The organism is Enterobacter cloacae complex sp. IR5422, from assembly GCF_049238165.1.
Classification (GTDB): Bacteria; Pseudomonadota; Gammaproteobacteria; order Enterobacterales; family Enterobacteriaceae; genus Enterobacter; species Enterobacter roggenkampii.
The window spans coordinates 1-56061 of sequence record NZ_JBMKHT010000010.1; the positions used below are offsets into that span (position 1 = coordinate 1).

The window sequence follows — 56061 nt, forward strand, 5'->3', positions numbered from 1 at the left end:
TCTGGCGGCGTTTACTGGAAAACTCACTGTCGGCAAAAGTCAGTTGCTGGCTCATCCGGTTACTCATTCTGGGTTCAGGTTACAACACGATGATCTCACATCTCGGACTTATTCGCACCTTCCTTAACGCTCACCTCACGGAGTAATCGCTCCTTGGTTGATTTATCTAACCAGCGCCCGAGATCCTGAAGCTTCAGTTTCCCGTCAAGCACGCTGTATCGCGTGGTTCCTTCCGCGGAGAGAATAAACACCCCTTCGTAGCCAAAGTTGTCATACAGGGACTTACCCAGGTTCTGCTTATCCCATGCCCAGTGAACGTCAGTGTTCAAATGAAGATGTTTGTAGGCATCTCCCCATTCAGCATTATCTTTCAAGTGACTTCGCATGCTTTCCTGGCGGGAATCCAGGGCTTTCCTTAACAAAAATTCATCGTGCTTATCGCTGATTTTATTAACATTATTTTTTATTAATAGCAGGGAAATTATTGCCGCAATGAAAATACTTATCAACAATGTCACTATATAGGTAAAGGTTTTATTTATCAGCCCCTTAGAAGGCTCGGCATCCGTAAAACCGGGATTGTTCAGAGGTAGGGTCATCATTCGCCTTCTTATACTGCTAATACGTCAATTTTTATGCCACCTTTATTTATCGGCAAAGAATAATAAAAATTTATAGTTAAAACCCTTAAGCTTAAAGAACATTTGATTTTTACAATCCAGATCAAATTATTAGCTCTCTTACAGCCTGAATTCGGTTAAATACTTCTCCCGGAGGGAGTGACCTTTAACCTCGCCGGTTTTATTTATAAAGAACATAATCTTAGTTTTTATGCTGTAACGGTTACAGGCGTATAAAAAACCGGGCGTAAAGCCCGGTTTTTTTTCATACGGCATTGACTCTATTCGCTCAATCCGCGGTTATCCAGCATCGGCTCAATCTTCGGATCGTGCCCGCGCCAGTTGCGGTAAAGTTCAGCTAAATCAGTACTATTCCCGCGGGACAAAATGGCCTCGCGGAATTTCTGTCCATTTTCGCGAGTCAACCCGCCCTGCTCGACAAACCACTGATAGCCGTCGTCGGCCAGCATTTGCGTCCACAGGTAGGCGTAGTACCCTGCCGCATAGCCGCCGCCGAAGATATGGGCAAAATAGCTGCTGCGGTAGCGCGGCGGAACGGCAGGCAGATCCAGCCCTTCTTTCTTCAACGCTGCCGCTTCAAAATCCTCCACGCTCAAAACGGCCTCGCTGATGCCGTGCCAGTTCATGTCCAGCAGCGCGGCACCCAGCAGTTCGGTCATGTCATAACCCTTGTTGAAATGGGTCGCGTTTAGCATGCTTTCCCGCAGCGCGTCCGGCATCGGTTCGCCGGTTTCGTAATGGCGCGCATAGTGGGTAAACACCTGAGGATGGCTGGCCCAGTGCTCGTTGATTTGCGACGGGAACTCAACGAAATCACGCGGCGTATTGGTGCCGGAAAGGGTGGCGAAACGCTGGCTGGCAAAGAGACCGTGCAGCGTATGGCCAAACTCGTGGAACAGGGTTATTACGTCATCCCAGGAGAGAAGCGCGATACCGCCATTCGCCGGTTTCTGGTAGTTACAGACGTTGTAGATCACCGGACGGGCAGCAAACTCGAAGGATTGCTCGACGAAATTCCCCATCCATGCCCCGCCCTGTTTGGAATCACGGGCAAAGAAGTCACCGTAAAACAGCGCCATGCCCTCGCCGGTGTGGTCGAAAATTTCCCATACGCGGACGTCCGGGTGATATACCGGGATATCGAAGCGTTCGACGAAGCGAATGCCAAACAGCTGGCTGGCAGCCCAGAATACGCCATCCTGTAGCACGGTATTGAGCGCAAAGTAGGGCCTGATCTGCGACTCATCGAGGGCATATTTTGCCTGGCGCACGCGCTCCGCATAAAAGGCCTAGTCCCAGGCCTCCACGGTGAAACCGCCCTGCTCGTCGTCGATGACTTTCTGAATATCGGCCTGTTCGCGTTCCGCGCGGGCGCGGGCGGCAGGCACAATGCCGCGCATAAATTCCAGCGCGGCGGCCGGGGTTTTCGCCATCTGGTCAGCGATGCTCCAGCTAGCGTAATCCTCAAAGCCCAGCAGACGGGCCTGCCGCGCGCGCAGCGCCGTCAGACGAAGGATCAGCGCGCGGGTGTCGTTTTCGTCCCCTTTCTGGGTACGCGTCCAGCCTGCGTTGAAGAGGTTTTCGCGGGTCTGACGATTGCGCAGCGCGGAAAGCGCGGGCTGCTGGGTGGTGTTCAAAAGCGGGATCAGCCAGCGATCGTTTAGCCCTCGCTCCGCGGCAGCCTGCGCCGCGTCAGCGATCTCCGTTGCGCTGAGCCCGTCAAGCTGGTGCGCATAATCCACCACCAGCCCACCGGTCTTATCGGCAGCCAGCAGACGCTGGTTAAACTGGCTGGTCAGGGAGGCCGCCTCGGTATTCAGCGCCTTCAGCTCGGCCTTTTCTGTCTCATTCAGACGCGCGCCGGCCAGAATAAACCGCTGATACAACTCCTCGACCAGACGACGGCATTCGGCGTCCAGCGCGGCACGGTCCTGCCAGACGCTCTCCACGCGGGCGAACAGCGCGTCATTCAGCCAGATATCGTTTGCCAGCGCGGCAAGCTCGGTGGAGAACTGTTCTTCCAGCTCCTGTAAATACGGATTGGTGTGCGCGGAAGTCATGGCGAAGAACACGCTGCTGACACGCGAGAGCATGGCGCCGCTCTTCTCCAGCGCCAGCACGGTGTTCGTGAAGTCAGGCGCAGCGGCCTGAGAGACAATCGCGTCAATGTCCGCACGCTTCTGACGAAGGGCTTCATCGAAGGCCGGACGATAGTGGCTGTCGTTGATCTGATCAAAATGGGGGGCCTGGTAAGGCAGCAGGCTGATGTCAAAAAAGGGATTCGTGGCCGTCATCTTTCACTCCTGAGTACGGGTATCCTCCCAGAGTAGGCCAGGCCGCCATCCCCTGCAACGCTGTCATACAAATGTTGCCTTAACGCACCCTCTGCGGCCGTGCTATGTTAGTTAAACACAAAAAGCGTTGAGGAACAGTGAGATGATTATTTTAGTTACCGGGGCAACGGCAGGTTTTGGTGAAAGCATCACGCGTCGCTTCGTCGCCAACGGGCACAAGGTTATTGCAACGGGCCGCCGTCAGGAACGTCTGCAGGAGCTGAAGGACGAATTAGGCGACAGCATCCTGACCGCGCAGCTGGACGTGCGTAACCGCGCGGCGATTGAAGAGATGATTGCCAACCTGCCCGCCGAGTGGCGCGCCATCGACGTGCTGGTCAACAATGCCGGTCTGGCGCTGGGCATGGAGCCGGCACACAAAGCCAGCGTGGAAGACTGGGAAAACATGATCGACACCAACAACAAAGGGCTGGTCTATATGACCCGCGCGGTGCTGCCGGGCATGGTTGAGCGCAATCGCGGCCACATTATCAATATCGGCTCCACCGCCGGAAGCTGGCCTTATGCAGGCGGCAACGTCTACGGCGCAACAAAAGCGTTTGTGCGCCAGTTCAGCCTTAACCTGCGTACCGATCTGCACGGCACCGCCATTCGCGTCACCGACATCGAGCCGGGCCTGGTGGGCGGCACCGAGTTTTCCAACGTGCGTTTCAAGGGCGACGACGCGAAAGCGGACAAGACCTACGAAAACGCTAACGCCCTGACGCCGGAAGATGTCACCGAAACGGTCTGGTGGGTGGCGACGCTGCCAAAACACGTCAACATCAATACCGTAGAAATGATGCCGGTCAGCCAGAGTTTTGCCGGGCTTAGCGTCCATCGTGGCTAACGCTGCCCTTCCCGGCCTGCGGGCCGGGTCTGTTTCGGGTTATAAAAGAATGGTAGTATGTTTAGGCTAACTCTCTGAGAAATGACAACTCATGGCCGCTGAATCGCAACTCAATCCCACCCAGCCCGTAAACCAGCAAATCTATCGCATTTTGCGACGTGATATTGTCCATTGCCTGATCCCACCGGGAACGCCGCTTTCTGAAAAAGAGGTGTCCGTGCGTTTTGACGTTTCCCGTCAGCCGGTGCGTGAAGCGTTTATTAAGCTTGCGGAAAACGGTCTGATTCAAATCCGCCCGCAGCGCGGCAGCTACGTGAACAAAATTTCACTCTCTCAGGTGCGCAACGGCTGTTTTGTTCGCCAGGCCATTGAATGCGCGGTGGCGCGGCGTGCCGCAACGCTCATCAACGACAAGCAGTGTTACCTGCTGGAGCAAAACCTGCATCAGCAGCGGATTGCGATTGACCGTAAGCAGTTGAATGATTTCTTCCAGCTTGATGATGAATTCCACCAGAAGCTGGCGCAGATTGCAGATTGCCAGCTGGCCTGGGACACCATCGAAAACATCAAGGCCACCATCGACCGCGTGCGTTATATGAGTCTCGATCACGTCTCTCCGCCGGAAATGCTGCTCCGACAGCATCATGATATTTTCAGCGCGCTGGAAAAACGCGACCCGGACGGCGTGGAAAAAGCGATGACGCTTCATCTGCAGGAAATTAGCGAATCCGTGCAGCTGATTCGTCAGGAAAATAGCGAGTGGTTTAGCGAAGAATAATATTTCGCCGCGCCCTTTCGGGTGCGGCGATGGGTTTAGCGAACGACTAACACCGGAATGGTGGCGTAGCGCAGGATAGATTCCGCATTTGATCCCAGCAGATGGGTGGTGATGCCCGGGTTTTTCGACCCGATGACGATCGCGTCATATTCCCCTTCCTTGCTCAGTTTGATAATTTCATCGCGGACGTTGCCAAAGCGAACCAGACAGTCAATTTTCTCCGGCGAGATATCGAACAGTCGTTTTAAGGCGTTCATTTTCTTCCCGGATTCCTCAGTCATATATTCTTCGAACTTTTTAATATCGGCGTTAAAACCGCGCAGCAGGGATCGGCTGCTGGTCGGCAGAATATTGACCAGGGTAATCGACGCGCCCTCGGCCTTCGCGAGGTTAGCCGCGTGGCGAACCGCTTTGTCACTCAAATCCATTTCAAATACATCAACAGGCATCAAAATCTTCTTATACATAAGCCTGGCTCCTTATTCCGATGAAAGGGTTATTTCCTGTATCCAGAATGGCATCGGGAATATAAACCAACCCTCAACGCTTCCCTGATGAAACTATCAGGTAATGAAAATAACGGTCTGCTTTGTAAATTGCTGTCGTGAACGGTCAGCGACCGAGGCAATAAAGAAAAAAGTGTGAGTTTGATCAAAAACAAAAACATCTGATGCAGACAGGCGTATTTATATGCCCCGTGAACGGCAACCCTGAAATAACGCCGTAACGAACAGGTTAGAGAGGAGAAAATACCATGATGACATACGACCGTAACCGCAATGCAATCACCACCGGCAGCCGCGTCATGATTAGCGGCACAGGCAAAACTGGCGTGATTAAAGCGATCCACAGCGACGGGCTGGATGCCGCGCAGGTGCGCCGCAGCAAAACGGTTGAAGTGGAAGGATGCGAAGGTAAGTTCGAACCGATTGAGCTGATTCGCCTGGGTATGCACTAAACGGTGCGCAGACATGCCGCCGAGAACGGCGGCATGTGCTGAATTACCCTTGAGATACGTACTGCGCCACGGTCGCTTTCGCGCCCTTTTGCAGCAGCGTCTGGTACGCCTTCATCACCGCATCAACAAAGACGGATTCACGCGGTAATTCTTTGCCGAAGATGGCCTCGATGCCGAGCAGCGCCCTGACCCGGCTTTCCCCTTCCGCACTGCCTTTAACCGCCGCCTGAATCACTTCCAGCTGCGGATCGCTCACGTCAATTGCGTTACCCTGCTCATCCACGCCGCCGACATAGCGCATCCACCCTGCCACACCCAGCGCCAGCAGCGGGAAAGGCTTCTGATGCACCAGGTGCCAGCGCACGGAATCCAGCATGCGCTGCGGAAGCTTCTGGCTGCCGTCCATCGCAATTTGCCAGGTCCGATGGCGCAGGGCCGGGTTGCTGTAGCGGGCAATCAGGAGATCGGCATAGCGTCCTAAATCGACGCCTTTGACCTTCAGCGTAGGCGCCTGCTCGTTAAGCATCAGCGCGTGCGCGGCGACGCGGTAGTTTTCATCTTCCATACAGTCGTTAATATGCTGATAGCCCGCCAGATAGCCCAGGTACGCCAGGAATGAGTGGCTGCCGTTAAGCATGCGCAGCTTCATCTCTTCAAACGGGATAACATCTGACACCAGCTCGGCTCCGGCTTTTTCCCACGCTGGACGGCCGGCCACAAAGTTATCTTCGATCACCCACTGACGGAACGGTTCACAGGCCACCGCCGCCGGATCGCGCACGCCGGTAAGCTGTTCAATTCTATCCAGCGTGTCGGGGGTGACCGCAGGCACGATGCGATCCACCATCGTTGACGGGAAGGTAACGTGGGATTCGATCCAGTCCGCCAGTTCACCGTCTACCGCACGGGCGTACGCGCAGGTGACATTGCGCATCACGTGACCGTTCTCCGGCATGTTGTCGCAGGACAGCACGCTAAACGCCGGCAGGCCCGCCGCCTTACGCCGCGCGAGCGCTTCCACGACCACACCCGGCGCAGATTTCGGCTGGTGCGGGTTTTGCAGGTCTGCGACGATAAAAGGGTGATCGAGCATCAGTTGCCCGGTCGCCGGGGAATGGCAGTACCCTTTCTCGGTGATGGTCAGCGACACAATCGCCACCTGCGGTTCGCACATCGCGGCCAGGACGGTCTCCAGCCCGTCAACCTCCGCATGCAGCGCCTTTTTTACCACGCCAACCACGCGGGAGGTCCACGCATCGGCAGACATTTCCGCCACGGTATAGAGATTATCCTGCGCGTTCAGATCGGCAATCTGCTGTTCGCCGCCAATCAGGTTAACCTCACAGTATCCCCAGTCGCTACCGTGTTCCGCTGCGAGGATGTCGGCGTACACTGCCTGATGCGCACGGTGAAACGCGCCAAAGCCTAAATGAACGATGCGTGCTTTAAGGCTGTCGCGATCGTACTGTGGCAGCGTCGCGTTGGCCTGTAATAAGGTATTTTCCATGATTAAGACTCGTTAATTAGAAAGCTGTGGATCGCTGCCGCCCATGCTGAAGCGGCAGCGCCTGCTGACTACACCAACTAGAATGGTAGCTGGAGTAAAAAAAGTGAACTGCCATCAACCATACTGATACTGCCGTTTGAGTTTTTGATTTATATTAACTTTTGTTCATGTGGTGTGACACAAAATCAAAGTTGTGTGACAGGTAACGCAAGTTATAAACCATCAGCGTCGCGAGGAGACGGCACCGTAACCGACCGTCTCTTTCGGCGCAGACTCGGCTGCGTCTTGCGCCGCGCTTAAATCACGGTCGCGCAATTCCGGCATCAGGATCGCCGAGATCAGTCCAATCACGGAATAGGCCACCAGCATGGCGACAATCGGCCACCAGGAGCCGGTCATATTGCAGAAGATCCCTGCCAGTACCGGACCAAAGCCCACCGCTACGAGACCGCCCGCCTCTTTGGAGATCGCCATACGGGTAAAGCGATTTCGCGAGCCAAACATCTCCGCCATGGTGATATTTTCCAGCGCAAACAGCCCCAGCACGGCGAAGTTATGGATAACGATGATGCAGAGCATGATCGTCCCCGGCGCATAGCTCTTATCGACGATGATCGACAGCATCGGATAGGCCAGAATAATGGCGGAGATATTGAGGATAATGTACGGCAGACGGCGCCCCACTTTATCGGAAAGCCAGCCCAGCAGCGGGATGGAGATAAACCCGAGAATGGAGCTGATCATCAGCGCATCGGTCGGGATGGCCTTATCGAACAGCAGCGTCTGGACCAGATAGCCCGCGAGGAAGGTCTGGATGAGCCCCGAGTTGCCCGCCTGGCCGAAACGCAGGCCGGTCGCCAGCCAGAAGGATTTGCTTTTCACCATGGAACCCAGTGAGGTGTCCGGCTGCGCGGCTTGCACATCGTTCACTTTCTCAAAGACCGGGCTCTCCTTGAGGTTCATACGCAGCCAGATGGCGAAGATCATCACCACGACGCTGGCGAGGAACGGCACGCGCCAGCCCCAGGCGAGCAGCTGTTCACGATCGAGGGCAAAGAACATGATGGCCCAGATCGCCGTTGCGCTCAGCGTCCCGCAGTTAGTCCCCATCGCCACCAGCGAGGAGATGATGCCGCGTTTACCTTTCGGCGCGTACTCCGCCAGCATAGTTCCGGCCCCGGAGATCTCGGCCCCGGCACCGAGGCCCTGAATAATGCGCAGCGTCACCAGCAGCACGGGGGCAAAAATCCCGATCTGCGCGTAGGTCGGCAGGACGCCAATCAGCGTGGTGCAGATCCCCATCATGGTGATGGTAATGAACAGCACCTTCTTACGACCAATGCTGTCGCCCATTCTGCCGAAGATAAAGGCGCCGACGATGCGCGCAATATAGCCTGCGCCGTAGGTGCCCATCGCGAGGATCAGCGCCATCGCGGCGGACTGTTCCGGGAAGAAGATCTCATGGAAGACCAGAGCGGCGCCCAGCGAGTAAAGCTGGAAGTCCATAAATTCCAGGGCGGTGCCCAGCCAGCCGGAAACGGCGGCTTTCACCAGATCGGATGTGGTTCTTTGAGGTTGTACTTGCGTCATAATGGCTATCTCTGAAAGGTAAGATGCGTACCACATAGCGCCTGTCTGCGCAGGCGCTTAACCGCGTAAATGATTATTGGCCGAACGTGAGCAAAACTTTGCAGCACTGCCGCTGGTCTTTCTCAAACAGTTCAATAGCGTCTTTAACGTGGCGATAGTCAAAGGTATGGGTGACCAGTTTTTCCGGGTCGATCAGCCCCCTCTTCAGCCAGTCGATAACGACCGGGAATTTGTTGGCGTTCAGGCGCGAGGAGAAGATCGCCAGCTCTTTGCCGGTGATGCCCTGCTGAACAATCTGGCTCGGCTCGCTGGAGAACCCCATCAGCACGATGCGCGCCGCCGGCGAGGCCAGGGTTATCGCTTCCTGCAAAATGGAGGGATGGCAGGCGGCATCAATGATCAACGTCGGTTTGATGCCTTTTTCCTCCAGCGCGGCCTGCAGCGACTGCTCGTCATTATTAAAGACCCAATCCGCGCCGCTGCGCCGGGCCATCGCCAGACGCTCGTCTATGCGATCAACCACGATAACCTGCTTCACCTGATAGACGCCTTTCAGGGCCTGAACCGTAACCAGCCCCATCGGCCCGGCGCCATATATCAGCGCGACGTCCTGTTCAGTCGGTTTCGCCTGCCCCGTTACGTTGGCGGCGATGGTGAAGGGCTCAACCATGACGGCGTGCTTATCAGGAATGTCATCCGGAATGGGCCAGGCGTTTTGTGCGGGCACGACCGCATATTCGCTAAAGCCGCCGTCACGGTGAACGCCCAGCACCACCAGCGAGGTGCAGACGTTCGGTTTTCCCACGGAGCACGGGTAGCAGTGCCCGCAGCTGATTACCGGATCGACCGAAACGCGCTGGCCCAGGCGCGCGCTGTCAACGCCCTCGCCCACGGCGTCAATCACGCCAAAAAACTCATGGCCGATGACGCGCGGATACTTCGCAAACGGGTTATGGCCGCGGTAGATGTGGCTATCCGACCCGCAGATCCCGGCAAGCTTGATACTGACGCGGACGTCACCTGCGCCAGGTACCGGGAGTTGACGCTCTTCAATTACCAGTTCGTTCGGCTGTTGAATCACTATGCTTTTCATCGTTTGCTCCTCGCTTACCAGTTCCACAGCGTGCCGTCTTCAAGACGGGCCACCGGCAGATAGGCCGGATCGTACGGGTATTTCGCCGCCAGCTTTTCATCAAACTCGATGCCCAGACCCGGCTTGTCTCCCGGATGCATATAGCCGTTATCAAAGCGCCAGCTGTGCGGGAAGACCTCCAGCATCTGTTCGGAGTAGCCCATATATTCCTGCACGCCGAAGTTCGGCACCCACAGGTCGAAATGCAGCGCCGCGGCATGGCACACGGGCGACAGATCCGACGGACCGTGCGAGCCGGTGCGCACCTGATAGAGCGACGCGAAGTCCGCGATGCGGCGCATCCCGGTGATGCCGCCCGCGTGGGTAATGGTGGTGCGGATATAGTCGATAAGCTGCTCTTCGATGAGCTGCTTGCAGTCCCAGATGCTGTTAAACACTTCGCCTACCGCAATTGGCGTGACGGTGTGCTGGCGGATCAGGCGGAAGCAGGCCTGGTTTTCCGCAGGGGTGGGATCCTCCATCCAGAACATGCGGAACGCTTCAATGCTCTTGCCGAAGCGCGCCGCTTCGATGGGCGTCAGGCGGTGGTGCATGTCGTGCAGAAGATGCTCATTGAAGCCGAATTTATTACGCACCGCGTCGAACAGCTTCGGCGTGAAGTCGAGGTATTTTTCGGTGGACCAGAGCTGCTCTTCCGGCCAGTCGCCTTTGGTCGCAGGCTCGTAGGCCAGCCCCTTCCCTTTGGCCATGCCGTAGGTGGTTTTCATGCCCGGCACGCCGCACTGCACGCGGATCGCCTTAAAGCCCATCTCTTTGTGACGGGCGTAATCTTCCAGTACGTCGTCAATGGTGTGGCCGGTGGTGTGACAGTAGACCATCACCCCTTCCCGGGAGGCGCCGCCCAGCAGCTGGTAGAGCGGCATGTTGGCCGCTTTGGCTTTGATATCCCACAGCGCCATATCCACGGCGGAGATGGCCGACATGGTAACCGGACCGCGACGCCAGTAAGCACCTTTGTAGAAGAACTGCCAGATGTCTTCGATGCGGTGCGCATCGCGGCCAATGAGCTGGGGGCAAAGGTGATCCTTCAGGTATGAGGCCACGGAGAGCTCGCGTCCGTTTAGCGTAGCGTCACCGAGGCCGACAATCCCCTCATCGGTGGTGATTTTAAGGGTGACAAAGTTCCGCCCCGGGCAGGTAACAAACACGTCAGCCGCGACAATCTTCATAATTCCTTTCCTTACATCGTTCGTTGTGATGCCAGAAATTTACGCAACTACACTACTACCATACAAGTATAATGATCGTAAAATAAGCTAACGATCACAAAACCGGGGGCTCATGCGCGGCCCCATCCCGCCACAATAATCAGCATACCGCACAGGGCAATCAGCGCCCCGGCCCAGTCGTATGCGCTGAGCTTGACGCCGTCCACCACGCGCAGCCACAGCAGCGCCGTGCAGACATAGACGCCGCCGTAAGCCGCGTAAACGCGCCCGCTGGCCGCCGGATGCAGCGTTAACAGCCAGACAAACAGGGCCAGCGCAACGCTTGCCGGAATGAGCAGCAATACGGATCCACCCTTTTTGAGCCAGAGCCAGGGCAGGAAGCAACCGATGATTTCACACAGCGCAGTCGCAAAAAAAAGCAGCGTCGTTTTAAGCATATTTCACGTCAGGTGAGGATTTATTTAACCATCATACCTGATGATGCCCTTTACTTTTCCATACTCGCTCCGCGGGTATGCCGTCATTTCGCTTTAGTGTAGAATCTGTACGGGGTAACTTGATTATCTGCACCCATTTAAAAGGAAACGCTATGACCACATTAAGCAAACGCCTTTGTCTGACAGCCCTGCTGGCGCTGTCATCGTTCGCCTTTGCCGCCTCTGCGACAGCGGAAACCAGCAAGCTCATTATTGAGTCTGGTGACAGCGCGCAAAGCCGCCAGAACGCCGCCATGGACAAAGAACAATGGAATGACACCCGTAGCCTTCGCCAGAAGGTCAACAAACGTGCCGAAAAAGAGTGGGACAAAGAAGATGTCGCTTTTGACGCGCGCGATAAGTGTCAGCAAAGTGCAAACGTCAATGCCTACTGGGAGCCTAACACCCTGCGCTGCCTGGATCGCCGCACTGGCCGCACGGTAGCCCCATAATGTCGGCGCCCTGCGACGTTAAACTCCGTCCGCTGGAGCGTGAAGACCTGCGCTTTGTCCACCAGCTCGACAACAATGCCAGCGTGATGCGCTACTGGTTCGAAGAGCCTTATGAGGCCTTTGTCGAGCTGTCCGATCTCTACGATAAGCACATTCACGATCAGAGTGAACGTCGTTTTGTGGTGGAGTGTGAAGGTGAAAAAGCCGGGCTGGTGGAGCTGGTTGAGATCAACCACGTTCACCGTCGGGCGGAGTTCCAGATCATCATCTCCCCTGAGCATCAGGGAAAAGGCCTTGCGTCACGCGCGGCCAGGCTGGCAATGGATTACGGATTCAACGTTCTGAATCTCTACAAGCTTTACCTGATTGTGGACAAAGAGAACGAAAAAGCGATCCATATCTATCGCAAGCTGGGCTTTATGATGGAAGGCGAGCTGATTCACGAGTTCTTTATCAACGGTGAATACCGCAACACCATCCGCATGTGCATTTTCCAGCATCAGCACCTGGCCGGACATAAACCGTCAGGCGCCAGCCTGCTGAAACCTACCGCGCAGTAAGATTGATGACAAACCGTGTCATAAACCATTGAGCTGCCTTTCTTGCCGGGTGGCGCTGTGCTTACCCGGCCTACAGGGTGCTTCATTGTAGGCCCGTGCAAGCGTAGCGCCGCCGGGCGAAACGCACAAAATGCACTTTACGCTCAGTAATATTCAATCGTGTTCTTGATGGTGTACTTGTGCTCAACGGCGGGTTTGACGCTGTCGTCCGTGATGGTCAGATCGCAGCTCACCGGGTTATTGTGGCGATCGTAGTCGCAGCTCTGCGTCACGTTGCCCAGCGGCTTGTCATTCAACATGCTGACTGCCGAGTAATCCATTCTTTTGCGCAGGTCTTTCGACGGCGTCGACTGGACGGACAGATGCTGATCCCCTGATACGGTGGTTTTGCCCAGCGGATAGCCATCCGCATCGTAGCGGTACTTCACTTCCATCTCTTTACCGTGCGCCGCCACCACAAATCCGTTGTCGTCGGTATCCCACGTTACCCCGGCTGACGGCAGTTCGGCCAGCTGGCATTTGCCCTGCAGCTTCACTTTGCGCTGCTGGGTTTCCGCATCAAGATAGTAATTGGCATCCAACACCAGCGCCACGCTGGTGTTGGCCTCCAGGTCGTGTAGCTCCAGCGTATCGAAACACCCTTCCGTCGAGACGGTGCCGGTGACCCGTTTGGACACTTCGCCCTTCTCGTTGAACAGCGTCTGGGTAAAGTCTTTGACCGGGCCGCGCAGCGGATCAAAATCAAATTCGTTTGAAAAACTCGCCATCTCGGGCGTAAACGACAGCGGCGCGGAGCTGTTGTCGCACCCCACCAGTGTTGCTGCCAGGAGCGTTATCGCTGCATATTTCTTCACATTCATTTCCGTACAGGGAGATTATTCCCAATCATATTAGCAAATACAGATGTTTACACGAAGCCTGCTAAAATTAATCTCTACACAGAGAAAAGGAGCTACAGATGAAACGGTTACCCTGGATTACCGCCCTGCTGTTAATGAGTGCCTCAACGGCCGCGCTTGCGGCACCGGATTCCTGCGAGCGCGTGAAAAGCGACATTCAGCAGAAGATCGTCAACAACGGCGTGCCTGAGTCAGGTTTTACGCTGAACATTGTGCCGAACGACCAGGCCGATCAGCCGGGCACGCAGGTTGTAGGCCACTGCGCTAACGACACCTTTAAAATTCTGTACACCCGCACAGGCAGCGGTGCGGCAGCTGAACCTCAGTAATTGAGCGTCAATTCCCTTTGATTTGATAAGGATTAAGATCTAATACCCCCAAATAAGTAACACTCACCCCATCATTAGCCCGGATATCATTTCGGGAGAAATAATACGCAATAATAATGATGGGGTGAGCCATGTCCGATGCTGAACATTACGACGGCGGAATTAGCCGTCGAACTCTCGTGAAATCTACGGCGATAGGTTCTCTGGCGCTTGCCGCTGGTGGGATCTCGCTTCCCTTTGGCCTTAAAAGCGCTGCCGCTGCGGTGAAGCACGCCGTCCAGCCTCCTGAAGATACCGTGGTGTGGGGCGCCTGCTCGGTCAACTGCGGCAGCCGCTGTGCGCTGCGTCTGCACGTCCGCGACAACGAAGTGTACTGGGTCGAAACGGATAACACCGGCGAGGATGTGTATGGCGATCACCAGGTGCGCGCCTGCCTGCGCGGACGTTCTATTCGTCGCCGCATCAATCACCCTGACCGTCTGAACTACCCGATGAAGCGCGTGGGCAAACGCGGCGAAGGCAAGTTCGAGCGCATCACGTGGGATGAAGCGCTCGACACGATCGCCGCCAGCCTGAAAGACGTGGTGGCCAACTACGGCAACGAAGCGGTGTATATCAACTACTCTTCCGGGATTGTAGGGGGCAATATCACCCGCTCCTCCCCTTACGCTTCTCTGGTGGCGCGCCTGATGAACTGCTACGGCGGCTTCCTGAGCCACTACGGCACCTACAGCACGGCGCAAATTGCCTGCGCGATGCCCTACACCTACGGCAGCAACGACGGCAACAGTACCTCGGACATCGAAAACACCAAACTGGTAGTGATGTTCGGCAATAACCCGGCGGAAACGCGCATGAGCGGCGGCGGGATTACGTACTATCTGGAACAGGCTCGCGAGCGGTCCAACGCGCGCATGATTGTTATCGACCCGCGCTACACCGACACGGCAGCTGGACGCGAAGATGAATGGATCCCGATCCGTCCGGGAACCGATGCCGCGCTGGTGGCGGGTATTGCCTGGGTATTAATCGACGAAAACCTGGTCGACCAGCCGTTCCTCGACAAATACTGCGTCGGCTATGACGAAAAAACGCTGCCGGAAGGCGCACCCGCTAACGGTCACTACAAAGCGTATATTCTCGGCCAGGGCGATGACCACACGGCGAAAACGCCGGAGTGGGCCTCCCGCATCACCGGTATTCCCGCCGATCGCATCGTTAAGCTTGCCCGGGAAATCGGCTCCGCTAAACCGGCTTATATCTGCCAGGGCTGGGGACCTCAGCGTCAGGCGAACGGCGAGCTGACCTCCCGCGCTATCGCGATGCTACCGATCCTCACCGGAAACGTCGGGATCAACGGCGGGAACAGCGGCGCGCGTGAGTCCACCTACACCATCACCATCGAACGTATGCCGCTGCCGGATAACCCGGTCAAAACGCAAATTTCCTGCTTCAGCTGGACGGACGCCATCGCCCGTGGGCCGGAGATGACCGCCCTGCGCGACGGCGTGCGCGGCAAGGATAAGCTGGACGTGCCGATTAAGTTCATCTGGAACTACGCGGGCAACACCCTCATCAACCAGCATTCCGATATCAATAAAACCCACGATATCCTGCAGGATGAAAGCAAGTGCGAAATGATTGTGGTCATTGATAACTTCATGACGTCGTCAGCGAAGTATGCCGATATCGTGTTGCCGGACCTGATGACCGTCGAGCAGGAAGACATCATTCCAAACGATTATGCGGGCAACATGGGCTACCTGATATTCCTTCAGCCCGTGACCGCGCCGAAGTTTGAACGCAAGCCCATCTACTGGATCATGAGCGAAGTGGCGAAACGCCTCGGGCCGGATATCCATCAGAAATTTACCGAAGGACGGACGCAGGAACAGTGGCTGCAGTATCTGTATGCCAAAATGCTCGAAAAAGACCCTCAACTGCCGTCCTATGACGAGCTGAAAAAAATGGGCATTTACAAGCGCAAAGATCCGAACGGCCATTTTGTGGCCTATAAAAAATTCCGTGAAAACCCGGAAGCCAATCCGCTGAAAACCCCATCGGGTAAGATTGAAATTTACTCCAGCAAGCTGGCGAAGATTGCGGCCACCTGGGAGCTGGAAAAAGATGAGACCATCAGCCCGCTGCCCGTCTACGCGTCAACCTTCGACGGCTGGGACGCGCCCGAGCGCGCGCGGTTCCCGCTGCAGCTGTTTGGCTTCCACTTTAAGGCCCGTACCCACTCGAGCTACGGTAACGTGGACGTGCTGAAAGCCGCCTGCCGCCAGGAGGTCTGGCTTAATCCCGTCGATGCCGAAAAACGCGGCATTAAGAACGGCGATACGGTGCGCGTCTTTAACGACCGCGGCGAGGTACGAATTGAAGCGAAAGTGACGCCGCGCATCATGCCCGGCGTCAGCGCTATGGGCCAGGGGGCCTGGCACGACGCCAATATGAGTGGCGATCGTGTCGACCACGGCTCATGCATCAACACCCTGACCACGCACCGCCCGTCACCGCTGGCCAAAGGCAACCCGCAGCACACCAATCTGGTACAGATCGAGAAGGTGTAACGGGTGAATGGCGTGACCGTGGTTTATTCTATGGTTTGTATTATCGGTTAACTCAGTCGCGCGGACACCCTCCGCGCGAGCAAGGAAGATGTAATGAAAGATGTCTCACATCGTGAATCGTTCGCGTTCAGCGCCCGGGTGCTGGGTGCGCTGTTTTATTTCGCACCAGACAGCGAGCAGGCCGCGCCGCTGGTGCAGGCTCTCACCGCAGGCGAATGGGTACAGGACTGGCCTCTGCCTTCGGAAACGCTGCGACCCGTAGCCGACACCTTTGCCGCGTCTGCCGATGAGCCGCTGACGGACGCCTGGCAACGACTGTTTATTGGCCCTTACGCCCTGCCCGCGCCACCGTGGGGCTCCGTCTGGCTGGACCGAGAATCCGTGCTGTTCGGCGACTCGACCCTCGCGCTGCGCCAGTGGATGCGGGAGAACGCTATCGCATTTGAAATGCAGCAGAATGAACCGGAAGATCACTTCGGGACTTTGCTGCTGCTGGCGGCATGGCTGGCCGAGAACGGCCGCGAGGCGGAGTGCGCTCAGCTTCTGGCGTGGCACCTGCTGCCGTGGAGCACCCGCTTCCTGACGGTGTTTGTCGAGAACGCCAACCATCCGTTTTATACCGCGCTGGGTAAGCTTGCGCAGCTGACGCTCGCGGACTGGCGATCCGGGCTCCTTATTCCGGTTGCGGAAAAGACGCTGTATCGCTAAGGGGTGTGGCTTGCTCGCGGGTAGCGAGCAAGCTACGGTCAAAAGAGGAAGCTTAAAAAATTTAACTCGAAACAGGAGGCATATTGAATTTAATAATATAAAATAGCTTTTCCTGGTAAGGTCAACACTTTCGTTTGATACATACAAAACAAAACCATGACTAAAAATTATTCTTTCGAAGATAAACGCAAGAAATTACTTGTTACAGCCGTGATATTCAGCGTTTTAGGTGGATGGCTCTGGTATATGTCATGGGCATCTGGCATCTCCCATAATACTATATTAAAAAAATCCGTCCCTGAATGGATGACATATATTTCACTTGGCGTTTTGATTGGAACAATTTTTGTTATGCGCGCTTTTTACCTGCGCACTTTTAACAAAACATTAGAATATATTGCCAGTGCTTTTTTTAGCGGCTTTTGCCTTGGGTTTGTATTGAGCTTAAATTGTTATGATATTTATGTCTATCTCTTCCCGGACAAAATAATTGGCTATGAATCTGAATATGAGGTTGTCTTTCCGGGGCCTTCGAGAGGTAAGCATGGCCATTGTGAAGCGGGTCTCTGGTTAAAAGATCAGAACACCAACAGATGGATTCAGCTTTGTACAAACAAAGAATATCTGCACAGCCACCGTAAGCAGGGAATGACTGGGGTGTGGGTAACGGCCCGTGTGAATAATATTGGAAGTTACATTGTGAGTTATGAGTTTATTTATTTGTAGGCACGACCCTATCTATTTTTGTTCTGGCGAAAATGAATGGTACTCAAGGCCCGCTCCTTGCTTATAGCCGTCAGCCTGATACGTCGCACCAGAGATTGCGCATTCACAGCGGAGAAACCGGCTACGGGCAGGGTCATCTCAAAATCGAATCAGGGTAAATTTCATTCATACCCCCACATTTAGTGGTGGATACGTGACGACTGTTCCTCTATTCTGCTTTTTCAGCGAGCAAGCCGGAGTCATTTTTAGTGGATAATCCCATACTTCAGAAAACCATCATTATCTTTATTCTCATCCTGTGGGTAATAGACGAAGTCAGGAGAAAGAAAAAAAAGCGTTATGACTCCGCTATAGCAGAGGCTAATGCCAGAGAACGCTATGAATGGCGCTATCTCAGATGGGCTTGGCAGGCAATACGAGTGGCGGCGGCAGTGTATATCTTTGTTCAGCTGATTCAGGTTTTACTGAGATAGATGGCAGAAGAAAGTAAGGCAGGCAAGGAACATCTCACTGTCCAGGCCAACAGTAGCTGAGCCTCGGTGGTAGAAATTGTGAGTGTTCCCTGCCTGCCAGTAGCATGCGTTACGAGCCTTTCACCACTATTTGGTTATGTATCACCGACTGATTCCCCCTCACTCGCACTCTCTTTGCTCTGAATGAACCGAAGTGCCAGGTAGAGGTCTGGCGCCAGAATCATGTCATCATCATTCATTGTTGGCCGACTGTCTTTAAACCAGCGTGTTAACTCCGTTTTCCTGCCCGCAAGAATTAATTTAATCTGTCGACCTTTCAGATCGCGCTTTAACTCATTAATGGTTGCCAGGACACTGATGTCTGAATAGGTGAAGCAGGCAACGGCATCAATGACCACCCATTTAGGCTGTATGGCTGCCCCATCAACCAGGTTCAATACCCGACGTTTAAAATAAGCCACATTAAAATAGGTCAACGGTGAGTTAAATCGATACATCAGCACGCCCGGGACCATTTTTATATCGGTGGTATTCCCTAACGAGTGAATCATTCCCTCTTCGTCAGTGCCCAGCAGGTGCTCAGAGGGACGAAATACCGTACGAAGGAACTGCAACAGGCCAAGCAACACCGCAAGGCCGATCCCCTGGATAACGCCGATAATTAACACACAGCCAAACGTGAAGAAGGCCAGGCGAAAGGCCTGTTTATTTCTGCGCCTAAGGTTCCATAGCCCACGTAAATCAATCAATGACCACGATGCATACATTAGAACAATCCCTAACGCAGATACCGGAATGAATTGTAATGGCTGAGTGAAAAACAGCACGACGATACCGATGATTAAGGCGGCGACCACGGAAACCAGCTGACTTTTCCCACCAACTGAATCATTCACCGCGGTCCGGGAATCGGCTCCACTGATAGCAAACCCCTGAGATAACCCCGACATAATGTTCGCAATACCCAGAGCCCGGAACTCTGCATCCGCATTAATTTCGTAGCCATTTTTCGCGGCGAAACTGCGGGCGGTCAGCATCAGACTGACAAAACTAACCAACGCCAGGTTCAGCGCCGGGATCACCAAATCACGCATCGGCCCCGGCTGGAACGCCCCCCAGTGAACGACCGGTAAACCAGGCTGGAAGCCTTCTCCCCCAATCGTGGCAATGCCGTACTGTTGCGCAGAGGTCACCCATACCAGTGCCGTTGTTATTACAATGGCGATTAAAGGTGCTGGCCACTGGCTGCGATACGTTTTGATCACCATTAAAATAATTAACGTAAAAAGGGATATTCCTACGGTTAATAAATGGCTATCTGAAAGTCGACCTGGCAAGGCGATTATTTTTTCAATAACCTGCGCTTCATCAAGCTTAATCCCCAACACCTTGCCTAATTGCCCGACGATAATCGTCACGGCTACGCCATTAAGTAAACCGGTAAGAATGGGATGAGAAAGCAGATCGGCGAGCGCGCCCAGCCGAAATTTACTGGCAAGCAAACACCACCCGCCCATCATCAATGTCATGATGATCGTCAGCTGCCAGTGCAGTTCGGGGTTTCCTGCAGAAAGCGGAAATACGACGGCCGCAATCACCGCGCAGGTTGTGGCATCAGGGCCCACAATAAGCTGGCGTGAAGAGCCAAACAGTGCGTAAGCTATCATCGGTAAAACGCAGGAATAGAGTCCTACAATTGCCCCCACCCCCGCCAGCTCAGCGTATGCAATCGCAACAGGGAGCGCTACGGCCGCAACGGATAACCCGGCTTTAACATCATGCTTTAGCCAGCTTTTATCGTAGGCTAACAAATTTTGTAAACCGGGCATGTAGTTTAACAACAGTTTTCCGAACACATTATTCTCCGGACAGAGATATTACTCGCGTCATGTTGGCACATTTCTTAGTGAGGTTCTGGTTTTCAAATGCTCCGGACGGAGGCCGACACTGTTGCGAATCTAATAAAACGTTAACTCTTTTATTATTCTGACTGATGTTAAACGTAGTTCAGATACTGCGGCTTAACCGGGGTTGGCCGTGCCGGATACCGTGATGAAAGCAAGTGATGGAATAAATACAATGGTCAATATCAATAAGTCTCGTTAATCGCTAATGTTGAATCATTTTGGCATAGATAGCAGGTTGTTACACACCATGAGATTGAGACAGTCCATCACTCTTCCCGTCACCCAGCAGTACCGCCCCGCCATCTTAACCGGAGCGGCTTATATACGTCGTTATCACATGCTCAAAAACTGTACGTCACCTTCAAACTCCCCGTCGGCGACGTTTTACGATGCACAATCGGGCTATCGCCCGCATCCCCCGTCAGCTGCGTCACGCCCGCTGAGGCAAGCACGCTCCAGCGCGAGGTGAGCTTGTGGGTCCAGTCAAGGTTCATCGACCAGGCATAAATCCCGGCCCCGGCGTCATGTCGGGCAAAGCCCGATGCGGCCGACTGGGCGGCGCTGACCCCGTAATACGTCTGCATATACTTGTCGGATCCCCAACTGCCGGTCAGCGCCAGCGTCACCGCATTTGTTGGTGAGGTATAGAGCGGGCTGCTCAAGCCGAAATGCACTGCCTCTCCGTTCTCTCTCTCAGACACCGGAACCTCAGCCTGCAGCTGCAGATTCAGCCAGTCGGTCACCTTGTACCCCAGCCCGGGTACCACGATAGCCGAGCCTTTAATCTCACCCATCCCCCGCAGCTCGTCGCTGCCGGAGCTGATGGAATCGCTGCTCACGTCTTTATCTTTACGGCCCGTTCGATAGCTCAGCGCTGCGCTGTAATCCAGGTTGACAACATTGTTACCGTAACCGATCCCTCGCGTGGTGCCGATAAAGAAGCCATTTGCCATGGAATAATCCACTACCTGAGCCGCTGAGACGCGGGTTTTCTCTGAACCCGAGTAGCGCGGCCCCACATCCACGCCGCCTCCCAGGGTTAAGACGTTACCCTGGCGTTGTTCTTCCGCCAGTACAGGCGTAGCCAGTAACGCCAGAACGACGCCCGGCACGAGGGTTTTCAGGCAGCGGCCCGAAAGTAAATGAGGGAACGTATGACGCAGTTCGATATTTCTCATTAAGGAAGTCCTTATGGATGCAAATGATGACGATGCAGGCGGTTAAACGCCGGGGCGCCCATTTTGAAGCGTGACCCTAAGGTTCTTATGAGCCGAAAATGAAGAAAGACTGAAGCGCGCGCGGGCGCTGTCAACCGGACAGATTTCCTGCTACCGTTTTTTTCTTAAGAAATTCTTCATTCACGGTTGATACCGTTACCAATGTGAAAATTCTACTTATCGAAGACGACCTGGATCTCGGCAATGGCGTACGTATCGCCCTCTCAGATCAAGGGTTTGACGTCATATGGGTTCGCCGTAAAGAGGATGCGCTGCATCAGCTTGACGTCTGCGTGCCGGAACTTATTTTGCTCGACCTGGGGCTGCCCGACGGCGATGGCATGAGCCTGATGACGCGTTTGCGCCAGCAGCTCAAGGGGATCCCCGTCATCATCCTGACGGCGCGAGGGACATTGCAGGATCGCCTGTGCGGCCTGGATGCCGGCGCGGACGACTATCTCGTCAAACCTTTTATTCTCGCCGAGCTGCTGGCGCGAGTGCGAGCCCTTGCGCGGCGCAGCTACGGTTTTGAAAATGAGGCGATAGAAATTCGCGGGCTATCCCTTCATGTCCCAACGCGCCGCGTGACGGTGAGTGCGCGCCATATCGATTTAACGGCCAGTGAATACGCGCTGCTGGAAACGTTGATGCTGCGCGCGGACCGCGTGCTGACCCGGAGGTTTCTGGAAGAAAGGATATTCGGCAACAAAGAGAACCTCAGCAACGCGCGCGACGTGCATATGGGAAATTTGCGGCGGAAAATCGGCGACGGCTATGTGCGAACGGTCCGGGGCGTCGGGTACGTCATTGATACCGTCTCCATTCAAAAGGTGAGCGGTTAATGCAAAACGTCTGGTATCACCTGAGGCGCCCGACGCTGGTGCGCCGAATTATCATCGCCCAGATGCTTCTGCTGACCCTGCTGTGGTGTCTTTTTCTAACCTACATTCTGTGGGAGGACCTGCGCAGCCCTCCCATCCTCACGGGCAGTAAAACATACGAAACTGTTTTTACCCTGGCTGAGCGTATGGACGGACGTCCGCAGGATCGTACCGCCGTGCTGGAAGCCTTTAGCCAGGCCCTGCGGGAAGGTTACGGCGGAGGGGAAGATCCCGTGCTGTCGATTAACCTCATCGTTCGCAAGAATAATGCCGTTATTTTTGCCTCCGACGGTGCACCTGCGGGGATAACAAACACCCGGTTCGGAGAACTGGAGCACGTCCAGAGTGAAAATCGTACCTGGACCAGCCGCACCCTTAAATCCCCTCACTCTGACGTGGAGGTCACCCTCTTCACGCCAGCCAGCGGCTGGAACTTCTTTATCTATCTGAACTCTCGCGGGTACTACATCCTGCCGCTGCTGGTCTGCTTCCCGTTTCTGCTGTTTCCCGCGTGGCTCTCAATCCGCATTGCGATGCGTCCATGGAATAAGGTGGTCAATGAAATTACGTTACGCACGCCGGACGACCTCTCCCCTTTAAGAGCCGTACCGAAGCACCGGGAGCTTCGCCAGATGGTGGACGCGATCAACGACTTCCTTGCCCGGGTGCGTGAAAGCGCGGAAAGGGAGCGGATTTTCATCGCGGATGCTGCACACGAGCTGCGTACCCCCCTCGCGGCGATGCGCATCAACGTGGAGGCGCTGCAGTCCTGGGTCATCAGCGAGAGCCAGAAGGAGCTGCTTGCGGGCGTGATTCGCAGCAACAGCCGCGCCGCGCGCCTCGTCAATCAGCTGCTGCTGATGATGCACAGCGAAGCGCGCATTGATACGGCGATGGAACCCGTGCCGCTGACAACGCTTATTCAGGAACGAATGGCCGAGCTGGAACCGCTAGCGTCTGCGCGCAAAATTGAGCTGGAATTCTTTGCCGAGGATGACGTCTGGATCCACGGCGTCAGGGAACGCCTGGTGTCGCTGATTGATAATCTCATTGAGAACGCCGTGAAGTACAGCCCCGAGGGCGGGCGGATTCAGGTCGACGTGAGCGCCTGCGATCGCGTCGTTCAGCTGCGCGTCTCCGATGCGGGCCCGGGTATTCCGGATGAGCTGCAGGAGCGCGTGTTCGACCGCTTTTTCCGCGATCCCAATCAGGTGCAGAGCGGCAGCGGGCTGGGCCTTGCCATCGTCAAAGCGGTGGCGCAGCAACACAACAGCAGCGTAAATCTGGGTTCATCTGCAGAAGGTGGCCTCCTGGTCACGGTTGACTTCCCGAACCGCACGTTTAGCTAAAGCAGAACAGGGGGTTTGATCGCAAATGCCGCAGATTGCTTCAAAATAATTACCGTATTTGTTATATTGTTGTTTATTGCTTATTCACCTCTGCGGTGCCAAAAAGAACAAGATTCACCGCAACCCAGGACAGAGAAATGTTAGATTACCGCTTCCCGACAGCTTTGCAGATGGTTCTCAGCGTAGCGATGGCGGAGCAATTGGGTGAACGTTCGACAAGCGCGATTCTGGCCTACGGTCTGGAAGCAAACCCGAGCTTCATCCGCAAATTGATGGTTCCGCTGACGCGAGACGGCATTATCGTCTCAACGCTTGGCCGTAACGGCTCCATTCATCTTGGTCGTCCGCCGGAAGAGATCACCCTGCGCGACATCTACCTGTCGGTCATCGAAGATAAAAAACTGTGGGCGTCGCGCCCTGACGTACTGGCCCGCTGCGTGGTCAGCGCTAACGCCTGCTGGTACTTTAAATCGATTTCCGAAGAGGCCGAGCAGGCGTCGTTAGCGGTACTGGAGCGCCATACCGTGGCTAGCGCCCTGGAAGCGGTGAAAAACGCCGACAGCAGCGGATGGGATCCGCTCCCCGACCTCATTGCCCAGTATCAAAAAACGTCGTAACGTTTTACCTGATGCGAAAAAAAACCGCCTTCTCTGTGAAGGCGGTTTTTTATTATCCGCAACGTCCCTACGCGGGCAGCACGTCCCTTTCCTCTTTTTTGCCGCGCGTGACGAACTTACGCAGCGTCACGTAGAACACCGGCGTCAGGAACAGACCAAACAGCGTCACCCCCAGCATACCGGAGAACACCGTGATCCCGGTGACGCCGCGTACTTCCGCACCCGCGCCGTGGCCGAGGATCAGCGGAATGGTCCCGGCAATAAAGGCGATGGAGGTCATCACAATCGGGCGTAAACGCAGGCGGCACGCCTCCAGCGCCGCTTCCATAATGCCTTTACCCTGAATTTCCAGCTCGCGGGCAAACTCCACGATAAGAATGGCGTTTTTACAGGCCAGCCCCATCAGCACCACCAGCCCCACCTGCACGAAGACGTTGTTATCGCCCCCGGTCAGCCAGACGCCAAACAGCGCGGAAAGCATGGTCATCGGCACGATGAGGATCACCGCCAGCGGCAGCGTCCAGCTTTCATACAGCGCCGCCAGCACCAGGAACGCCAGCAGTACCGCGACCGGGAAGACGATCAGCGCCGTGTTGCCCTGGGTGGCCTGCTGGAAGCTCAGATCCGTCCATTCAATGTTCATCCCGTTCGGCAGGATCTGCTTAGACATCGCGTCCAGCTGCGTCATCGCCTGTGCAGATGAGAGCACGCGCGGGTCGGCATCGCCAATCAGGTCCGCCGCCGGGTAGCCGTTGTAACGGATCACCGGATCCGGCCCGTAGGTGGTCGTGATGTTCACCATACTGCCAATCGGCACCATTTCGCCCTGGCTGTTGCGGGTACGCAGATTCGCAATATCTTCCACGCTGTCGCGGAACTGCCCGTCAGCCTGCGCCATCACGCGCCAGGTTCGTCCGAACTGGTTGAAGTCATTGACGTACGACGAGCCCAGATAGGTTTGCAGCGTCCCGAAAAGATCGGTCAGCGACACGCCCTGCGCTTTCGCCTTGTCGCGGTCAACCTGGACGTCCAACTGCGGCACGTTAGCCTGGTAGGTTGAGATCGGGAAATGCATCCCCGGCGTCTGCATGATTGCACCGGACATGGTGTTCACCGCGTTTTGCAGCGCGCCATAGCCCAGACCACCGCGATCCTGAATGTACAGGGAATAGCCCGACCCCTGACCCAGCCCTAAAATCGGCGGCGGCAGGATGGAGAAGCCAAAGCCCTGCTGGATTTGCGCGATTTTCGCGTTAATCTCTGCGTTAATTTCCGCCGCGGAATGTTTACGCTGGTCGAACGGCTTCAGGCCGAAGAAGACCGTCCCGGTATTCGGCGTATTGGTGAACTGCAGCGCGTTCAGCCCCGGAAACGCGACCGCATAATCCACGCCTTCGGTATTCATCCCGATTTCGCTCATTTTGCGGATCACCGCATCGGTGCGGGCCAGCGAGGAGCCTTCCGGCATTTTCACGCCGCCAATCAGGTACAGCTTGTCCTGCGTGGGAATAAACCCGCCGGGCACCGCTTTAAACATGACGCCTGCGGCACAGAGCAGCAGCAGGTAAACCACGAATACCGCACCGCGCCGTCCCAGCGTTTTGCCCACCAGCCCCTGATAGCCGTTTGAGCTGCGGAGGAAAAAGCGGTTAAACGGACGGAAAATCCAGCCGAACAGACGGTCGATAAGCCGGGTCGGGAAATCTTTCGGCGCGCCGTGGGGCTTTAACAGCAGTGCCGCCAGCGCCGGAGAGAGCGTCAGCGAGTTAATCGCTGAAATCACCGTCGATATCGCGATCGTCACCGCAAACTGCTTGTAGAACTGGCCGGTAACGCCCGACAGAAACGCCATCGGCACAAACACCGCGCACAGCACCAGCGCAATCGCGATAATCGGCCCGGACACTTCACGCATCGCCTGGTGCGCGGCCGCAAGCGGCGCAAGCCCCTCTTCGATATTTCGCTCGACGTTTTCCACCACCACGATGGCGTCGTCCACCACGATACCGATGGCGAGCACCAAGCCGAACAGGCTGAGGGTATTCAGCGAGAAGCCCAGCAGGTAGAGAATGCTGAAAGTACCCACCACCGACACCGGCACCGCGATCAGCGGAATGATCGACGCGCGCCAGGTTTGCAGGAACAGAATGACCACCAGCACCACCAGCACCACGGCTTCCAGCAGCGTTTGCACCACCGCACGGATCGAATCACGCACGAAGACCGTCGGATCGTAAGGTGCCGCCCACTTCATGTCTGCCGGGAAGCGCGTGGACAGTTCGTCCATTTTCGCGCGCACCGCGTTAGACAGATCGATGGCGTTCGCTCCAGGAGACTGGAAGATACCAATCCCGACCGCGTCTTTATTGTTCAGCTGGGAACGCAGGGCATAGCTCCCAGAGCCCATTTCAATCCGCGCCACGTCGCGCAGGCGGACTACCGTACCATCCTGCGTTGTTTTCAGGACAATATTGCCAAACTCTTCTTCGGTATGCAGGCGGCCCTGGGCGTTAATGGAGATCAGGAAGTCGCTCTCTTTCGGCAGCGGCTCGGCGCCAAGCTGACCGGCGGAGACCTGTACGTTTTGCTCCTGCATCGCCGTGACCACGTCCGAGGCGGTCAGCCCGCGCGCCGCCACTTTATTAGGGTCCAGCCAGACGCGCATCGCGTACTCGCCGGAGCCGAAAATCTGGATCTGGCCGACGCCGGGCAGGCGCGCCAGCTCATCCTTCACCTTCAGCGTGGCGTAGTTGCGCATATACAGCGAATCGTACTTACCGTTTGGCGAAAACAGATGCACCACCAGCGTCAGCGTGGGCGACTGCTTCTGGGTGGTAATGCCCAGACGCCGCACGTCCTCCGGCAGACGCGCTTCGGCCTGCGCGACGCGGTTCTGCACCTGAACCTGCGCCTGATCCGGGTCAGTCCCCGGACGGAAGGTCACGGTGGTCACCAGCACGCCGTCCGAGCCCGCGACGGATTTCATGTACATCATGTTCTCAACGCCGTTGATCGCCTCTTCCAGCGGCGTCGCCACGGTCTCGGCAATCACTTTCGGGTTGGCGCCCGGGTACTCGGCGCGCACCTGAACGCTTGGCGGCACGACGTCAGGGTATTCGCTCACCGGCAGCAGCGGGATGGCGATTAACCCTGTGATAAAAATCAGAATCGACAGGACGGCAGCAAAGATCGGCCTGTCGATGAAAAAGCGGGAAAAGTCCATGGGTTGGATTCTCAGGTCAAGGGATCAGTTGAGGGCGGCGCTGGCGGTCATAGCAACGGTTTTGGCATTAACCGGCATACCCGGCATAAACACTTTCTGTAAACCCTCGACGATGACTTTGTCGCCAGGGTTCAGCCCCTGCCGCACGATGCGTAAACCGTCTGCCAGACGACCCGGCGTAATGTCGCGACGCTGCGCTTTTCCCTCTTTATCGACGATATAGACGTATTTACGATCCTGATCGGTCAGCACCGCTTTGTCGTCGATAAGCGTAGCTTTGAACTCCGCGCTGCCCGGCAGGCGTACTCGGGCAAACAGTCCCGGCGTGAACTGACGCTGTGAGTTATCCAGCAGCGCGCGCATGCGGATGGTCCCGGTGCTCGGCGTGAGCTGGTTATCCAGGAAATCCACTTTGCCCTGATGGGGATAGCCCTCCTCGCCCGTCAGGCCAATCTCAACCGGCAGCGCCGTGTGATTGCTGGACGCCCCCTGCCCGCTGCGGGCCAGGTTTTGATAGTGAAGGTAGGTTGACTCGTCCACGTCAAAGTAGACGTACACCGTCTTCTGCGAGACCAGCGTGGTGAGGACGCTGGCGGTATCGCCCGCAGTCACCAGGTTCCCGCTGGTGATCAGCGCCCGGCTGGCGCGACCATCGATAGGCGCGGTCACTTTGGTGAAGTCCAGGTTGAGCTGGGCTGCGTCAACCGCCGCCTGCGCGGCGCGAATATCGGCCTGCGCCTGAACGGCAGCCGAGCGACGCTGCTCCCACTCTTCCCGTGAGACCAGATGGGTATTGATCAGCTTATCGGTACGGTTAGCCTCACTTTGCGCCAGGCTGGCCTGCGTTTTGGCCCGCGCCAGATTCGCCTGCGCCTGTTCCAGCGCGGCGCGATAGGTACGGTCATCAATGGTGAACAGCACCTCGCCCTTCTTCACTTCCTGGCCGTCGGTGTAATTCACCTTATCAATGTAGCCGGACACGCGCGGGCGCAGCTGAACGCTCTCCACCGCTTCAATCCGGCCGTTAAAGCTATCCCACTGGCTAATCGATTTCACCACCACGTCAGCGGCACTCACGGCAGGCGCAGGTGGCGCGGCATTTTGCGCGACGCTGTTATCGCATCCGACGAGCAGCACGGAGAGCAACACTGCCCCCAGCGCGCTCAGATGAGAATTACCCCAGGTTTTTTGCAGGCTCATTATTTTTATTCCGATAATTGTCGCCACCGGGCAAGACGCAGCAGGAGGCACCGCGCCACTTCCTTTGTCCGGGGGCTGTCTTAAGGCCATTTGTGTCGTTCATCGCCACAAAACTGTAACAGTTGCGAATACACTATTCGCGGCGATTGTAGGAAGGCGCTTAACTAAGTGCAAGAATAATTGTTGCACTTTATGTGCTATTTGAGCGGATGTGAAAAGACCCGTTTCGGTCAGGGATTTAAATGCAACAATAAAACTTGCAATTACTGCAAAAACGCGCCACCTTTAAATGCAACAGACAAAGATACTTTTTCATCCGCTGCGTGGGGGTAACCAGATGAACACTGGCGCATTTATGCATGATTTACTCGACTGGATCGACAACAACCTGGACAGCCGACTGGATATTGAGACCGTCGCCAGGCGTTCCGGCTACTCGAAATGGCACCTTCAGCGCCTGTTCAAAGAGCATACAGGCTACCCTCTCGCCGGGTATATTCGCGCGCAAAAGCTGCAAAAATCGGTTGAGCGGTTATCCCACAGTGACGAACCGATTCTGAACGTGGCGATCGCGCTGGGCTTTGACTCCCAGCAGTCCTTCAACCGCAGCTTTAAGCGTCAGTATGGTCAGGCGCCCGGAGCATGGCGACGCAGTATGGGTGGCCCCGAAACGCAGCAGCTTCGCCAGTAATGCATATTTTGCTGCAACGTCGATCTGTTGCCGCTATACTGTATATAAATACAGTATAGCGAGGTGCACGATGGCTGTTGAAACAAAATTTGTTGTCGTAAGAAAAGGTGAAGAGAAAATGACATTTGCCAGTAAGAAAGAGGCTGACGCTCACGACAAGCTGCTCGATATGGCCGACGCGTTCACCGACTGGCTGTTGCAAAGCGGAATGGAGATGGATGAAACGCAGGCTGAAAATCTTGGCCTGTATCTCGCCGAGCAGAAAGAGACCGTGCAGCATATTCTGCGTACCAGCAAGCTTCCCGATCTCACTGCTCCAGCTGTAGCGGATAAAACAGACTCCGACTCGGCTGACGCAAAAAAAATCAGGGCTGTGAAAGCGGCCTGATTGTCAGAAAACGTTATTAACGATCCTGTAGCCGTAAGCAGACTTCTGCTTGCGGCTTTTTTTATCCCGAACATGAAAAGAGTAAAGGAAATGGCGTGCGGCAAGGAATGAAGGAAAAGATCATCAGGATCTGTGATTCAAAAATTGCCTCTAAGGGAAGCGATGTTGGGCTTTCGTTCTATGCTTTTTTTGCTAAAAAAATGACGATCCTGAACTGCTTATGGAAGTGGCGCACTGGTGGATTATGGAAATGAAACTGGACCATTTTGAAAAGGCTGAAAAGATCAGAAACCTCGTCTCAGCCCTGTAAAACCTGCGTCTAAACATAGATTGAAACGCAAAGAGCAGGTTCGCAATACCTCGCCGTCTATTTCCAGGCTAGAGGCTGTGATCTGGTCAAACCCAAAGTAGCTGCTGTTGCAACATCGTGCCATGAATGGACGCTAGCATCTTTTTTATCTCACCTTTTGCAGGATTGCTCTGAACAGCTCGATGGACCTCCATATGTCATCATGCGTATCACCATCCCAATCAGGAACTGTGGCCAACTCAGCCATCAACTCCTTTATCAAGATATGCGCATCGGCAACTTCATCCTTCCGACATTTAGATGCGATACGAGATATCGCCTTCGGAGAGAGGCTGCTGTACGGTGAAAAGGTGGTACGCTCGGCTGCAATTAGTTTTTGTAATTTACGCATATGATCAATATATCCGGAGCACTGGTTGTGGGTCGCAAAAATAGTATGCTATATATTAGCTCTTCCAGACTCTTGCAGCTAAAAATAGTAGGAACTCTGACTTCCGATCCTCGCTCAAAACAGACGTACTTATTTTGCAATGTCAGTTTTTGCCAAAAGCAGATGTGGTTATCGGCACGCTATATAATCATTAGAGTGTAAGCAGCCCTTTATTTATTGCCCTTTAATCAGTGCAACTTGTTGTAACAGTTTAACAGTTAACCCTCGGCTCATACTTAACCCATATTTATCCGGGTGGTGATAACTACTCGTGTTTAGACAAAATAGCACACCGAGTGACAGGACCATTTTCATAACCTTGAATGGTGTAGTTCGGGAAATCGGTCACTGTCACCATGCTGTCAGATTGATAACTCTCTGGGGCACTGCGAAGCTGGGTCTCATTTTTTTGAGCCATCTCCGCAGAGTATGGACTGGTTACGCTAACACTGTTCGGATCGATTTTATGTGTTTGGCCTGTTTCATCAGTTATGACGTTGAGGCGATAGCGTTGTGTGATCAAAGCTGTGGCTGTGCCATAGGGTACAAATGTTGTGATGACCTGGTACGTTCGATTGTTACCTTGATTTGAAATCACAGTCATACTGTTTTTAAAATCAAGTGTGACGGGCTTCTGATCCACAATAATATTCAGTGGAACATGACAAACAACCTCACTACCAGCCTTTTGCTCTGCATTTAAACGCAATACCTCTTCATGCGAGGCCGCAAAGCAAATTATTGGAAACAGCAGGAGTGAAGCCGAGGGGAGGATTCTGAACATAGTCATATTTTCATGTCTTGTAATGTCATACTACTATACGTACTTCGTCTCATCGTTGGAACAACCTCTTCATGCGGTAGAGGCTCGTTTACGATTTCCATCACGCCATGGTTCATGTCGGTAGCGATACCTTTCCACGAACGCTATTTATCTAAAAAGCGGGATGGCCGGTAACATTGCGGGATTTCATCGCTCTGGCCGTCGCATAATTCTTCACAGACCAGTCTGCCAATCGTCGCTGCGCACGTAACGGCTGGGTGCATAGAGGCGACGTAAAACGGGATGCCCCTCCTGAATAACAGGACGCTCTCCTGTTGAGTACTGGATGAGAGCAGCCGACTCTGCGCCCGTGAGCCTGTTTCTTACCGCGCGTGGTGCTGCCTCCGCCGTCTCTCTGACGTTGCCGTTTGCCGGATAATCTTCTGCGGCTAACAAATTCCCGTTGTGCGCTTGCCGAACCTCAATATCATCACCGGAGAGAATCGTGTTGACCACGTTCCGGGAGGCCTCAAACCGCAGCAATATGGCCAGTGATGACAAAACCTGAACATGAATACCCACCCGCTCAGTCAGCGCTGGAATACCTGTACCACAGGCCAGCACGACGCAATTTGCATCCAGTTTTCCCCGCGAGGGCAGGACGCCTGTCACCTTTCCCTCAGTCATGCAAAGACCCGTAACGGTTGTTTGGGTATTCAGCACGACGCCCTTTTCACAGGCTTTGTCGAGCAATAATCGCGTTGCGCTGACTGCATCAATGGCACCATCTTTTGCAGCATAGCGGGCATCTGAGGGAGGATTGTTCAAGGTAGCTATACAAACACACCAGGCTGTTACGTTAATAGCTGTTTACCCCATACGAGGAAGCACACATGACCCCACATCCGCTACACCAGATCATCGAATCCTGCGATCGCGCCATCACCACCAAAAACTATGACGCGCTGATGAAACACTACGCCGAAGATGCAGCTCTGGTGGTCAAGCCCGGAATGGTTGTTAAAGGCAAAGAAAACATCCGCAACGCGTTTATTGCCATCTCGGATTATTTTCAGAACCAATTGATTGTGAAACAAGGAGAGATGCAGGTGATCGAAGGCGGTGACAATGCCCTCGTTATCATGGAAACCGTTCTGCGTTTTCCTGATGGTCAGGGTGGAATAACGGAAATGTCGCGCCGCGCGACCTATGTTTTTCGGCAGGAAAGCGATGGTCGCTGGCTTTGTACCATCGACAACTCCTACGGTACGTCGCTTCTGGATACCGGGAACCGATCGCGTTAATCACACTTTCAAAGGGGCGCTGCCGCCCCTCCACGCCAGCCCCTTAATGCGCAGTAATGCGCGGCTCCTTCACAAACTCAGCCAGCAGCCACACCATATCGTGCAGCAGGCCTGTCAGCTCTTTCGCTACGTGAGCGGGTAGCGTTCCCCCCATAACGGCTTGCGTCAGCGCTAGAACGTAGTCCACCTGCGTTAAGGTGTCCTGCCAGCAGTCGGGCACGCAGGAGTTGATTTTCTCACCCATGATCAACTGTTCAATCAGGTATGGCGGAAGATCGGCATCGCAGAGTGCGCGCAGCCTGCGCAGAGCCTCAAGGAGACGCTCGCACAGCGCAGTACGGCTCGCGACATCATCGGTTTCGACCAGCACGCTCACCAGCGCGGCGCAGTTGTCGGCGACGTCAAAGAGATCGGCATCGGCCGGAAGCGGTCGGGAGATAAGTTGCAGAATGACGTTTTCGTCAGATGGAAGATAAGTCAGGGTTGGGATAGTAGCCATCGTAAGGCATCCTCAGTGTATAAATTGGGTGAACCACCCGATGAGTTCCTACGCTCGAGGGGGTAGCGCTGACAGAGGTAGGAATACCGCCCACAGAGAAAACGGCCAGCCTTGCGGCTGCTCCGTCAGCGCCACCGCAATTTTAACGAGATCGGCGCTGTCGCGACATATAAATATCGCTCTGTAGATGCGGGTTCCTACGCCCGATTGCGGATGTGCCGCAACGCAGGCACTTTACGACCGCGCCTCGTAGAGGAAAAGACATAACGCTGAATTTCATAAGGTTACTTTTCGGTTTGCGAGGCGCCTTCCAGAATGACAACGCTGCCCTAAATTTTCAGCGTATCGATCACAGCCCTCAGGGCAGGCGACACGTTGCGGTGCGGATAATAGAGATACAACCCGTCCATGCGCAGGCTATAGCGCTGCAACACCCGGATAAGCGTTCCGCGCTCCAGATCGTCAGACACCAGCTCCACCGGGACATAGGCCAGCCCAAGCCCCAGCCGGGCGGCCTCGGCTTCCATGTAGCTGTCAGACAGCGCCCATTGCCCCTCTGGCCGATGGGTGATTTTTTTCCCGTCCTGCACCAGTTCCCACTGATAGTCACTACCGTCGGCAAACTGGTAAGCAATGCAGGGATGAGCCACTAAATCGGCTGGCGTCTGCGGAAAACCGTAGCGTCTGAAGTGTTCCGGGGCAGCCACCGCGGCCATTTCCATATCAGGCGTGATACGCACAGCAATCATTCCCTGCCCCACTTCCGGCCCCAGTCTGACACCCGCATCGAACCGCTCGGCGATAATGTCGACGAAGCGGCTTTCATTGATCAGTTCCAGCCTGATGTCCGGGTAACGCTGTTTAAAAATGGCGAGCTTTGGCAGCAGACATTTATCGATAGCGTGCTGGCTGGCATTAATACGCACCGTGCCGGACGGCGTCTGACGATAGTGTGCCAGGGTCGCCAGACCCGTATCGAGCGTATCGAATGCAGACTCGGCGGTCTGATAAAGCTGTTCCCCGGCATGGGTGAGCGAGAGCTTGCGCGTAGTGCGGACCAGAAGTTGAACGCCCAATCGCTCTTCCAGCTCGCGAACCGAGCGGCTGATCCCGGATTGCGCCAGCCCAAGCCGAAGCGCGGCCGCCGTGAAGCTCCCCTCCCGTACCACCTGCATGAACAGGTACAGCTCATTATAATTTTCCCGTTTCGCCATCATCCCTACCTATTTATAACAATATGATATGAATCCTAGCAGCTTTCGCCCTCTAATCAGCACTATTTCTGCTAACTATAATGACCGCAACACAACAACCCAGGGTTCATTTCTATGAAAACATTTACCCAAAAACTGTCCGTTGCGATGCTGCTATGTGCATCATTAAGTGGAGTGACAACAATGAGTTATGCAGAAACCACCAACCCAAACGCGCCTGTTTCGATGGTGAGCACATGGGATAAAACCTTTGCCGAAAGTGACAAAGTCGATCACCGTAAGGTGTCCTTCCAGAACCGATACGGGATCACTTTGGTAGGCGATCTGTATCTTCCCAAAAACCGCGGCGACCGCAAGCTGGCGGCGATTGCGGTCAGCGGGCCATTTGGCGCGGTCAAAGAGCAGTCCAGCGGCCTGTATGCGCAAACCCTGGCAGAAAATGGGTTTGTAACCCTGGCGTTCGATCCGTCCTATACGGGCGAAAGCGGTGGCCAGCCGCGCAACGTAGCGTCTCCGGATATCAACACCGAAGACTTTAGCGCGGCGGTGGACTTCCTCGGTTTGCAGAAAGAGGTTGATCGTAACCGCATTGGTATTCTCGGCATCTGCGGCTGGGGCGGTATGGCGCTCAACGCAGCATCCATGGACACCCGCGTGAAGGCGGTCGCCACCAGCGTGATGTATGACATGAGCCGGGCGATGGGCCACGGCGTGGGCGACGGGAAAGATCGCTATTCAACGTCTGACCGCCGTGCCGTTCTGCAGTATCTGAACGCACAGCGCTGGAAAGATGCTGAGAACGGTACCTTCGCGCACGGCGGCCATGACATTTATGTCGATGAGAACGGCAAGGTGACGGCAGCTGAACGTATTCTGCCGGAGGCGTTACCTGACAACCCGAATCCGGTACTCAAAGAATTCTTTGACTACTACCGTATGCCGCGCGGCTTCCATGCGCGCTCCGTCAACTCCACCGGCGCGTGGACCGCGACCACGCCATTATCATTTATGAATATGCCGCTGCTGAGCTACGGCAGGGAAATTACTATCCCAACGCTTATCGTAACCGGTGAAAAGGCACACTCCCGCTACTTTGCGGAAGATGCGTTTAAAGCGGTCGGCAGCAAGCAGAAGGAACTGGTGATTGTTCCGGGCGCAAACCATGTCGATCTCTACGATAATGCTGCCGGGAAGATCCCGTTCGGCCAGTTTGAGCAGTTCTTCAAAACCAACCTGAAATAAACCTCTACGCCACCCGCCCTATACGGGTGGCTCTTTGTGAAATCTGACTATGTCTACACTGAGCCGCACCACGTCACAGAACACAGAGCATGCACACTGGAGTGGCGTTTTTGCCATGACCCTGTGCGTATTTGTCCTGATTGCCTCGGAATTTATGCCCGTCAGCCTGCTTACTCCCCTTGCCAGAGATTTGGGCGTTACGGAGGGTCTCGCTGGCCAGGGGATCGCGATTTCCGGCGCGCTGGCGGTGCTGACCAGCCTCTTCCTTTCCCGGCTTGCCGGGAATATAAACCGCAAACACCTTCTTCTGGGCATGACGCTCCTGATGGCGCTCTCGGGGATGATTATCGCTTTCGCCCCAAACTATCTGGTTTACATGACAGGCCGCGCGCTGATCGGTATCGCTATAGGCGGGTTCTGGTCCATGTCTGCCGCAACGGCCATTCGCCTTGTTCCGCCGCATAAGGTTGCGCGCGCGCTGGCCATTTTCAACGGCGGTAACGCGCTGGCAACGGTGGTGGCCGCCCCGCTTGGCAGCTATCTTGGGGCCACTATTGGCTGGCGCGGCGCATTTCTTTGTCTGGTGCCCGTGGCGATAGTCGCGTTCATCTGGCAGTGTTTAAGCCTGCCTGACATGAACGCGCGTAAAAACGGTACATCACGAGGAAGTGTTTTTCGGTTATTCCGCCAGCCTGCCGTTTCCGTTGGTCTGCTGGCCTGCGGCCTGTTCTTTATGGGGCAGTTTGCGCTGTTTACCTATCTGCGCCCGTTCCTTGAAACCGTCACCCGGGTGAGCGGAGCCGGGCTGTCGCTAATTTTGCTCACCATAGGCGTTGCAGGTTTTGTGGGCACCCTTTTCGTTGCCCTGGTGCTTAATGCCGCGTTTTACATAACGCTGATCGCGATCCCTCTACTGATGGCGGCCATCGCAGTCGCGTTGATTCTCGCCGGGCATAACGTGTGGATTGTGGCCCTGCTGTCAGGCCTATGGGGGATGCTGGCAACATCAGCGCCGACGGGGTGGTGGACGTGGATTGCTCGAACGCTGCCGAAGGATGCTGAAGCAGGCGGTGGACTGATGGTCGCGGTGATCCAGCTCGCCATTGCGCTCGGCTCAACGGCGGGCGGTATAGCCTTCGATCGTTATAGCTGGCAGAGCTCGTTTGCATTGAGTGGCATAGTGCTCCTCTTTGCGGCAGCGCTAACGTTTCTGCTTTCGCGTCTTCACAAATAACGCGCCGGATGATTTTTTGACGCTTTTCTTCACCGATCGTGTATTGTTTTTAAACAATAACATCCTCTAAAGGACACCTGCGCAATGATCAGCATCCTCGGCAAAACCACCTCCATCAACGTTCGTAAAGTGCTCTGGACCTGCGAAGAAGCGGGCATCACTTATCAGCAGGAAGATTACGGCAGCGGTTTTGCCTCGACGGAAACGGATGCCTTTCGCGCCCTGAACCCCAACGCCATGGTGCCGGTGCTGATTGACGGTGATTTCGTGCTGTGGGAGTCCAATTCCATCTGCCGTTATCTGGCGCGCAAGGCCGAACGTCACGATCTGCTGCCCGCAGAACCGCAGGCCTGCGCCAACGTTGAGCGCTGGATGGACTGGCAGGCCACTGAATTTAACAACGCCTGGCGCTATGTCTTCCCGGCGCTGGGGCGTAAAAACCCGGACTTTAACGACCCTGAGCGCATTGCGGCGGGAATCAAAGAGTGGAACCACTGCATTACCATTCTGGAAAACCAGCTGCAGCGCACCGGGGCCTTTGCGGCGGGCGAGACGTTTACCCTCGCGGACGTGGTGCTTGGGCTGTCGGTGAATCGCTGGAAAATGACGCCATTTGATAAGCCAGACGTGCCAGCCATTGAGGCCTGGTTCGAGCGCCTTCACCAGCGTCCGGCATTTTTGCGTCACGGCAATAACGGCATGATATAAAACTTAATGCCTGAATGAATACCGCAACGAGGCTGTTTTATTTAATTACGAAACCCTGATTGTCGTCAGAGGGAATAATAATTAAGCCATATCCTGGACAGCCCATTGCACCGCTTTGCTAGCCTGAATAGTCAGGCAAAGCTCAACCCGGAGGTATTCTTGCTGATTAAACTCAAGAAAGAACGAACGCATCAGGAGGATCGCCGGCTTGCTCTCTGGCTGGCGACCTCAGCAGGTTTGCTGAACGCCATCGCCCTCGGGGCATTTGGTTTTTTTCCCTCACACATGACCGGCAACACCTCACAGTTATCCAGCGAAGTTTCTTCTACCGATCTGAGCGATATGATTTTCTTCGGCTCGATAATTCTCTCTTTTGTGGCTGGCGCCATTATTGCGCGCACGATCGTGATATGGGGAATTATCCATAACGTCAGGCTGGTTTTTTGCCAGATCCTTTTTGTCGAGGGGATATTACTGACCGGCGTTTCCTTCTACGAAATGTATTTCCATGCGCTCACCAGCAATCGCGAGATTATTCTATTTCTCTGCTTTCTGATGGGCATTCATAATTCCACCTCCACGCAGCTTTCCGGCGGACGGGTAAGATCGACGCACATTACCGGCACGCTAACGGACGCGGGGATTTCCCTGGCCTCCGTCATGGTGGCGATGCTGCGCAGGGATTACTCCAAAGATACGGCGGCGCAAAAAAGTCAGCTAAAAACCCACTTAACCACCCTGTTTTCGTTCATTACGGGCGGCATCGCGGGGCTGCTGCTGTTCCGATGGATTGGCTTTAACGCCATGCTGGCGCTGGGGGTGATGCTCGCGTTTGTCGCCACCGTTTCAATTATCACCGTCTCGTCGCGGGTTCGACGGGTTCGCGCCCCTCTATGAAGGTAATGACCTGTACTCGGCATAAAAGCCCTTTAGATGTGACACTGTCACATTTAAATATTCGCTTTAGGACTATTCTGCCCGCCCCACAATCAGGCCTTATGCCATAAGGCCTGACCTCAGGTTGCCACTAGTTTCATAGGGTTACTGATTTTGCCCCTTCGCTGGAACCCTTCCCAAACGCTTGCTATAGGTCAATTACCCCTGCCGAAACATGGCATAACAACAGGCAACCGGTGGTTGCTATAACGCATGCGCACAGGGAGACACACCGCAATGCACCCATTATTCAAACGTTCGCTGCTGTTTGTCGGCGCCATTATCGTGGTTCTCGCCCTCCTCGTCTGGGGGATCGGGCTGGAGACCATCAGAGCGCGTCAGGTTGACCTGATCTATCTCGGGCAACAGCATATGATTCTGGTTTTCTCATCAATGTTCTTTGCCCTGCTGGTGGGTATTCCGGCCGGTATTCTGCTGAGCCGCCCGGCCGCGCGGGGTATCGCCGAATATGTGATGCAAATCTTCAACGTTGGCAACACGCTGCCGCCACTGGCCGTGCTGGCGCTGGCGATGGTGGTGATTGGTATTGGCGATACGCCGGCCATCATCGCCCTGTTCCTCGCCTCGCTGCTGCCAATCGTGCGCAACACCTATGCCGGGCTGTGCTCGGTCCCGCCATCGCTGCTGGAAGCGGCAAACGGCATCGGGATGACCAAATGGCAGCGTCTGCGCCAGGTTGAGCTGCCTGCCGCCTGGCCGGTTATGCTCTCAGGGATCCGCATCGCCACCGCCATTAACGTCGGTACCGCACCGCTGGCGTTCCTGATTGGTGCCAGCAGCTACGGCGAGCTGATTTTCCCCGGCATTTATCTTAACGATTTCCCGACCCTGATCCTCGGCGCGGCGGCTACCGCCCTGTTCGCCCTGATCCTCGATACCCTGCTGGCGGCGCTGGGTCGCGTGATGAGTCCCCATCTCGCTCGATAACAATAACAAGGAGCTTTTATGAGACTGTTTTCCGGCCTGACGGCGCTGTGTGCCGCGGCGCTGTTCACCAGCCAGGCGATGGCGGCCCCGCTGATTCTGGCAACCAAGAGCTTTACCGAGCAGCATATTCTCTCGGCGATGACCGTGCAGTACCTGCAAAAGAAAGGATTCCAGGTTCAGCCGCAAACCAATATCGCCACGGTGATTTCCCGTAACGCGATGATCAACAAGCAGATTGACATGACCTGGGAGTACACCGGCACGTCATTAATCATCTTTAACCACATCAACAAGCGCATGTCGCCAGAGGAGTCTTACGAGACGGTGAAACGTCTGGACGCGAAGCACGGTCTGGTCTGGCTCAAGCCCGCCGACATGAACAACACCTATGCGTTCGCCATGCAGCGCAAGCGCGCCGAGGCGGAACATATCAACACCATGTCGGAGATGGTGGCGAAGATTGAGCAGATCCGAAAAACCACCCCGGACAAAAACTGGCTGCTGGGCTTAGACCTGGAATTTGCCGGGCGCAGCGACGGCATGAAGCCGCTTCAGGCCGCCTATAAGATGGACCTGGACCGCCCGCAGATCCGTCAGATGGACCCCGGCCTGGTCTATAACGCGGTGCGCGACGGCTTCGTCGACGCCGGGTTGATTTATACCACCGATGGTCGCGTGAAGGGCTTCGACCTCAAGGTGCTGGAAGATGATAAAGGCTTCTTCCCGAGCTATGCCGTCACCCCGGTAGTCCGTAAGGACACGCTGGAGGCCAATCCGGGCCTGGAAGAGGCGCTCAACACCCTCTCGGCCCAGCTCAACAACGACGTTATCACCGAACTGAACAAGAAGGTGGATATCGATCATCAGTCACCGCAGCAGGTCGCCCGTGATTTCCTGCGTAGCAAACAGCTGCTGTAGGAGGCGCTATGGAGACAATTCACTACATTCTGGACAACTGGGACTACCTCTTAACCCTGACGCTGCAGCATCTGTGGCTGGTAGCGCTGGCCGTGGGCTTAGCCATTCTCATCGGCGTCCCGCTCGGCATTCTGATTGTTCGCCACAAGTGGCTGGCGACGCCGGTGCTGGGGATTGCCACCATCGTGCTGACCATTCCGTCCATTGCGCTGTTTGGCCTGATGATCCCGCTCTTTTCGCTGATCGGTCAGGGGATTGGCGCCCTGCCCGCGATCACAGCGGTGTTTCTCTACTCGCTGCTGCCGATTGTGCGTAACACCCATACGGCGCTCGACAGCCTGCCGCCGGGCCTGCGTGAAGCCGGACGCGGCATCGGCATGACCTTCTGGCAGCGCCTGCGCTGGGTCGAAATTCCGATGGCGCTGCCGGTGATTTTCGGCGGGATCCGCACCGCCGTGGTGATGAACATCGGCGTGATGGCGATTGCCGCCGTGATCGGCGCGGGCGGTCTGGGTCTGCTGCTGCTCAACGGCATCGGCGGAAGCGATATTCGCATGCTGATTGCGGGTGCGCTGATGATTTGTCTTTTAGCGATTGTGCTCGACTGGCTGCTGCACCGTCTGCAGGTGGTTCTGACTCCAAAGGGGATTCGATAATGATAAAACTGGAAAACCTCACCAAACACTTTTCACAGAAGCACGGCCAGACCTTCAAGGCCGTCGACAACGTCAACCTGAACGTGCCCGAAGGGGAAATGTGCGTCCTGCTCGGCCCGTCCGGCTGCGGGAAGACCACCACCCTGAAGATGATTAACCGCCTCATTACGCCCAGCAGCGGGACGATCCTGATCAACGGCGAAGACACCAGCGGGATGGACACCGTCACCCTGCGCCGCAACATCGGCTACGTGATCCAGCAGATTGGCCTGTTCCCGAACATGACCATCGAAGAGAACATTACCGTCGTACCGCGCATGCTGGGCTGGGATAAAGCGCGCTGCAAAACCCGCGCCGAAGAGCTGATGGATATGGTGGCGCTGGATCCGCATAAGTTCCTGAATCGCTATCCGCGCGAGATGTCCGGCGGCCAACAGCAGCGCATCGGCGTGATCCGCGCCCTGGCGGCGGATCCGCCGGTGCTGCTGATGGATGAGCCCTTCGGCGCGGTGGACCCGATCAACCGCGAGGTGATCCAGAACCAGTTCCTCGAGATGCAGCGCAAGCTGAAAAAAACCGTCATGCTGGTCAGCCACGATATCGATGAAGCCCTGAAGCTTGGCGACCGTATTGCGGTGTTCCGGCAGGGGAAAATCGTCCAGTGCGCCAGCCCGGACGAACTGCTGGCGAAACCGGCGAATGAGTTTGTTGGCTCGTTTGTCGGCCAGGACCGCACGCTGAAGCGTCTGCTGCTGGTCTCGGCGGGCGACGTCACTGACCAGCAGCCCACTATCACGGTACGTGGCTCTACCCCGCTTCCAGAGGCCTTTGCCACCATGGATGATAACGATATCCGCGCCATCACCGTGGTGGACGAGCACGGCAAGCCGCTGGGCTTTGTGAAGCGTCGCGAAGCGCGTAACGCCAGCGGGACCTGCGCCGACATCCTGCATCCGTTCCGCATGACCGGCAAAGCCGAAGACAACCTGCGCGTGGTGCTGTCACGCCTGTATGAGAGCAACACCAGCTGGATGCCGATCGTGGATGAGGACGGGCGCTACAACGGCGAGATTTCTCAGGACTATATAGCCGAGTATCTCAGTTCAGGTCGTACGCGTCGGGCGCTGAATATACATAGCGAGAACTAATCTTTCCGGCCGGGCATCGCCCGGCTTTTCCGCACGCATACCTTTTGCTACCCCCGCGATTTCCCGCCACAATATTGTATCTTTCCCGTTTACTCGCGACCCATGCAACGTCTTCATACGTACCCCGACATCCGCGCGATGTTTCGTCGACTGCTGATTGCTACCGTCACCGGCGTGCTGGCCGCGCTGGCCGTTGCGGTGTTCCGCCACAGCATGTATCTGCTGGAGTGGCTGCTTCTCAGCAACGACAGCGGCAGCCTGGTGAATGCCGCCGCGTCGCTCTCACCCTGGCGGCGCGCGCTGACGCCCGCGCTGGGCGGGCTGGCTGCGGGACTGTTACTATGGGGATGGCAACGGCTGACCGCCCAGCGGCCTCATGCCCCCACCGATTATATGGAAGCGCTGGAGACCGGCGACGGTCAGTTTGATTACGGCGCCAGCCTGGTGAAATCCCTTGCCTCGCTGCTTGTCGTGGCAAGCGGAAGCGCCATCGGGCGTGAAGGGGCGATGATCCTGCTTGCCGCCCTCGCCGCCTCCTTTTTTGCCCGGCGCTTTACGCCCAAATCCGAATGGAAGTTATGGATCGCCTGCGGCGCCGCGGCCGGGATGGCCAGCGCCTACCATGCTCCGTTAGCCGGAAGCCTGTTCATTGCGGAGATTCTGTTTGGCACCCTGATGCTGGCCTCGCTCGGGCCCGTGGTTATCGCGGCGGTAGTGGCGCTTCTCACCACGCAGCTCCTGGCGCCGGGAACCGGCACGCTCTACGCGGTCCATTTGAGCGGCACACTCACCGCAACTGATTATGCCCTGCTGGTCGCCATGGGGCTGCTGGCGGGTCTTTGCGGACCGCTGCTGATGTGGCTGATGGCGTTCAGCCACGGGCTGTTCCTGCGCCTTAAGCTTTCGCCGCCGTGGCAGCTGGCGCTCGGCGGTGCGATCGTCGGGCTGCTGTCTCTTCTGACGCCGAAGGTGTGGGGGAACGGCTATAGCGTGGTGCAGGCTTTTCTGCTCGCCCCACCGCTGCTGTCGATCGTTGCAGGCGTCTTTATCTGTAAACTGCTGGCGGTGCTGGCGAGCAGCGGATCGGGCGCGCCGGGCGGGGTATTCACGCCCACGCTGTTTGTCGGCATGGCGACAGGGATGCTATTTGCACAGCTTTTCGCGCTGTGGCTGCCGGGTGCTGAGACGGCGATTCTGCTTGGGCTGGCGGGGATGGCGACGCTACTCGCCGCGACCACGCATGCGCCCATTATGTCGGCGCTGATGGTCTGTGAAATGACCGGGCAATATTTTTTACTGCCCGGTTTGCTGGTCGCCTGCGTGCTGGCGTCCGTGCTGTCGCGGACGTTACGCCACGACTCGATCTACGGTCAACACGCCACTGAGGGCAGAGAGATCGATGTACTGCGCTAGCTCGCGCTGCTCGGCGCGAGGCAGATAAGGCAGTTCACCCACCAGCGGTCCGGGTAGTTTGGTGCTCAGCACGTCGATGATCTCCGCATAGTGCGCCAGACCAGGGTTGATGCGGTTGGCCACCCAGCCAACCAGCGGCAGGCCGTCATTGGCAATCGCCTGCGCCGTCAGCAGCGCATGGTTGATGCACCCTTCCTGGATCCCCACCACCATCACCACCGGAAGCTGTTCCTGCACCACCCATTCCGACAGCGGGCGCAGGTCGTTCATCAGGCTGCGCCAGCCGCCCGTGCCTTCCACCACCACGTGATCGACCTTCTCGCACAGGCTCGCCAGACCGTTGGACAGCAGAGGGTAATTAATCAGACCGCTGTGCGCCACGCTGCTCTCCTCTTCGCTTAACGCAATAGGATTGATCGCGTGATAAGGCAGTTCCAGTGACGAGACGCTTTGCAGTACCAGGGCGTCTTTATTACGCAATCCCTCTGGCGTCTCTTTACTCCCTTTTGCGACCGGTTTGTACCCTGCCACGCGTTTACCGCTTGCTGCCAGCGCCTGCAGCAATGCGCGGGATACAACGGTCTTGCCGACAGAGGTATCTGTACCAGTAACAAAGAAACGCTTAAGCATGACTCACTCCACCTCTTGGGTATGCTTCGAAAATATAAACCAGGTAAATAATTCAGTGGAGGAAGTCTACGGGATGCGTGCGCTACCCGGCTTGAGATAGCGCAATTTTTCTTACATCTGCAAAAAAGAGTTAACCCTGTAACAGGCGGATCAACAGCGAGCCGTTATACATGGCATCTTTGACCAGCGCGGCGCCGGCCATCGTGCCCTGATTGGAAAACTGGGTACTTTCTACCGCAATGTTCCGGCTGTAGGCGGGAAGCGACTGCTGCTGAATACAGGCCGTAATCGCCGGGAAGAGGATCTCCGCCGCCTGGCTCAGCGGTGAGCCAATAAGGATTTTTTGCGGGTTGAAGAGGTTCACCATAATCGCCAGAATGCGGCCAACGTTATTCCCCACCCCGGTAATGATGTCCTTCGCCAGCAGATCGCCCTGACGCGCCGCGGCGCAGAGAGAATCCACCGTGAGGGGTTGTCCGTGCAGCGAGGAGCTCATGGACTGACTGAGCCTGACCTGCGCCAGCTCCAGCACGCTTTCCACGCTGGCAATGGTCTCCAGACAGCCGTGGTTCCCGCAGTAGCAGCGCTTGCCGTATGGGTCGACCTGGGTATGGCCAATTTCCACCAGACTGCTGCTTCCGGCGTGGAGAAGACGTCCATCAGTAATGACGCCTGCCCCGACGTTATGATCGATAACCACCTGAATCACATCCCTCGCCCCGCGTGACGCGCCGAACAGCGCCTCCGCCATGGTCCAGGCGCTGATGTCATGCTGAATATAGACCGGCACGCCGGTATGGTTTTTCAGCACTTCGCCCAGCGGCATCTCTTTAACATCGTCGTAAAACGGCATGCGGTGAACAATGCCATTTTCGGTATCAATAATCCCCGGCATGGTGATGGCAATCGCCGTTAAGCGTTCAAGCTTCTGCTGGTGACGAATAAAGAAGCGATCGATATGCGAAACAATCGCGTCGAGGAGCGGTTCCTCAGCGTTGAGCGGCAGATCAAGACGGTCTTCCACCACCAGCTTGCTGCTGAGATCGCGCAGCGCAAGGAAGATCTCCCCCCGGCTGATGCGCAGCGACAGGTAGTGCCAGGCTTCCGTCTCCACCACCAGTCCGACCGCCGGACGGCCACGGCTGCCCGGCTCCTGAATTTCCGTCTCCTGAACCAGGTGCGCTTCCAGCATCTCGCGGACAATCTTGGTAATACTGGCGGGTGCCAGCTGTGCCAGGCGCGAAAGATCGATACGCGAAACCGGACCAAGCTGATCAATCAGGCGATACACCGCGCCAACGTTGGTCTGCTTAATCTGATCAATATGCCCTGGCTGACTATCAGCGACCACCTCGTACTCCCTTATTTTCGAGCTTCGAAATAAACTGTTGGCTATGGTGAAGCACTTGCAGGGCTGCCGTCAAATATTTACTTAGCCATGTGATTTACTGCACATTTTTGCCCACTTTTCCCTGAAAATGCCGCCCGGAGGAGGCGTTCATCAACTGCTGTTTGAAGCGCTCTGCGGCATGGCTCTGTTCGCGATGTTTTGCCCAGACCAGCCACATCTCTGAAACGGCATCCTCTTCGGCGATGGTCACCCAGCGCATTTCGCGCAGTTGTACCCGTTTAAAGGAGGCCGGAAGAATAGACACCCCCAGCCCGGCGGCGACCAGGCCGATAATGGTCATCGCTTCCCCGACTTCCTGGGTGATGACCGGGGCAAGATCGTAGCGGCGCATCAGCCCCAGGATATCGTCATACAGACCCGTTCCGACCTGCGGGTCAAAAAAGACAAACGGCTCGTTTGCCAGCTCTGCCAGTGAAACCGCCGGACGCGACGCCAGCGGGTGATCGTGCGGGATCATGGCCATCAGCGGCTCGCGCAGGATCACCTCCCACGCCAGCGAGTCCGGCAGCTGGGTATTACGCATAAGCCCCAGATCCAGCGAACCTTCATTGAGCGGCGCGATCTGCTCGCGGGTGTTGATCTCGCGCGTTTGAATATGAACATCCGGGAAATGGCGACGGAATGACGACAGGGTTTCCGAGACGGCGCTGATAAACGGTGCGGACGAGGTAAACCCGATGCGCAACTCTCCGGCCTCCCCGAGATAGAGCCGTTCTGCCCGGGCGGCGGCATCCTCGACCATGCTCAGAATTTGTCGGCTGTCGATGAGAAACTGCTTACCCGCCGCCGTCAGGCTCACGCTGCGGTTGGTGCGGGCCAGCAGGCGCGCCCCGACCTGCTGCTCCAGGATCTGAATCTGCTGGCTTAAGGGCGGCTGAGAGATGTTCAGCCGCGCCGCCGCGCGGCCAAAATGCAGCTCTTCGGCGACGGCGACAAAATAGCGGAGATGACGCAGCTCGATATTCATATTTCTAAAGTATCATTTGAGATTATTAATATATTAGACAGAATATTTACATTTTCCTACCCTTATCAGGTGGTCATACCCGTCACCAGAAATCACGGGGATGTTTAAGCAAGGAAACTGTGTGAGTCGTACAACTGCCATTGATATCGATCCGGCGAGCGATATCGATGATTTACCTGCAACATCGCAGCCGGTTCAGTTCATTAAACGTGGTACCCCCCAATTTATGCGCGTCACGCTGGCGCTCTTCTCCGCCGGTCTGGCGACCTTCGCCCTGCTCTATTGCGTTCAGCCGATCCTGCCCGTGCTCTCCCATGAGTTTGGCGTTTCACCCGCCAGCAGCAGCGTATCCCTCTCTATTTCAACCGGCATGCTGGCGATTGGCCTGCTCTTTACCGGGCCGCTGTCCGACGCCATCGGCCGTAAACAGGTGATGGTAACCGCGCTGATGCTGGCCTCGGTTTGTACGCTACTCTCGACCATGATGACCAGCTGGCACGGCATTCTGGTGATGCGCGCGCTGATTGGGCTCTCGCTCAGCGGCGTGGCGGCGGTCGGGATGACCTACCTCAGCGAGGAGATCCACCCGAGCTTTGTTGCCTTCTCTATGGGGCTATACATCAGCGGGAACTCGATTGGCGGGATGAGCGGACGTCTGCTGAGCGGGGTATTCACGGACTTCTTTAGCTGGCGTATTGCGCTGGCGGTCATCGGCTGTTTCGCACTGGCTTCTGCCCTGATGTTCTGGAAAATTCTGCCGGAATCGCGTCATTTCCGCCCGACATCGCTGCGCCCGAAAACGCTGTTTATCAACTTCCGCCTGCACTGGCGCGACAAGGGGCTGCCGCGCCTGTTCCTGACCGGCTTCCTGCTGATGGGCTCGTTCGTCACGCTGTTTAACTATATTGGCTATCGCCTGATGCTCTCGCCGTGGCATCTGAGCCAGGCTCTTGTCGGTTTACTCTCGGTTGCGTATTTGACCGGAACGTGGAGTTCACCAAAGGCCGGGGCAATGACCGCCCGCTATGGCCGCGGCCCGGTCATGCTGTTCTTCACATCGGTGATGCTGGTCGGCCTGCTGCTGACGCTGTTCTCCTCCCTGTGGCTGATTTTTGCCGGCATGCTGCTCTTCTCCGCGGGTTTCTTCGCCGCCCACTCGGTCGCCAGCAGCTGGATAGGCCCACGCGCGCGTCGCGCCAAAGGTCAGGCATCGTCTCTTTATCTGTTTAGCTATTACCTGGGGTCCAGCATCGCCGGGACGCTCGGCGGCGTGTTCTGGCATAACTACGGCTGGAACGGCGTGGGCGGGTTTATTGCGTTGATGCTGTGCGCGGCGTTGCTGGTGGGGGGAAGCCTGCATAAACGTCTGCATTAACATTGTATTGAAAAGCCGATATTGCATAAAACGAAAGGCCGAAATAAACGGCCTTTCGTTTTATGTGGATTAAATCAGCGATTATTGTAAGCGGCAACACCTGCGCCAACAATAGCCAAAACACCAACTACTGCTTTAGCCTCTTTCACATGTTGGTTATGCATTATCGCTGCTTTATTCGCATTAACCGCATTAGGATCTAATGTAATAACATTGCTGAAATGGCTCATGCAAGCATCATCAACAGTTCCATTGAATGTACCTGAAAGTACTTTATCAGTTTTATTATCAATTAGTAATGACAATGCACAGATATGAGTAGCTGTAGCACTATCATAATTACCAGTGGTGTTAGATGTTCCAACCGCCCCTCCGGAGAAACCGTTACCATATCCCTGATAAGTGGAACTACCGACCGCCACAGCATTGGTATCAGTGCTAAACAAACCAGCAGATGTTGTACCTTGATTGCTGTCCCACTGATACATTGTCTGGCTCCCATTGACGGGCATTGTTCGTGTTGGTATCCCTAAATCAGTCATTGCTTCTGCCTTACTGTGCCCAACAAGCGTAACTGTAGCATTTCTATACTGAGAAGGAACGGGTTGCATCGCGCAGCCAGCTAGTAAAGCCACTGAAATCGAGCATAAAATAAATTTAACCATTATAAAAGTTGCCTATTAGTTGACTTTGACGCTATGAAAATCGCGTCGGCATAAGAATATTCTTATGTGCATTTCCATATTTGACTCTAAGAGCTATCTTCAACTTTCAAATAATTCATACGGTCAATGCAAATAATCATGATTATTCACATTACCAATTTAAAACGTTAAGAAGCATCAACAACATTTGAGTAAGAAACATCTGTTTTAATCAGATCTGGACCTCTGTATGCTCGTTAAGAGCCTCAAACACAACGAGAACGTAGAATGAAAAATAATTATTCCTATCTATCGCTTACTAAAACCTTCCAGCGTCTCTCCCGCTTCTCGCACCTTACCTCCATCGCCAGCTGGGACATGTTCACCATGATGCCGCCCGGCGGCAGCGCCGCGCGCGGCGAGGCGCTGGCGGAGATGAGCGTCCTGCAGCACCAGATCCTGACCGATAAAAAAGTCGGCGACCTGTTAGCGGCGGCGGCAGGTGAAGATCTGAATGACGTCGAACAGGCCAACCTGCGCGAAATGACGCGCCACTACCAGCAGGCAACCCTGCTGCCGGAATCGCTGGTGGAAGCCAAATCCCTGGCGGGCAGCAGGTGCGAGCACGCCTGGCGCACGCAGCGTCCCGCCAACGACTGGCAGGGCTTTTCCGCCAACCTGAAAGAGGTGGTCAAACTCAGCCGTGAAGAGGCGCGCCTGCGGGCGGAAGCCAAAGGCTGTACGCCGTACGACGCGCTGCTGGATATTTTTGAGCCCGACATGACCAGCGCCCGTCTGGACGCTCTGTTCGGCGATATGAAATCCTGGCTGCCGGACCTGCTGGCAAACGTCGTGGAAAAGCAGGCGCAACGTTCGTTTGTTCCTCCTCAGGGCCCGTTCCCGACCGCAACACAGCGCGAACTGGGCCTGGAAGCCATGAAAATGCTCGGCTTCGATTTTAACGGCGGTCGCCTCGACGTGAGTGCGCACCCGTTCTGCGGCGGCGTACCGGAAGACGTGCGCATCACCACGCGCTACGACGAGGATGAACTGCTCAGCGCGCTGTTTGGCGTGATCCACGAAACCGGACACGCGCGCTACGAACAAAACCTGCCGCGCGCATGGGCAGGACAGCCGATTGCCCTCGCCCGCTCAACCGCGATCCACGAATCCCAGAGCCTGTTCTTTGAGATGCAGCTGGGACGCAGTGAAGCCTTCCTCAAACATCTTCTCCCTGCGGTGCACGCCCGCTTTGGCAGCCAGGCGGCGTTCAGCGAAGAGAACTTTATTGCCTGGAACCAGCGCGTGAAGCCGGGCTATATCCGCGTCGATGCGGACGAAGTGAGCTACCCGGCACACGTGGTGCTGCGCTATGAGATTGAGCGCGCGCTGATCAACGGCGAGATCGAAGTGGACGATATCCCTGCCCTGTGGGACGAGAAAATGCAGGCCTGGCTCGGGTTATCCACCAAAGACAACTACCGCAACGGCTGCATGCAGGATATCCACTGGACTGACGGCGGTTTTGGCTACTTCCCATCCTATACGCTGGGGGCCATGTATGCCGCACAGCTGTTCCACGCCGCCAAAACGGCGCTTCCGGGTCTGCAGGCCTCCATCGCTGAGGGCGATTTTTCCGCACTCTTTGAGTGGCTGCGTCAGAACATCTGGCAGCACGGCAGTCGATTCAGCACGTCGCAGTTAATCACCCAGGCGACGGGTGAAGATCTGAATATCCGTTACTTCCGCGAGCATCTGACCTCCCGTTATTTGTAATCTGTTTGGCCGGGGATGAGGGACCTCAGGTAGAGAAGCCGTATGTTCCCCCTCACCCCAGCCCGTACACCCTCATGGGAGAGGGAGCCGTCTGTGCAGGACGCCGGCAATGTACATATGGTTACACGCCGATACCAATCACTCACGGAAACCCCGAATTTACAGGGATATAGTTATTTCAACGGCCCCGCAGTGGGGTTAAATGAAAAACCAAATTCGAGGGTATGAACATGAAAAAAGTATTAGCTCTGGTTGTTGCCGCTGCTATGGGTCTGTCTTCTGCTGCGTTCGCTGCTGAAACCACTGCTGCACCGGCTGCTGCGGCACCTGCTGCAACGACCACCGCGGCGCCAGCAAAAACTGTCCATCACAAGAAACATCATAAAGCCGCTAAACCGGCTGCAGAGCAAAAAGCCCAGGCCGCTAAAAAGCACCACAAAAAAGCGACCAAACCAGCTGCAGAGCAGAAAGCCCAGGCTGCTAAAAAGCACCACAAAAAAGCGACCAAACCGGCTGTAGAGCAGAAAGCCCAGGCTGCTAAAAAGCATCACAAAAAAGCAGTAAAACACGAAGCTGCTAAACCAGCTGCACAGCCAGCTGCGTAAGAGTACAAGCTAAACCGTGCCCTTCGGGGCACGTTGGTAAACCGGCGCTGAACCGGAGCAGGTTCCGCGCCGTTTTTTTTATCCGGAGGGCGTATGCTGCGGCGCTATCGGTTTGAGCTGATTCTGATCCTGCTTATTTTATGCGCGCTCATCGCCAGCCATTTTTATCTTTCCTGAATGTAGCACGCTGATTTTACTCCCACTTTAGCGCTGTCCCGTCTATAGTATTTTCATAGGGTTCACTTTTAATAATCATAATTACCCCCACCAGAGTGAGATATGCGTAAATCTGTTGTGTTGTTACTGGGAACGTTTGGTCTTTTTTCTGGATTCTCACATGCGGATGATGGCGGTGATGACACCATTAGCGCGAAAGAGCTAAAGACGCTTTTTTTCAATCATGACGACCGTACGCGCGTCGCCGATCCCACCCAGGCGCCCTGGGATGCTATAGGTCAACTGGAAACCGCCAGCGGTAACTTATGTACTGCGACCTTGATCACCCCTCAGCTTGCCCTGACGGCAGGTCACTGTCTGTTAACGCCACCAAACGGCAAGCCGGATAAAGCGGTGGCCTTGCGGTTTGTGTCGCAAAAAGGGACCTGGCGCTATGAAATCCACGGCATTGAAGGCCGGGTCGATCCGTCTCTCGGCAAACGGCTGAAACCGGATGGTGACGGCTGGATCGTGCCACCGGCGGCCGCCTCATGGGACTTTGGCCTGATCGTTTTACGCTACCCCCCTTCCGGCATTACGCCGCTGCCATTATTTGACGGCGATAAAGACGCACTCACCGCCGCGCTGAAAGCCGCCGACCGGAAGGTGACGCAGTCCGGCTATCCTGTCGACCATCTGGATACCCTTTACACCCACACCGACTGTATTGTGACGGGCTGGGCGCAAACCAGCGTACTCTCGCACCAGTGTGATACGTTGCCGGGCGACAGTGGTTCACCGCTGATGCTGAAAACAGATAACGGCTGGCAGTTGATTGGCGTGCAGAGCTCTGCACCGGCGGCGAAAGATCGCTGGCGGGCCGATAACCGGGCCTTGTCCGTGACCGGTTTTCGCGACAAGCTGGAAGCGCTGGCGCAGCAGTAAATCAGCATCGTCTGACCTGATGTAGTGCCCTGATTGACTCAATCGGCATCGGCTGGCTGAACCAGAAACCCTGCAGTTGATCGCAGCCAGCCAGCCGCAGCAGTTTCATTTGTCTTTCGGTTTCGACCCCTTCGGCGACCACCGCCATCCCCAGCGCGTTGGCGATCCGCACCGTGCCGCTCACCAGCGCGGCCGCCTGTTCATCGTGGTCCACCAGCCCGGCCAGGGATTTATCAATCTTGATGGTGTCGAAGTTAAAACGCCGCAAATAGCCAATGCTGGAATAGCCGGTGCCAAAGTCGTCCAGCGCCACCGCGGTGCCCAGCGCTTTAAGATTGGCTATCGCCATGCGGGCACGCTCCGGGTTTTCGAGCACATAAGACTCCGTGACCTCCAGCTGCAGTCGGTTGGCAGGAAAATGGGTGGTCTCCAGCACGCTGGCCACTTTGTCTTCGAAGGCGGGATCGCGGAATTGTGCGGGAGAAATATTAACGGAAAGCGTTAAGTCACCGTACGGCTGGAGATCCTGACAGGCGCGCTGCAACACAAACTGGCCCAGTTTGTAAATCAGACCGCTCGTCTCAGCGATGGCGATGAAGGTATCCGGGCCCAGCGGCCCTTCCGGGCGACGCGGCCAGCGGACTAACGCTTCGACGCTGCTCATTTTCTGGCTGCGGGCGTCAATAATCGGCTGATACCAGACCTCAAACTCATCGCGCTCCAGACCGTTACGGATCTGATTCTCAATCGCCAGCTTGCGCTCACGGGCGCTGTTCAGCTCGGCGTCGTAGTGGGTGATACGCCCTTTCCCGCTCATTTTGGCATGGTACATGGCAATATCGGCGCGACGAAACAGCTCGGAGCTGGTGCATTCAATCAGGGTTCCGCTGGCGATCCCGATACTGGCCCCGATATGGATGGTGCGTTCCCCCAGCTGAATCGGGTTGGAGAGAGAATCCAGCACCGACACGGCAAAAGCGGTGGCCTGTGTCTCTGCCTTATCACCGCCGATTGTCATGGCAAACTCATCCCCGCCCATACGCGCCAGCATTCCCCCCGGCGGCACGCGTTCACTCAGCGTTTTCGCAATCGCCACAATGAGATCGTCACCCACGCTGTGGCCGTAGATGTCATTCACGTCTTTAAAGCCATCCAGATCGATAAACACCACGCTTTTGACGTCGATATCTCCGCGTAAGCTCACCCGATCCAGCGCCTCGATGAGCGCTCGCCGGTTCGGCAGATGGCTTAGCCAGTCCGTTCTGGCCACCAGACGCGCCTGGCTTTCTCCGCGCGCAAGCTTGTACAGCCCCACGCTGCTCACCAGAATAAAGAGCAGGATCAGGGCCGATGCCAGCACGACAATCTGGGTGATATCAGAGGATGCCGCCCGTGCGGCCTGCGCTCCCGGAAGCCGTGCCTGCCAGTTAAGATAGCCCAGCAGCTCCCCTGCCGAACTGCGCAGCGGCATACTCAGCTCGTTAATTTTATCCGGCGTAAAGTGCAGGTTATCGATCTGAAAGGTCGACCCCAGGTCGGATAAAATTCTGGCGTTCAGATGACGGGTGATTACCAGATAGCGGCGCGTTCCGTCGGTAACCTGTAATCTTCCGACCATCGGGCGAATCAGCCCAATGCCCACAAAGGCGACGCCGCTTCGCGTTTTGCTGATCCCGGCATAGATATTTTTATCGCCTGATAAGGCGCGCGCGTGCTGAGCAATCAGGGCTTTCAGCCCCTTGCCGAAAAAATCGAGATTCGTCTCCTGAAATGGCTGACTTTGAAACGATCCCCAGATGACGTTGAAATGCTCATCAAGCACGAAGGTGCCATCATAGAGGTTGTTGATTTTAAAGCCGGCGCCCCAGGTGTTATACAACCAGTTGGTATCGAGCGTGGGACGGTAGGCCTCCCGCACCGCATCGTCCCAGACGGCGTTATCCAGCACCAGCGAGGAGACGCGGTTGACCGATGTCTGAATGGCCCCCTGTACGGAAAGCGCCGCGCGGTGTTCATCAATTTCATTAGTTTTGGTGCTGATAAGATGCAGGGAAAGATAGAGGAGTGCGACGACGGAGATGATTAAGCCGATGCCCGCCATAAAGACCATGGCAAACAACGTTCTCGCGGTGGGAATATTGCGCCAGCTTAATGTGCGATACATCCGCCATCCTCTTCAGGGTTTTGCTTTTCTAAGCGTAATACAGGCAGCGAATTTCGCTGCCTGTAAAGGATGGCTTTATGAGCGTCAGGCGAGTTTTATCATAATCATACCGGCAAGCAGCAAGATGAGTCCCATCCAGCCCTTGTTATTTAAACGCTGACCGAAGAGCACCCAGCCTGCGGCCAGCGTGGCGGCGATACCAAAACCGCCCCACAGCGCATAGGCCACCGAAAGGTCAATCCCTTTTACCGCCTGGGACAGCGCGCTGAACGCGCCCAGAACCGCGGCAATCGACATCAGGCCGTAGAGCTTACGGCGAAAACCATCGGAGAATTTCAGCAGAACGTTCGCCAGAATTTCCAGCACGATGGCGAACCCCAGCCAGGCCGCATGAACCCACTCAAACTGTTGCATGGTTCTGCTCCTTCTGCACTTTAGACGGCTTACGGGTACCTGATTTAATCAGCACAATACCCGCGACCAGCGTCGTTAATCCGGCGACCTTCATTGTTGTTAATGTTTCGTCAAATATCAGAACGCTGAACAGCGTAATCAACAAAATACCGATCCCTTCCCACAGGGCATACGCGACGCCCAGCGCAATTTTTTTCACCGCAAATGAGAGGAAAATATAAGAAAGCGAAATCATCACCAGCATCAAAATAAAACCAGTATTGCCATCGCTGACGCTTGCCCACTTCATCGACAGCGTGCCGGTAATTTCAGCAATAATAGCCAGTGCTAATAAAATCCAGTAAAACATCTTTTTCTCCTGCTTGAGAATATAATCCATCGTGGCCCGCTGCGTGCAGCAAACCCAAAAATACGAATTGAAATCAGTCAGCTAAGCGCTTAGCGCCAGCTCAGGCAGAAGAAATGACTAGAGTGCGGTGCGCCAGTGTTGCTCACCAGAAAGCAGGCAGAAAGAGGTGGAGTATACAGCAGTATTGTTTGAAGAGTACGTCCTGAACATATTGTCCATAAAATTACAATTATCCGCGTTGTTGCTTCTCGTCTTTGCGGATGAAAATTGTCCTCGGTAGTTAAACACACCGAATTTGTACCATAAGCCAGGATTTTACTCAAAGTCTTTGCAATTCTTTACCCACCCCGTTTGATTTTGGTTAGTTTATTGCAACGCCTTTCGCCTTTATTATAAAAATAACGAAAATTGCGGAGTCACCATGGCTAAACCCATCATTACCCTGAACGGGTTAAAAATTGTCATCATGCTGGGCATGCTGGTGATCATATTGACAGGCGTGCGCTTTGCCGCCGACATTATTGTGCCCTTTATTCTGGCCCTGTTTATTGCGGTGATCCTCAACCCGCTGGTGCAGCGCATGACGCGGCTGCGCATCCCGCGCGTGCTGGCCATCACGCTGCTTATCAGCATCATTATTGTGGCGATGGTGCTGCTGGTCGCTTATCTGGGCACCTCGCTCAATGAACTGGCGCGAACGCTGCCGAAATATCGCTCTTCGCTGGCGATCCCCCTGCTGCAGCTGGAGCCCTGGCTGCAGCGCGCGGGGATCGAAGTCTCGGTTGAGGAACTCCTGAAATATATCGACCCCAATGCGGCGATGACGATCGTCACCAGCCTGCTGACGCAGCTTTCCAACGCCATGACCTCCATTTTCCTGCTGTTCTTAACGGTGGTGTTCATGCTGCTGGAGGTGCCCCAGCTGCCGGCAAAGCTGCAGCAGATCATGGTCCGTCCGGTTGAAGGAATGGGGGCGATTCAACGCGCGCTGGACAGCGTCTCCCGCTATCTGGTGCTGAAAACGGCCATTAGCCTGGTGACGGGCGTTGTCGTCTGGGTGATGCTTCTGGCGCTGGACGTCCGCTTTGCGTTCGTCTGGGGGTTACTGGCGTTTGCGCTTAACTACATTCCCAACATCGGCTCCGTGCTGGCGGCGATCCCCCCTATCCTTCAGGTGCTGGTTTTCAGCGGGCTTTATGACGCGCTGATCCTGCTGGCCGGATACCTGGTCATCAATCTGGTGTTCGGTAACAT

Annotated in this window: 55 protein-coding genes and 2 pseudogenes (1 of these 57 only partly in view); 31 read left to right on the plus strand and 26 right to left on the minus strand. The window is 55.6% G+C overall.

Annotation, left to right across the window (positions count from 1 at the left end; genetic code table 11):
- Nucleotides 1-95 precede the first annotated feature (95 nt).
- Both ACOTXT_RS07075 and dcp read right to left on the minus strand, forming a co-directional pair.
- On the minus strand, nucleotides 96-602 hold the full coding sequence (locus ACOTXT_RS07075) for a CHASE4 domain-containing protein (RefSeq protein ID WP_421625296.1): 507 nt from the start codon (nucleotides 600-602) through the stop codon (nucleotides 96-98).
- Nucleotides 603-901: 299 nt separating this feature from the next.
- Nucleotides 902-2935, minus strand: a pseudogene (gene dcp / locus ACOTXT_RS07080) (peptidyl-dipeptidase Dcp).
- A 142-nt stretch (nucleotides 2936-3077) separates the two neighbouring features.
- Between dcp and ydfG the strand changes: the two are divergent.
- Both ydfG and ACOTXT_RS07090 read left to right on the plus strand, forming a co-directional pair.
- On the plus strand, nucleotides 3078-3824 hold the full coding sequence (gene ydfG / locus ACOTXT_RS07085; protein WP_023292548.1) for a bifunctional NADP-dependent 3-hydroxy acid dehydrogenase/3-hydroxypropionate dehydrogenase YdfG: 747 nt from the start codon (nucleotides 3078-3080) through the stop codon (nucleotides 3822-3824).
- Nucleotides 3825-3915: 91 nt separating this feature from the next.
- Nucleotides 3916-4602: a GntR family transcriptional regulator gene (locus ACOTXT_RS07090; RefSeq protein ID WP_008502405.1), complete on the plus strand. Its 687-nt coding sequence runs from the start codon at nucleotides 3916-3918 to the stop codon at nucleotides 4600-4602.
- A gap of 35 nt (nucleotides 4603-4637) precedes the next feature.
- Here the strand turns inward: ACOTXT_RS07090 and ACOTXT_RS07095 are convergent, their stop codons facing one another.
- Entirely contained in the window at nucleotides 4638-5069 is a 432-nt protein-coding gene (locus tag ACOTXT_RS07095; RefSeq protein WP_008502406.1) for a universal stress protein, read from the minus strand.
- Nucleotides 5070-5356: 287 nt separating this feature from the next.
- On the opposite strand from ACOTXT_RS07095, the gene ydfZ reads away from it, so the two are divergent.
- Entirely contained in the window at nucleotides 5357-5560 is a 204-nt protein-coding gene (gene ydfZ, locus ACOTXT_RS07100; protein WP_014883679.1) for a putative selenium delivery protein YdfZ, read from the plus strand.
- A 43-nt stretch (nucleotides 5561-5603) separates the two neighbouring features.
- On the opposite strand, the gene ACOTXT_RS07105 is transcribed toward ydfZ, so the two are convergent.
- The 5 genes from ACOTXT_RS07105 to ACOTXT_RS07125 form a co-directional block, all read right to left on the minus strand.
- Nucleotides 5604-7067, minus strand: coding sequence for a mannitol dehydrogenase family protein (locus ACOTXT_RS07105; RefSeq protein WP_055322173.1), 1464 nt, complete (start codon nucleotides 7065-7067; stop codon nucleotides 5604-5606).
- 222 nt (nucleotides 7068-7289) lie between these two features.
- Nucleotides 7290-8657 (minus strand): MFS transporter, encoded by a 1368-nt coding sequence (locus tag ACOTXT_RS07110; RefSeq protein ID WP_055322174.1) that lies wholly within the window; start codon nucleotides 8655-8657, stop codon nucleotides 7290-7292.
- A 73-nt stretch (nucleotides 8658-8730) separates the two neighbouring features.
- Nucleotides 8731-9750 (minus strand): Zn-dependent oxidoreductase, encoded by a 1020-nt coding sequence (locus tag ACOTXT_RS07115; protein WP_333164820.1) that lies wholly within the window; start codon nucleotides 9748-9750, stop codon nucleotides 8731-8733.
- A gap of 14 nt (nucleotides 9751-9764) precedes the next feature.
- Nucleotides 9765-10979: a starvation-sensing protein RspA gene (gene rspA / locus ACOTXT_RS07120; RefSeq protein ID WP_039025374.1), complete on the minus strand. Its 1215-nt coding sequence runs from the start codon at nucleotides 10977-10979 to the stop codon at nucleotides 9765-9767.
- Nucleotides 10980-11089: 110 nt separating this feature from the next.
- Entirely contained in the window at nucleotides 11090-11416 is a 327-nt protein-coding gene (locus ACOTXT_RS07125) for a YnfA family protein (protein WP_021241222.1), read from the minus strand.
- A 152-nt stretch (nucleotides 11417-11568) separates the two neighbouring features.
- Here ACOTXT_RS07125 and ACOTXT_RS07130 point away from each other — a divergent pair, with 152 nt between their 5' ends.
- Both ACOTXT_RS07130 and speG read left to right on the plus strand, forming a co-directional pair.
- Nucleotides 11569-11907: a DUF1283 family protein gene (locus ACOTXT_RS07130; protein ID WP_008502414.1), complete on the plus strand. Its 339-nt coding sequence runs from the start codon at nucleotides 11569-11571 to the stop codon at nucleotides 11905-11907.
- Complete coding sequence (gene speG, locus ACOTXT_RS07135; protein WP_025911414.1) at nucleotides 11907-12467, plus strand: spermidine N1-acetyltransferase; 561 nt, start codon at nucleotides 11907-11909, stop codon at nucleotides 12465-12467. Before ACOTXT_RS07130 ends, speG begins: the two co-directional genes overlap by 1 nt.
- Nucleotides 12468-12610: 143 nt before the next feature.
- On the opposite strand, the gene ACOTXT_RS07140 is transcribed toward speG, so the two are convergent.
- A complete protein-coding gene (locus tag ACOTXT_RS07140) occupies nucleotides 12611-13327 on the minus strand; it encodes a YnfC family lipoprotein (protein WP_008502416.1) in 717 nt (238 codons plus the stop codon).
- A 98-nt stretch (nucleotides 13328-13425) separates the two neighbouring features.
- On the opposite strand from ACOTXT_RS07140, the gene ACOTXT_RS07145 reads away from it, so the two are divergent.
- From ACOTXT_RS07145 to ACOTXT_RS07165, 5 genes are all read left to right on the plus strand, one after another.
- A complete protein-coding gene (locus ACOTXT_RS07145) occupies nucleotides 13426-13695 on the plus strand; it encodes a DUF1161 domain-containing protein (RefSeq protein WP_021241220.1) in 270 nt (89 codons plus the stop codon).
- A 131-nt stretch (nucleotides 13696-13826) separates the two neighbouring features.
- Nucleotides 13827-16268: a selenate/tellurate reductase subunit YnfE gene (gene ynfE / locus ACOTXT_RS07150; protein ID WP_023344030.1), complete on the plus strand. Its 2442-nt coding sequence runs from the start codon at nucleotides 13827-13829 to the stop codon at nucleotides 16266-16268.
- A gap of 93 nt (nucleotides 16269-16361) precedes the next feature.
- Nucleotides 16362-16976 carry a Tat proofreading chaperone DmsD gene (dmsD, locus tag ACOTXT_RS07155; protein WP_023327344.1) on the plus strand — a complete coding sequence of 205 codons (615 nt, stop codon included), beginning with the start codon at nucleotides 16362-16364 and terminating at the stop codon, nucleotides 16974-16976.
- 156 nt (nucleotides 16977-17132) lie between these two features.
- Nucleotides 17133-17702 (plus strand): hypothetical protein, encoded by a 570-nt coding sequence (locus tag ACOTXT_RS07160; protein ID WP_021241217.1) that lies wholly within the window; start codon nucleotides 17133-17135, stop codon nucleotides 17700-17702.
- A gap of 248 nt (nucleotides 17703-17950) precedes the next feature.
- Entirely contained in the window at nucleotides 17951-18175 is a 225-nt protein-coding gene (locus tag ACOTXT_RS07165; RefSeq protein WP_021241216.1) for a hypothetical protein, read from the plus strand.
- Between the two features lie 134 nt (nucleotides 18176-18309).
- Here the strand turns inward: ACOTXT_RS07165 and ACOTXT_RS07170 are convergent, their stop codons facing one another.
- Together ACOTXT_RS07170 and ACOTXT_RS07175 are read right to left on the minus strand one after the other, a co-directional pair.
- Nucleotides 18310-20031, minus strand: coding sequence for a SulP family inorganic anion transporter (locus ACOTXT_RS07170; protein ID WP_023327341.1), 1722 nt, complete (start codon nucleotides 20029-20031; stop codon nucleotides 18310-18312).
- Between the two features lie 392 nt (nucleotides 20032-20423).
- Entirely contained in the window at nucleotides 20424-21260 is an 837-nt protein-coding gene (locus ACOTXT_RS07175; protein ID WP_055322177.1) for a MipA/OmpV family protein, read from the minus strand.
- 203 nt (nucleotides 21261-21463) lie between these two features.
- Here ACOTXT_RS07175 and ACOTXT_RS07180 point away from each other — a divergent pair, with 203 nt between their 5' ends.
- The 3 genes from ACOTXT_RS07180 (at nucleotide 21464) to ACOTXT_RS07190 (ending at nucleotide 24146) form a co-directional block, all read left to right on the plus strand.
- Complete coding sequence (locus tag ACOTXT_RS07180) at nucleotides 21464-22141, plus strand: response regulator (protein ID WP_055322178.1); 678 nt, start codon at nucleotides 21464-21466, stop codon at nucleotides 22139-22141.
- Entirely contained in the window at nucleotides 22141-23529 is a 1389-nt protein-coding gene (locus ACOTXT_RS07185; RefSeq protein ID WP_055322179.1) for a sensor histidine kinase, read from the plus strand. Before ACOTXT_RS07180 ends, ACOTXT_RS07185 begins: the two co-directional genes overlap by 1 nt.
- Nucleotides 23530-23666: 137 nt before the next feature.
- On the plus strand, nucleotides 23667-24146 hold the full coding sequence (locus ACOTXT_RS07190) for an RrF2 family transcriptional regulator (RefSeq protein ID WP_421625297.1): 480 nt from the start codon (nucleotides 23667-23669) through the stop codon (nucleotides 24144-24146).
- Between the two features lie 67 nt (nucleotides 24147-24213).
- Here ACOTXT_RS07190 and oqxB read toward each other — a convergent pair whose 3' ends face one another.
- A complete protein-coding gene (gene oqxB / locus ACOTXT_RS07195; RefSeq protein ID WP_021241210.1) occupies nucleotides 24214-27369 on the minus strand; it encodes a multidrug efflux RND transporter permease subunit OqxB in 3156 nt (1051 codons plus the stop codon).
- Nucleotides 27370-27393: 24 nt separating this feature from the next.
- Nucleotides 27394-28569 (minus strand): efflux RND transporter periplasmic adaptor subunit, encoded by a 1176-nt coding sequence (locus tag ACOTXT_RS07200; protein ID WP_333164808.1) that lies wholly within the window; start codon nucleotides 28567-28569, stop codon nucleotides 27394-27396.
- Nucleotides 28570-28906: 337 nt separating this feature from the next.
- Between ACOTXT_RS07200 and ACOTXT_RS07205 the strand changes: the two genes are divergently transcribed.
- From ACOTXT_RS07205 to ACOTXT_RS07215, 3 genes and pseudogenes are all read left to right on the plus strand, one after another.
- Nucleotides 28907-29260: a helix-turn-helix domain-containing protein gene (locus ACOTXT_RS07205; RefSeq protein ID WP_025911432.1), complete on the plus strand. Its 354-nt coding sequence runs from the start codon at nucleotides 28907-28909 to the stop codon at nucleotides 29258-29260.
- Nucleotides 29261-29330: 70 nt separating this feature from the next.
- Nucleotides 29331-29648: a YebG family protein gene (locus tag ACOTXT_RS07210; protein ID WP_055322180.1), complete on the plus strand. Its 318-nt coding sequence runs from the start codon at nucleotides 29331-29333 to the stop codon at nucleotides 29646-29648.
- Nucleotides 29649-29743: 95 nt separating this feature from the next.
- A pseudogene (locus ACOTXT_RS07215) lies at nucleotides 29744-29958 on the plus strand (DUF6500 family protein).
- 145 nt (nucleotides 29959-30103) lie between these two features.
- On the opposite strand, the gene ACOTXT_RS07220 reads toward ACOTXT_RS07215, so the two are convergent.
- The 3 genes from ACOTXT_RS07220 to ACOTXT_RS07230 form a co-directional block, all read right to left on the minus strand.
- A complete protein-coding gene (locus ACOTXT_RS07220; protein ID WP_045335987.1) occupies nucleotides 30104-30349 on the minus strand; it encodes a hypothetical protein in 246 nt (81 codons plus the stop codon).
- A gap of 304 nt (nucleotides 30350-30653) precedes the next feature.
- Entirely contained in the window at nucleotides 30654-31178 is a 525-nt protein-coding gene (locus ACOTXT_RS07225) for a hypothetical protein (protein ID WP_055322181.1), read from the minus strand.
- Between the two features lie 207 nt (nucleotides 31179-31385).
- Complete coding sequence (locus tag ACOTXT_RS07230) at nucleotides 31386-31979, minus strand: FAD-dependent oxidoreductase (RefSeq protein WP_071946108.1); 594 nt, start codon at nucleotides 31977-31979, stop codon at nucleotides 31386-31388.
- Nucleotides 31980-32044: 65 nt separating this feature from the next.
- Between ACOTXT_RS07230 and ACOTXT_RS07235 the strand changes: the two genes are divergently transcribed.
- Entirely contained in the window at nucleotides 32045-32455 is a 411-nt protein-coding gene (locus tag ACOTXT_RS07235) for a YybH family protein (RefSeq protein WP_055322317.1), read from the plus strand.
- Nucleotides 32456-32498: 43 nt separating this feature from the next.
- Here the strand turns inward: ACOTXT_RS07235 and ACOTXT_RS07240 are convergent, their stop codons facing one another.
- Together ACOTXT_RS07240 and ACOTXT_RS07245 are read right to left on the minus strand one after the other, a co-directional pair.
- On the minus strand, nucleotides 32499-32954 hold the full coding sequence (locus ACOTXT_RS07240; RefSeq protein WP_055322318.1) for a hypothetical protein: 456 nt from the start codon (nucleotides 32952-32954) through the stop codon (nucleotides 32499-32501).
- A gap of 329 nt (nucleotides 32955-33283) precedes the next feature.
- The gene (locus ACOTXT_RS07245) at nucleotides 33284-34168 is read right to left on the minus strand and encodes a LysR family transcriptional regulator (RefSeq protein ID WP_032663615.1); all 885 of its coding nucleotides are present in this window, start codon (nucleotides 34166-34168) and stop codon (nucleotides 33284-33286) included.
- A 114-nt stretch (nucleotides 34169-34282) separates the two neighbouring features.
- Between ACOTXT_RS07245 and ACOTXT_RS07250 the strand changes: the two genes are divergently transcribed.
- From ACOTXT_RS07250 to clcB, 9 genes are all read left to right on the plus strand, one after another.
- Complete coding sequence (locus ACOTXT_RS07250; RefSeq protein ID WP_032637711.1) at nucleotides 34283-35410, plus strand: alpha/beta hydrolase; 1128 nt, start codon at nucleotides 34283-34285, stop codon at nucleotides 35408-35410.
- A 49-nt stretch (nucleotides 35411-35459) separates the two neighbouring features.
- Nucleotides 35460-36644 (plus strand): MFS transporter, encoded by a 1185-nt coding sequence (locus ACOTXT_RS07255; protein ID WP_044596706.1) that lies wholly within the window; start codon nucleotides 35460-35462, stop codon nucleotides 36642-36644.
- Between the two features lie 84 nt (nucleotides 36645-36728).
- A complete protein-coding gene (locus ACOTXT_RS07260; RefSeq protein ID WP_055322319.1) occupies nucleotides 36729-37352 on the plus strand; it encodes a glutathione S-transferase family protein in 624 nt (207 codons plus the stop codon).
- 159 nt (nucleotides 37353-37511) lie between these two features.
- Nucleotides 37512-38249 (plus strand): YoaK family protein, encoded by a 738-nt coding sequence (locus ACOTXT_RS07265; protein WP_032651667.1) that lies wholly within the window; start codon nucleotides 37512-37514, stop codon nucleotides 38247-38249.
- A 276-nt stretch (nucleotides 38250-38525) separates the two neighbouring features.
- A complete protein-coding gene (gene osmY / locus ACOTXT_RS07270) occupies nucleotides 38526-39236 on the plus strand; it encodes an osmoprotectant ABC transporter permease OsmY (protein WP_039266233.1) in 711 nt (236 codons plus the stop codon).
- 18 nt (nucleotides 39237-39254) lie between these two features.
- Nucleotides 39255-40154: an osmoprotectant ABC transporter substrate-binding protein OsmX gene (gene osmX / locus ACOTXT_RS07275; RefSeq protein ID WP_055322320.1), complete on the plus strand. Its 900-nt coding sequence runs from the start codon at nucleotides 39255-39257 to the stop codon at nucleotides 40152-40154.
- Between the two features lie 8 nt (nucleotides 40155-40162).
- On the plus strand, nucleotides 40163-40810 hold the full coding sequence (osmW, locus tag ACOTXT_RS07280) for an osmoprotectant ABC transporter permease OsmW (RefSeq protein ID WP_014169860.1): 648 nt from the start codon (nucleotides 40163-40165) through the stop codon (nucleotides 40808-40810).
- Nucleotides 40810-41958: an osmoprotectant ABC transporter ATP-binding protein OsmV gene (gene osmV / locus ACOTXT_RS07285; RefSeq protein ID WP_023344013.1), complete on the plus strand. Its 1149-nt coding sequence runs from the start codon at nucleotides 40810-40812 to the stop codon at nucleotides 41956-41958. Before osmW ends, osmV begins: the two co-directional genes overlap by 1 nt.
- A 102-nt stretch (nucleotides 41959-42060) precedes the next feature.
- Nucleotides 42061-43371, plus strand: coding sequence for a voltage-gated ClC-type chloride channel ClcB (gene clcB, locus ACOTXT_RS07290; RefSeq protein ID WP_063453369.1), 1311 nt, complete (start codon nucleotides 42061-42063; stop codon nucleotides 43369-43371).
- Here clcB and bioD read toward each other — a convergent pair.
- The 3 genes from bioD to ACOTXT_RS07305 form a co-directional block, all read right to left on the minus strand.
- Nucleotides 43306-44001 carry a dethiobiotin synthase gene (gene bioD / locus ACOTXT_RS07295; RefSeq protein WP_008502446.1) on the minus strand — a complete coding sequence of 232 codons (696 nt, stop codon included), beginning with the start codon at nucleotides 43999-44001 and terminating at the stop codon, nucleotides 43306-43308. The two genes, clcB and bioD, sit on opposite strands and share 66 nt — an antisense overlap.
- A gap of 130 nt (nucleotides 44002-44131) precedes the next feature.
- A complete protein-coding gene (gene mlc / locus ACOTXT_RS07300) occupies nucleotides 44132-45352 on the minus strand; it encodes a sugar metabolism global transcriptional regulator Mlc (RefSeq protein WP_421625298.1) in 1221 nt (406 codons plus the stop codon).
- Between the two features lie 94 nt (nucleotides 45353-45446).
- On the minus strand, nucleotides 45447-46379 hold the full coding sequence (locus ACOTXT_RS07305) for a LysR family transcriptional regulator (protein WP_333163861.1): 933 nt from the start codon (nucleotides 46377-46379) through the stop codon (nucleotides 45447-45449).
- 121 nt (nucleotides 46380-46500) lie between these two features.
- On the opposite strand from ACOTXT_RS07305, the gene ACOTXT_RS07310 reads away from it, so the two are divergent.
- Nucleotides 46501-47754, plus strand: coding sequence for an MFS transporter (locus ACOTXT_RS07310; RefSeq protein ID WP_333163858.1), 1254 nt, complete (start codon nucleotides 46501-46503; stop codon nucleotides 47752-47754).
- A 74-nt stretch (nucleotides 47755-47828) separates the two neighbouring features.
- On the opposite strand, the gene ACOTXT_RS07315 is transcribed toward ACOTXT_RS07310, so the two are convergent.
- On the minus strand, nucleotides 47829-48296 hold the full coding sequence (locus ACOTXT_RS07315) for a hypothetical protein (RefSeq protein WP_129344196.1): 468 nt from the start codon (nucleotides 48294-48296) through the stop codon (nucleotides 47829-47831).
- A 390-nt stretch (nucleotides 48297-48686) separates the two neighbouring features.
- Here ACOTXT_RS07315 and ACOTXT_RS07320 point away from each other — a divergent pair, with 390 nt between their 5' ends.
- From ACOTXT_RS07320 to ACOTXT_RS07330, 3 genes are all read left to right on the plus strand, one after another.
- Nucleotides 48687-50174 (plus strand): carboxypeptidase M32, encoded by a 1488-nt coding sequence (locus ACOTXT_RS07320; RefSeq protein ID WP_333163853.1) that lies wholly within the window; start codon nucleotides 48687-48689, stop codon nucleotides 50172-50174.
- Nucleotides 50175-50404: 230 nt separating this feature from the next.
- Nucleotides 50405-50779, plus strand: coding sequence for an acid resistance repetitive basic protein Asr (gene asr / locus ACOTXT_RS07325; RefSeq protein WP_021241183.1), 375 nt, complete (start codon nucleotides 50405-50407; stop codon nucleotides 50777-50779).
- A gap of 279 nt (nucleotides 50780-51058) precedes the next feature.
- Nucleotides 51059-51880, plus strand: coding sequence for a trypsin-like serine peptidase (locus tag ACOTXT_RS07330; RefSeq protein ID WP_008502460.1), 822 nt, complete (start codon nucleotides 51059-51061; stop codon nucleotides 51878-51880).
- A 1-nt stretch (nucleotide 51881) separates the two neighbouring features.
- Here ACOTXT_RS07330 and ACOTXT_RS07335 read toward each other — a convergent pair whose 3' ends face one another.
- The 4 genes from ACOTXT_RS07335 to ACOTXT_RS07350 form a co-directional block, all read right to left on the minus strand.
- On the minus strand, nucleotides 51882-54044 hold the full coding sequence (locus tag ACOTXT_RS07335; RefSeq protein WP_159125029.1) for a bifunctional diguanylate cyclase/phosphodiesterase: 2163 nt from the start codon (nucleotides 54042-54044) through the stop codon (nucleotides 51882-51884).
- A gap of 84 nt (nucleotides 54045-54128) precedes the next feature.
- A complete protein-coding gene (gene mdtI, locus ACOTXT_RS07340; RefSeq protein WP_008502462.1) occupies nucleotides 54129-54458 on the minus strand; it encodes a multidrug/spermidine efflux SMR transporter subunit MdtI in 330 nt (109 codons plus the stop codon).
- The gene (gene mdtJ, locus ACOTXT_RS07345; protein ID WP_008502463.1) at nucleotides 54445-54807 is read right to left on the minus strand and encodes a multidrug/spermidine efflux SMR transporter subunit MdtJ; all 363 of its coding nucleotides are present in this window, start codon (nucleotides 54805-54807) and stop codon (nucleotides 54445-54447) included. The genes mdtI and mdtJ overlap by 14 nt, the downstream gene beginning before the upstream one ends.
- Nucleotides 54808-54924: 117 nt before the next feature.
- Nucleotides 54925-55095: a hypothetical protein gene (locus ACOTXT_RS07350; RefSeq protein WP_085930315.1), complete on the minus strand. Its 171-nt coding sequence runs from the start codon at nucleotides 55093-55095 to the stop codon at nucleotides 54925-54927.
- Nucleotides 55096-55228: 133 nt separating this feature from the next.
- Here ACOTXT_RS07350 and ACOTXT_RS07355 point away from each other — a divergent pair, with 133 nt between their 5' ends.
- Nucleotides 55229-56061, plus strand: partial view of an AI-2E family transporter gene (locus ACOTXT_RS07355; RefSeq protein ID WP_023617736.1) — the 5' portion only. 202 nt of this gene lie beyond the right edge of the window; the window shows 833 of its 1035 coding nt (coding positions 1-833); its start codon is at nucleotides 55229-55231; the stop codon falls past the right edge of the window.

What these genes read in the sequence shown, in the direction of transcription:
- bioD (WP_008502446.1), bottom strand. Translation starts at nt 44,001, where the DNA reads ATGCTTAAGCGTTTCTTTGTTACTGGTACAGATACCTCTGTCGGCAAG.
- mdtI (WP_008502462.1), bottom strand. Translation starts at nt 54,458, where the DNA reads ATGCAACAGTTTGAGTGGGTTCATGCGGCCTGGCTGGGGTTCGCCATC.
- ynfE (WP_023344030.1), top strand. Translation starts at nt 13,827, where the DNA reads ATGTCCGATGCTGAACATTACGACGGCGGAATTAGCCGTCGAACTCTC.
- ACOTXT_RS07115 (WP_333164820.1), bottom strand. Translation starts at nt 9,750, where the DNA reads ATGAAAAGCATAGTGATTCAACAGCCGAACGAACTGGTAATTGAAGAG.
- dmsD (WP_023327344.1), top strand. Translation starts at nt 16,362, where the DNA reads ATGAAAGATGTCTCACATCGTGAATCGTTCGCGTTCAGCGCCCGGGTG.
- ACOTXT_RS07105 (WP_055322173.1), bottom strand. Translation starts at nt 7,067, where the DNA reads ATGGAAAATACCTTATTACAGGCCAACGCGACGCTGCCACAGTACGAT.
- ACOTXT_RS07245 (WP_032663615.1), bottom strand. Translation starts at nt 34,168, where the DNA reads ATGGCGAAACGGGAAAATTATAATGAGCTGTACCTGTTCATGCAGGTG.
- osmY (WP_039266233.1), top strand. Translation starts at nt 38,526, where the DNA reads ATGCACCCATTATTCAAACGTTCGCTGCTGTTTGTCGGCGCCATTATC.
- speG (WP_025911414.1), top strand. Translation starts at nt 11,907, where the DNA reads ATGTCGGCGCCCTGCGACGTTAAACTCCGTCCGCTGGAGCGTGAAGAC.
- ACOTXT_RS07140 (WP_008502416.1), bottom strand. Translation starts at nt 13,327, where the DNA reads ATGAATGTGAAGAAATATGCAGCGATAACGCTCCTGGCAGCAACACTG.
- osmW (WP_014169860.1), top strand. Translation starts at nt 40,163, where the DNA reads ATGGAGACAATTCACTACATTCTGGACAACTGGGACTACCTCTTAACC.
- oqxB (WP_021241210.1), bottom strand. Translation starts at nt 27,369, where the DNA reads ATGGACTTTTCCCGCTTTTTCATCGACAGGCCGATCTTTGCTGCCGTC.
- clcB (WP_063453369.1), top strand. Translation starts at nt 42,061, where the DNA reads ATGCAACGTCTTCATACGTACCCCGACATCCGCGCGATGTTTCGTCGA.
- ACOTXT_RS07175 (WP_055322177.1), bottom strand. Translation starts at nt 21,260, where the DNA reads ATGAGAAATATCGAACTGCGTCATACGTTCCCTCATTTACTTTCGGGC.
- ACOTXT_RS07210 (WP_055322180.1), top strand. Translation starts at nt 29,331, where the DNA reads ATGGCTGTTGAAACAAAATTTGTTGTCGTAAGAAAAGGTGAAGAGAAA.
- ACOTXT_RS07130 (WP_008502414.1), top strand. Translation starts at nt 11,569, where the DNA reads ATGACCACATTAAGCAAACGCCTTTGTCTGACAGCCCTGCTGGCGCTG.
- ACOTXT_RS07190 (WP_421625297.1), top strand. Translation starts at nt 23,667, where the DNA reads ATGTTAGATTACCGCTTCCCGACAGCTTTGCAGATGGTTCTCAGCGTA.
- ACOTXT_RS07145 (WP_021241220.1), top strand. Translation starts at nt 13,426, where the DNA reads ATGAAACGGTTACCCTGGATTACCGCCCTGCTGTTAATGAGTGCCTCA.
- ACOTXT_RS07090 (WP_008502405.1), top strand. Translation starts at nt 3,916, where the DNA reads ATGGCCGCTGAATCGCAACTCAATCCCACCCAGCCCGTAAACCAGCAA.
- ACOTXT_RS07185 (WP_055322179.1), top strand. Translation starts at nt 22,141, where the DNA reads ATGCAAAACGTCTGGTATCACCTGAGGCGCCCGACGCTGGTGCGCCGA.
- ACOTXT_RS07335 (WP_159125029.1), bottom strand. Translation starts at nt 54,044, where the DNA reads ATGTATCGCACATTAAGCTGGCGCAATATTCCCACCGCGAGAACGTTG.
- ACOTXT_RS07225 (WP_055322181.1), bottom strand. Translation starts at nt 31,178, where the DNA reads ATGACTATGTTCAGAATCCTCCCCTCGGCTTCACTCCTGCTGTTTCCA.
- asr (WP_021241183.1), top strand. Translation starts at nt 50,405, where the DNA reads ATGAAAAAAGTATTAGCTCTGGTTGTTGCCGCTGCTATGGGTCTGTCT.
- ydfG (WP_023292548.1), top strand. Translation starts at nt 3,078, where the DNA reads ATGATTATTTTAGTTACCGGGGCAACGGCAGGTTTTGGTGAAAGCATC.
- ACOTXT_RS07235 (WP_055322317.1), top strand. Translation starts at nt 32,045, where the DNA reads ATGACCCCACATCCGCTACACCAGATCATCGAATCCTGCGATCGCGCC.
- ACOTXT_RS07250 (WP_032637711.1), top strand. Translation starts at nt 34,283, where the DNA reads ATGAAAACATTTACCCAAAAACTGTCCGTTGCGATGCTGCTATGTGCA.
- ACOTXT_RS07075 (WP_421625296.1), bottom strand. Translation starts at nt 602, where the DNA reads ATGATGACCCTACCTCTGAACAATCCCGGTTTTACGGATGCCGAGCCT.
- ACOTXT_RS07330 (WP_008502460.1), top strand. Translation starts at nt 51,059, where the DNA reads ATGCGTAAATCTGTTGTGTTGTTACTGGGAACGTTTGGTCTTTTTTCT.
- osmV (WP_023344013.1), top strand. Translation starts at nt 40,810, where the DNA reads ATGATAAAACTGGAAAACCTCACCAAACACTTTTCACAGAAGCACGGC.
- mdtJ (WP_008502463.1), bottom strand. Translation starts at nt 54,807, where the DNA reads ATGTTTTACTGGATTTTATTAGCACTGGCTATTATTGCTGAAATTACC.
- ACOTXT_RS07220 (WP_045335987.1), bottom strand. Translation starts at nt 30,349, where the DNA reads ATGCGTAAATTACAAAAACTAATTGCAGCCGAGCGTACCACCTTTTCA.
- ACOTXT_RS07160 (WP_021241217.1), top strand. Translation starts at nt 17,133, where the DNA reads ATGACTAAAAATTATTCTTTCGAAGATAAACGCAAGAAATTACTTGTT.
- ACOTXT_RS07315 (WP_129344196.1), bottom strand. Translation starts at nt 48,296, where the DNA reads ATGACTGATTTAGGGATACCAACACGAACAATGCCCGTCAATGGGAGC.
- ACOTXT_RS07320 (WP_333163853.1), top strand. Translation starts at nt 48,687, where the DNA reads ATGAAAAATAATTATTCCTATCTATCGCTTACTAAAACCTTCCAGCGT.
- ACOTXT_RS07095 (WP_008502406.1), bottom strand. Translation starts at nt 5,069, where the DNA reads ATGTATAAGAAGATTTTGATGCCTGTTGATGTATTTGAAATGGATTTG.
- ACOTXT_RS07125 (WP_021241222.1), bottom strand. Translation starts at nt 11,416, where the DNA reads ATGCTTAAAACGACGCTGCTTTTTTTTGCGACTGCGCTGTGTGAAATC.
- ydfZ (WP_014883679.1), top strand. Translation starts at nt 5,357, where the DNA reads ATGATGACATACGACCGTAACCGCAATGCAATCACCACCGGCAGCCGC.
- ACOTXT_RS07205 (WP_025911432.1), top strand. Translation starts at nt 28,907, where the DNA reads ATGAACACTGGCGCATTTATGCATGATTTACTCGACTGGATCGACAAC.
- ACOTXT_RS07255 (WP_044596706.1), top strand. Translation starts at nt 35,460, where the DNA reads ATGTCTACACTGAGCCGCACCACGTCACAGAACACAGAGCATGCACAC.
- osmX (WP_055322320.1), top strand. Translation starts at nt 39,255, where the DNA reads ATGAGACTGTTTTCCGGCCTGACGGCGCTGTGTGCCGCGGCGCTGTTC.
- ACOTXT_RS07305 (WP_333163861.1), bottom strand. Translation starts at nt 46,379, where the DNA reads ATGAATATCGAGCTGCGTCATCTCCGCTATTTTGTCGCCGTCGCCGAA.
- rspA (WP_039025374.1), bottom strand. Translation starts at nt 10,979, where the DNA reads ATGAAGATTGTCGCGGCTGACGTGTTTGTTACCTGCCCGGGGCGGAAC.
- ACOTXT_RS07240 (WP_055322318.1), bottom strand. Translation starts at nt 32,954, where the DNA reads ATGGCTACTATCCCAACCCTGACTTATCTTCCATCTGACGAAAACGTC.
- ACOTXT_RS07110 (WP_055322174.1), bottom strand. Translation starts at nt 8,657, where the DNA reads ATGACGCAAGTACAACCTCAAAGAACCACATCCGATCTGGTGAAAGCC.
- ACOTXT_RS07260 (WP_055322319.1), top strand. Translation starts at nt 36,729, where the DNA reads ATGATCAGCATCCTCGGCAAAACCACCTCCATCAACGTTCGTAAAGTG.
- ACOTXT_RS07200 (WP_333164808.1), bottom strand. Translation starts at nt 28,569, where the DNA reads ATGAGCCTGCAAAAAACCTGGGGTAATTCTCATCTGAGCGCGCTGGGG.